Source organism: Flavobacterium polysaccharolyticum (genome assembly GCF_038739875.1).
Lineage (GTDB): Bacteria > Bacteroidota > Bacteroidia > Flavobacteriales > Flavobacteriaceae > Flavobacterium > Flavobacterium polysaccharolyticum.
In genome coordinates, this window is record NZ_JBCGDP010000012.1 from 1 (window position 1) to 57671 (window position 57671).

Below are 57671 nucleotides of genomic sequence, written 5' to 3' on the forward strand. Positions count from 1 at the left end.
CATCACCAAAACAAAATTAAAATGAGAACCTATAAAACAAAAAACAGTAGCAAACCTGAGCTTGCTACTGTCTAAAATTGTAATTTAATTTTTTATTAATCCTGTATCACTTTTTCAGGACTAGACAATTTTAGTCCAAACCCAAAAGGATACAATGGATTTTTTGAGTCATAAGGAGTGTCTTCCTTTTGGTTTTTGACGGCTTCCATTGAAGAAGGTAGTTCGAAAGGTAATTTTCCTTCTGGTTTTGTAATTCCAAAAATCACATCTAATAATGCGGAATCACTGGCGCCATAATTCACAAAAACTCCTTTGGCAGCAGCATTTATTTCAGGAAAAACGGCAGGGCGATCTAAATAAATATCGATGATAGTAGGGACACTTTTACAAATTTGCAGCACTTCGTTTAAAGCTGAACCTTTAAAATCTAAATCACCATGATGAAAGCCTTTGGCAAAAGGATTATCGGTTTCTAATGGTACCCAAGGAGTTTGTAATCGTACAATCGCAATATTTGCTTCTTCAGGAGTAGCCACAACAGTTCCATAATTAGCAGCAACTTTAGAATCTAAATTTTTTATATAGATTTTTAGCTTTGATTTTTTTGATAAAGGTAGCTTGATTTCGTTTTTTAATAAGGTCATTGAGCGCCTTTGTGCGGTTTCACCTAACTTTTTGAATTCAGGCTGCCCAACTATTTTTGATGCTTTTTCAACATCTACATAGGGATTATCAAATAAACCAAGTTCAAATTTTTGACGTAATAATCTTCTAATCGATTGGTCGATTCGGGATTCTTTTATAGTACCTTCTTTTACTAGTTCTATAATGTATTCGGGGCAATTTTCTCCCCCAAATTGATCACAACCAGCTTCAATAATTTTTTGAACTCTTTGTTTTTCGGACAAATTTTCTACGCCCCAAGCTCTTGCAGGCCATACTACAGGTCCCATTTTAGTATCTGTAATTAATCCCCAATCTGTACAAACCACACCATCAAATTTATATTTTTCACGAAGTAACTTGGTTATTATATCTTTATTATATGAAAATCCAACATTCTCTGATGTTTGATCCATTGGGATACCATAGTAAGGCATTATCGAAGCAGTATTGGCCTTGAAAGCTGCTTCAAAGGGAATTAAATGGTACTCAAACATTTTTCCAGGATATACTTGACCTTTTTGATATTGAAAATGAGGGTCTAAACCTTCTTTTTGTGGACCGCCTCCAGAAAAATGTTTGGTCATGCAAGCTACACTCTCAATTCCGAGTTTATTACCTTGAAAACCTAAAATGTAGGCTTTTATCATACGAGCAGATAATTTTGCGTCTTCTCCAAAAGTACCGCTAACTCTTGGCCAGCGAGGCTCCGTGGCTAAATCCGCCATAGGGTGTAAAGCTTCTCTAATTCCTACTGCAAGATATTCTTGTCTAGCAATATCACCAAATTTTCTCATTAATGTTTCATCATTAATAGCAGCAAAACCTAATTGTTCTGGCCATTGAGAAAATCCATTAGCTTCCATAGCAAAAATATTATTGCTAAAATAATGCCGTGGATCAGAAGCAATAGTTACAGGAATTCCTAATCGGGTGTTTTCCGCTACTTTTTGAATTGCATTGTAACCTATCGCCATTTCTCTTACATTTGGTGTTTGCCAATAATTGAAATGATTCATTTTTTTTTGTTCTATCAATTCTCTAGGCGAGGGTATCCTTGCAGCGAATCCTTCGGCATTGGCTTTCTTGTCAATGCTTCCATCAGAATTTATGAGAGTTCCATTGATGAACATCATACCTGCTTTTTCTTCGATAGTCATTTGTGCTATCAAATCATCAATCCTTTTTTCAATAGAAAGTGATGAGTTTTCGTAAGGATCCATCTTTCCGTTTTTATTTAAATCACGGTACTTTGGCGGATCAATAAATGAAACTAAAACATAACACGAGCCTAAAATAATTGTAAGTAATAAAGTAATATTGTTTTTTTTCATATACATATAATTAGTTGGTTATCAATAAATAAAATTCTATTGTGTTATAATAACACAATGTACATATTATTTTTAAATAACTGATAATTAATAGGAAAAATAATTGTGGCAACGATTTATACAGATATAAACGCATTTGTTTAAGCTTGAAATTTCAAGAAAACACAGAAAAAGTTAGTGTATTATTTAGCTATTCGAAATGGTTTAGTATTTACGGAAAAAGAGGTTTTTAAAAATAAATTGTAAATGTTATACACTTATGGAGGTCATTATTTTATACGCTGAATCAATATCAATTCATTATGTCTTTCAATTCGGGGGATCGAATTAATTTTAAAATTGGTGTTGTCAAAATTGGTAATGAAGTTTTTATTTCTAACATTATCGCCTTCATTGAGTATCATGGTGTTAAAAAGAATAAAACCATTTTTTTTCAAGAGAGAAGCGGTATGATTGATAAAGAAGGTTTCAAATAAAAAATTAGGCATTTGTAAATCTTGAAAAACATCAATAATAATAAGGCTGTAGTGGTCTTTGCTTCTTAAAATAAAATCAAAAGCATCTTGAATATGAATTTCTAAATTTGGAATTTCATTAAGTTGAAAATATGAATTTGCCACTTCAATAATGGCAGGGTCAATTTCAACACCTGTGATTTGACCTTTGAATTTAATTTCATCAACCAATGTTTTGATAACACTACCCCCAGCTACACCAAGTACTAAAATATTCTCCATCGATTGAATGGTGTTGAAGCCAATTTTTCGCAAACCAATTCTTAGAATACGTTGTAAACTTCCATACGAATAATTGGTGTTTTCAGAATCAATCAACAGTTCACCATTAGTCCATGTCACCTCAATGGACTTACTAACAGCGGATTTTGATTTATAGATATTTATAGGTATAAGATAACTAAAAAGTTTTTTTAGCATTTGAAATGGAATTTTACCAAAAATACCATTTTAATGATTTATTTTGCTTCATATTTAAAAAAAAATGAAGAAACGAATTTATAAATGGATCTTTTTCGATCTAATGGGATGGCAAATAAAAGGCACAGTATTGCCTGATGTAAAAAAATGTGTCATGATGGTGATGCCACATACTAGCAATCATGATTTTTATTTGGGTGTTTTTACCAGAGGAATCATTGGTCTGCCAATCAATTGGATAGGTAAAAAAGAGCTTTTTATATTTCCATTTAATTATTATTTTAAGTATATGGGAGGGGAGCCATTAGATAGGAGTGGTGGATTAAATAAAGTAGAAGCGATTGCCGCAATATTCAAAAGAAAAGAAGAATTTCGTTTAGCACTTGCTCCAGAAGGAACTCGCAAAAAAGTAGATCATTTAAAAACAGGATTTTATTACATTGCTGTGGCTGCTGACGTACCTGTAATACCTGTCGCTTTTGACTTTGGAAAAAAAATAGTACATTATGGTGACCCAATGCAACCTTCAGGTAATTATGAGGATGATCTCAAAATTTTGAAAAAACACTTTGATGGAGTCGTAGGCAAAATACCAGAAAATGGATTTGATTGGTAATGCTATGAGATTTTAATATTTCGAAAAAAATATTTTTTATTTCAAAAAACATGATTTTTTCTATTCGTGATTAAAAATGGTAAAAGTTCCGTTTTTATAGAAAAATACAATTTTATCTACATCATTACTAAAGGGATTATTTTCAGAAAAGTTAGTCTTCTTGTTTTTATCATCACCCATTAATTTTGGCAATGTTTTTTTTTCGACTTCTGAAAAAAGATCTACGATTGTATTTTCGGATGGGGAAGGAGATAAGGAATGATCTAAATTAATTTTAACGTCTTTAGGGAAATTCCCTTTTCCAATCAAAATCCAATATAAATCTACATCAGGAAAAGCTTCAATAATCTTTAAAATAAAATCAAGACTTGGCTTGTTTCTACCCGAAAGGAGGTGGGACAAACTCGAACGTTGTACCCCGATTTTGTCCGAAAAACTAGCAGCATTTAGGCTATAATATTCTAATAAGTATTCGAGTCTTTTGATGAAATCTTCCGTGTTTACCATTGTAAATTATTTTTGAATTCAACATTGATCACAAATGTAACTATTTTAATACTAGTATCAAAACTACCTTCAATCAGAACTATAAAGTATTGATTATATTTGAAGTAATACCTCTGGTGTGTACATTTTATATATTGATAATAAGTAATTTAATATTATTATATTGTTGTTCAGTTGTTTGTTTACATATGAATACATTAAGTTCTATAACGTAGTTTACAAAGTTGAACTAGTCAAAAAATAAGTTGTTTACAAATGTAATTTTAAAGATGTTTACTTTTGTAAATCAAAAATATAACTATGGAAGCGTTAGAATTATTCCTTCAATTCAAAGAACAATCAATACAAGGTAGGTATTTAACTTTAGAAGCAATTTTACCAATTTTAAAAAGACATAATACCAATAATCAATTAAAGCATGTAGGTAATTCGGTGCAACAAAAACCAATTTACACTTATCAAATTGGAACTGGAGAAACAAAGATTTTTTTATGGTCACAAATGCATGGGAACGAAAGTACGACTACAAAAGCTCTTTTGGATTTCATTAATTTTTTGAATAGTGATACTGAACTGGCTAAAATGCTTTTAGAAGATTTTACTTTTTTAGCTATTCCTATTTTAAATCCTGATGGTGCTGCTTTATATACTCGTGAGAATGCTAATAAAGTGGATTTAAATCGTGATTCTCAAGATTTAACGCAACCTGAAAGTAATACTTTGAGAGGTGTTTTTGAAGTTTTTCAGCCAGATTATTGCTTTAATCTTCATGATCAAAGAACTATTTTTGGTGTTGCTGATACTGGGAAACCTGCTACAGTCTCCTTTTTGGCTCCTTCCTACAATGAGGCAAGAGAAATTAATGTTACGCGATTAAAAGCAATTCGTGTAATAGAAAAGATTAATACTATTTTGCAGAATTATATTCCGGGTCAAGTGGGGCGTTTTGATGACTCTTTTAATATTAATTGCATTGGAGATACTTTTCAATATTTGGATGTGCCAACAATTTTGTTTGAAGCAGGGCATTTTCCTGACGATTATGAAAGAGAGGAAACTAGAAAATACATCTTTATTTCGTTACTCGCAAGTTTTACTACACTTTGCGAAAACGATATAGTTAATAATGAAATCACTCAATATTTGAATATTCCTCAAAATAAAGCGGTTTTTTATGATTTTATGTATAAAAATATCAAAATAAATTATGATGGTAATGAAATTATGACGAATTTTGCGGTTCAATATAAGGAAGAATTGATTGATGGAAAAGTAAACTTTTCAGCTTACATTGCAGCAATCGATAATTTAGAATCTTATTTTGGTCATTATGAATATGATGCACAAGGTGCTTTATATTCTGATAATCTAAATAATTTGCCTAAAATTAATCAAATAGCCAATTTTTCATTAGATAATAAGGTTATTTTTGTTAATGGAATGATTAAAGTTTAATTTTTTTATCAAAACATTGATTTTTTCTTATATTTGTAGACATTCTTGCCTTAAAACAGTAATATTAATTAAAGAATTATGAGTAAATTTCGTTTGGATGAAGTAGATCATCAAATTTTAGATATGTTGATTGACAACACTAGAGTTCCTTTCACCGATATCGCTAAAAAATTATTAATTTCTGCAGGTACTGTACATGTAAGAGTTAAAAAAATGGAAGATGCTGGAATCATTATGGGATCTTCATTAGTTTTGGATTATGATAAATTAGGTTATTCTTTTATAGCTTATGTAGGTGTATTTTTGAATAACACGTCTCAGACTAAATTTGTTTTGGAACGTATTAATGAAATTCCTTTTGTTACTGTAGCTTCTGTGACTACTGGTAAATTTAATATCTTCTGTAAAATTAGAGCGAAAGATACTAAACACGCTAAAGATGTTATTTTTATGATCGATGATATCGATGGTGTATACAGAACTGAAACTATGATCTCATTGGAAGAAAGTATCAACGACAAAAAGCGTTTGATGCATACCATCTTTAAAGAGATGTAATAACTTGAATGCGATATATTTATAAATATAACCTCAAGTTTTCTTGGGGTTTTTTTATGAATTTTCATCTTTAAACTAGTATAAGTGTTACATCTGTATCTAATCTTTTTCCTGATGTTACATTTTTATGTTTTAAAAGAATAACTACCAATAAACCAAAATAAATTATTTAAGTATTATGTATACCCTTCCTAAAATTGAACGATTCAATAGAGATGTTCTTTCAAAATATCATATATATAATAGTGTTTTTATAACATTACCTTTCGATTCTGTTGATAATACGGGAGTTTTGCTCCCATTGTTTACAGATATTTGTGAAAAAGGATTTAAAAAACAAGAAACACCAAAAGAAATTGTTGATTTTTTCTCTTCAAAATATTTGAACAACGCTTCTGAAGAAGAGGCAATCAATTTAATGTTTCATTTTATTCAGTACATAGAAAGACAAATAGTTCTTTTTGATGCAATTGAAGACGCAGCTTTTTCCTCAGTAAACAACATGGAGGGGCGAGGATCCTTACGTGATATAAAAGAAAAGTCAGATGCTAAAAACAAACAAAAAGAATTGATTTCGTTTTTAGAAAACTTTAATGTTCGTACTGTTTTGACGGCACATCCTACACAGTTTTATCCTGGGCCAGTTTTAGGTATAATAAACGATTTAACTGAGGCTATTCGCAAAAATGATTTAATTCAAATCAAGCAATTACTGGCGCAATTAGGAAAAACACCATTTATACAAAATGAAAAACCTAATCCTTTTGACGAAGCGATTAGTTTAATATGGTATTTAGAAAATGTATTCTACAATACCTCTGGAGAAATGGTACATTATCTAGAGAAGAATGTTTTTAACGGAACTACCATTCAAAATCCATTAATTAAGTTGGGTTTTTGGCCTGGAGGTGATCGAGATGGTAATCCATTTGTGACAACAGAAATTACTCTAAAAGTAGCCGAACGATTAAGAACTTCGATCTTGAAATGTTATTATTTTGAAATTAGAGCTTTAAAAAGAAAATTGACATTTTCTGGGGTTGATGTTTTAATTTCAGAATTAGAACAAAAGTTGTACCGATCAGTTTTTTATTCAAAAGGAGAGATTTTTATCACTTTAGAAGAATTCAAAGAACAAATTCATAGGATCAAAACTATTATTATTGAGCAACATCAATCATTGTATTTAGACGATCTAGAGGCTTTGTTAATTAGGGTAAATTTGTTTGGATTTCATTTTGCAACATTAGATATTAGACAAAATAGTAAAATACATGATGCTGTTTTTAAGGATGTTGTAGAGTATTACCTAAAGTCAAAAACCACTGTTTTTCCTGAAAATTATTTTAGCTTATCTGAAAGCGAAAAATTTGAAGTTTTAGCAAACGTGGAAGGAGATTTGGATCCTAATGTTTTTGATAATGTGATTACGAGACAAACATTAGAATCTATTCAAGCTGTAAAAACAATACAAGATAATAATGGGGAATTTGGAGCCAATCGTTATATCATTAGTAACAATGAAAGTGCATTGAATGTACTAGAAACTTTTGCTTTGATTAAATTAAGTAATTGGGAAGAAGCAACCATAGATATCATTCCGCTTTTTGAGTCTGTTGACGATCTGCAACATGCTCATGAAATTATGGAAAAATTATACACTAATCCTTCTTATGCGAAACATTTGAAAGACAGAGGTAACAAACAGACGATAATGCTTGGTTTTTCTGATGGAACAAAAGATGGTGGATACTTGATGGCTAATTGGAGTATTTATAAAGCTAAAGAAGCTTTGACTGAAATATCTAGAAAATATGACGTAAAAGCTATATTTTTTGATGGTAGAGGAGGACCTCCAGCACGTGGTGGTGGTAAAACACATCAATTTTATGCTTCATTAGGACCTCAAATCGAGAATAAAGAAATTCAGATTACGATTCAAGGGCAAACGATTAGCTCGAATTTTGGAACCTTGGATTCTTGTCGTTATAACCTTGAGAATTTATTAAGTGCAGGAGTGACCAATCAAGTTTTTAATAATTCTAAAAATAGACTATCCAAAGAGGATAAAGAAATTTTGGACAAAATGTCTGAATTGGGGTATGAGAAGTATTTAAACTTTAAAAATCATCCAAAGTTTATTCCGTATTTGGAGCAAATGAGTACTTTAAAATATTATGCTAAAACTAATATTGGTAGTCGCCCTTCTAAACGAAATACTTCAGAACATTTAGAATTTAGTGATTTGAGAGCGATTCCGTTTGTTGGATCTTGGAGTCAATTAAAACAAAATGTTCCTGGTTTCTTTGGAGTAGGAACAGCTTTAAAATATTTTGAAGATAATAATGAATGGGATAAAGTTCATAGCTTATATAAAAACTCTTTGTTTGTTAAAACGTTATTAGAAAACAGTATGATGTCTTTGGCAAAATCTTTTTTTCCATTAACGGCATACATGCGAAAAGATCCCGAGTTTGGAGAATTTTGGCAAATCATCTATGATGAGTTTTTAGAAACGAAACGTTTATTATTGAAAATTGCTGGACATAAAGACTTAATGGAAAATTATCCTGATGGAAAAGCTTCTATAGATATGAGAGAACGTATAGTGCTACCTTTGTTAACAATACAACAGTATGCTTTATTAAGAATTAACGAATTAAACAAAGAATCTCAACCTAATGATGAACTCATAAGGGTTTATGAAAAAATTGTAACTAGATCTCTTTTTGGAAATACTAACGCGAGTAGAAACTCGGCTTAATTTTATAGTTATGAATTCAAATCAGTTGCCAGTAAATGAATATTCTAAATTTAATGCTACATACATTAATGCAGCTATGAATGTAGAATTGATCGAGGAATTAGAGATTTCTTTGCATGATTTTATTCGATTTGTCCAAAATATTCCGATGGACAAATTTGATTATCGTTATGCAGAAGGCAAGTGGACGATAAAAGAAATCATTCAACACATCATTGATACGGAAAGAATTTTCAGTTATCGTGCTTTGCGAATTTCTAGGAACGACAAAACCCCTTTGCCAGGTTTCGAAGAAAATGATTATGTTGATAATACTGACGCCAATAAAAGAGGTTTGCAGGAGTTACTTACCGAATTATCAGCAGTTAGACATGCTACATTGTTGTTATACAAAAGTTTTTCTGATGAACAATTGGCAAGAATGGGTATAGCTTCAGAAAATGAAATTTCGGTTCGAGCTATTGGGTTCATTATTATTGGACATCAAAAACACCATCAAAAAGTTTTTGAAGAGCGTTACTTATAAATTACTCAAAACCAAAGACCATTCCTTTAACTTTTTATCGAATGCTATGGTGTTTGCAGGACTTGTAGAAGGCATTACATAATAAGTAATGCCTTCTTTTTGTCCATATTTTTTATAAAAAAACTGATAAGCTGTTTTTCCATTGAAAAGAACCGTTGTAATTTGTGGATGTTCGTTGAAGAAAGAATCAAAATCATTTATTTCTTGATTTTTAATAGCAATGTCTAGACTTCCTCTTCGTTCACAATTTCGTACCACATCCCAAAGTCCAATACGATTTTGAAGTAAAAAATTGACTTTGTTTTTATAACATTCTGGAACACATTCTTGCTTAAATATAGAAAAAAGCATTTTCCAAAATTGATTATGTTTGTTTCCGTAATACTCAACTTTTTCTAAAGATTTTACACCAGGAATAGAACCCAAAATAAGAATTTTAGTCCTAGAGTCTACAATCGGATCAAAGGAAGCAATTGTCATGATATTTGATTTTCTTTTTCAATAATGGCAAGTGCTAATCTGATTTTTTCATAAGGGACTTGTTCTTCAAAATAGTCAAAATAGGGCTTTAAAGCATTTGGAGATTCAAGTTTAGTTTTAGCTTCTCTAATTTGAGAAATTTCTTCAGTACTGATATAACTTTCAAGATCAATTGGATGACCATCAAGATAAAGTTTAGCTAAATGTGATGCAATAGTACTGATGCCTAAATTTCTTTTTGTTGCAATCTCATCCACACTTAAGCCAGATTGAAACAATGATAATGTTTCTTTGTATGTAGTGGACTCTTTTTTGGTTTTTACAGTTTTATTTTTTTGGAAGTCTATAATCGTCTTAATAAAGATATCACCATATTTTTCCAATTTAGCTTTTCCTACTCCATCTATTGCTAAAAATTCGGAATCACTCATAGGCCGTTGATTCTCCAATTGTCTTAGTGTTGCATCGTTAAAAATCACATAAGCAGGTACTTCTTCTTCCTTTGCAATTTCAGCCCGAAGTTTTCTTAAAATTTCAAATAAAGAATTAGTTGCTGATTTAGGTGTACGTTCTTTAATTTCAGCTTTGGTTTTATCAATCTTCTGTACAGTGGTTAATTGTACTTTTTCACCTTCAAATAAAACTTTTTTAGCCAAAGAAGTCAATTTAATTTTATTTTGTTGATGAAAAGCAATTTCGCAAAATCCAAGATTTATCAATTGGATAATGTATTGATTCCAATCGTACCAAGAGATGTCAATTCCGATACCATATGTTTTTAGATATTGGTATTCTTTATCGAAAATTGAGGCGTTTTTGGAACCTCTTAAAAAGTCAACTATTACTGCTAATGCCTCCGATTCCTTCAATCTTGCAATTGCTGACAAGGCCTTTTGAGCGATAATAGTTCCATCAAAAAAAGCGGGAGGATTTTTGCAAATGTCACAATTCCCACAATTTTCAGTAACCAATTCACCAAAATAAGAGAGTAAAATTTTTCTTCTGCAGCTTAATGCGTCAGCGTATTGTTTCATTCGTTCCAATTTGGACAATTGCACTTGGGCATTTGAACCCTCTGAAGCAAATTTTTGAAGCTGAATCATATCACCATAACTTTCAAACAAAATTGTTTCTGAAGGTAAACCATCTCTACCGGCACGGCCAATTTCTTGATAATAACCTTCAATATTTTTTGGTAGGTTGTAATGTATAACCCAACGAACATTTGATTTATCAATACCCATCCCAAAAGCAATGGTAGCACAAACTACTTGACACTCATCATTAATAAAAGCATCTTGTACTGTTGATCGAATTTGGTTATCTAGACCAGCATGATATGCGCTTGCTTTAATTCCAATTTTTTGAAGTTTTTCAGCAATTTCTTCGGTTGTTTTTCTGCTTAAGCAATAGATAATTCCTGATTCATTTGGTTTTCTATCTATAAAATCAATGATCTGTTTTACACGATCCAAAGCCGGTCTCACTTCTAAGCTTAAATTTTTTCTATCAAAAGAAGCTACAAACGTTTGTGGATTGACTAAATTCAATTGTTCAGCAATATCGGTTCTAGTCGCTTTATCAGCTGTGGCGGTCAAAGCTAAAATTGGAGTAGAAGGGAAGCGGTTTTTTAAATAGCCTAAATTCGTATAAGCGGGTCTAAAATCATGTCCCCATGCCGAAATACAATGGGCTTCATCTATAGCTATAAGGCTGATAGTTATGCTATTGAATAAATTTTCAAGGTATGATAAACTTTCTGGTGCGAGGTAAACCAGTTTGAATTCATTTGCTTGTAAAGCTTGAATATAAAATTGTTGTTCTTCAGTAGATTGACTACTATTGATAAAACAAGCTTTAATTCCGTTTGCTTTTAAACTATCTACCTGATCTTTCATTAAAGCAATTAATGGAGAAATAACGATCGTAATCCCTGGTAAAATAAGTGCTGGGAGCTGAAAACAAATAGATTTGCCTCCACCAGTAGGCATAATCGCAAGGGTGTCTTGCTCAGATAAAATACAGTTGATAATTTCTTCTTGATTGGGTCTAAACTTTTCAAACCCAAAATTCTCTTTGAGTGTGGCGTGTAAATTAGTTGTCATTTTGGCTTGTATTTGTTATTGAGACATAAAAATATAAAAAAAGGAGCTCTTCTTATGAGCTCCTTCGTATTTTTTTCTAAGTAATTTTAGTCTTCATCATCCTCATCGTCCTCATCAGCAACATCATTGTCGCCCTCTTCATCGTCTTCAGGATCTAAGTCTGGTTTGTCCAAATTATCGTCATCATCATCATCATCATCTGATACAGCATCTTCGTCATCAAGTTCAATACCACTAATTGGTACTACTACATCATCTATATCATCATCTTCATCAAAATTTTCAATTCTATCCGCCAATTTGGTACTAACTTTTACTAAATAAATAGTGTCTTCTGTACGAACTTCTACAGCTTCTACTAATTCATTTTTGGCATTTCTGAAACGAATTACGTCCGAATCATCATATCCATCAGGAAATTTCTCAACTAAAAGATTTAAAATTTCGTTAGTTAATTTTGCGTAATCAACAATTACTCTCTTCATAAAATATTCTATAAATCTAACAAATAAGCGAAAACTAATGGAGCCACAATGGTAGCATCCGACTCAATAATAAATTTAGGAGTATTGATATCCAATTTACCCCAAGTGATTTTCTCATTTGGTACAGCACCAGAATAAGATCCGTAACTTGTTGTTGAATCAGATATTTGACAGAAATAACTCCAAAATGGAACATCATGCATTTCCATGTCCTGATATAACATAGGTACTACACAAATTGGGAAGTCTCCTGCAATACCGCCACCGATTTGAAAAAATCCAATTCCGTTTGACGAATTTTTAGAATACCAATCAGCTAAGAAAGTCATATATTCAATACCAGACTTCATGGTTGAAGCTTTCAATTCTCCTTTGATAACATAGGATGCAAAAATATTACCCATTGTACTATCTTCCCAACCTGGTACAATAATAGGTAAATTTTTCTCAGCGGCAGCATACATCCAGCTATCTTTTATGTCAATTTCATAATATTCTTCTAATACTCCAGAAAGCAACATTTTGTACATAAATTCATGAGGAAAATAGCGCTCACCTTTATCATCAGCATCTTTCCAAATTTTATAAATGTGTTTTTGCAAACGTCTAAAAGCTTCATGCTCAGGAATACAAGTGTCGGTAACACGGTTTAGCCCTCGTTCTAACAAATCCCATTCATCTTGTGGCGTCAAATCACGATAGTTAGGTACTCGTTCGTAATGAGAATGAGCCACTAGATTCATGATATCTTCTTCTAAATTTGCACCAGTACATGAAATAATCTGTACTTTATCTTGGCGAATGATTTCGGCAAAAATTTTACCTATTTCGGCAGTACTCATTGCACCTGCCATACTTACCAACATTTTGGCTCCATTGGCTAATTGCTGCTCATAAGCTTTTGCAGCATCTACTAACGATGCAGAGTTGAAATGCAGATAATGCTTTTCAATAAACTGACTGATTGGTCCTTTACTCATTTTAATTTATTTAATTTATTAAAAATCATAAATTGTATTTCAAATTTAAGTAATTTTTAAATTGACTATGATTATGTATTCATTATTTTTTTCCGTAACCCAAAATTTTCAATACTTCTTCAGAAGTTTGTTGTTCTGAAAAAACTTCCGTGGCTAAAATACCATTTTCATCTCTATCGATCAAAATATGTTTAGGTTGAGGGATTAAACAGTGATGTAAACCTCCATAACCTCCTATGGTTTCTTGATAAGCTCCCGTATTAAAAAAACCAATATAAAGCGGTTTTTCTTTATTGTATTTTGGCAAATATATTGCATTCATATTTTGCTCAGAGTTGTAATAGTCATCACTATCACAAGTCATTCCTCCAAGCAAAACCCTTTCGTAAGTGTCATTCCAGCGGTTGATGGCTAACATGATAAAGCGCTTATTTATAGCCCAAGTATCTGGTAAAGTTGTAATAAATGAAGAGTCAATCATATTCCATTTTTCTCTATCATTTTGTTGCTTTTGATACAAAACTTGATAAATAGCTCCACCGCTTTCACCTACAGTAAACGAACCAAATTCAGTAAAAATATTAGGTACATCAACTTCAGCTTCTTCGCAAGCAATTTTAATTTGATTGATGATTTCATCAATCATATATTGATAATCATATTCGAAAGTCAATGAATTTTTTATTGGAAAACCACCACCAATATTTAAACCATCAAGGGTAGGGCATTCTTTTTTTAGCGCTACATATACTTTGATACATTTTACTAATTCATTCCAATAGTAGGCGTTATCATTGATTCCTGTATTAATAAAAAAGTGCAACATTTTAAGTTCCAGCTTTTTATTTTCCTTAATTTCTTTTTTGTAGAAAGGAACAATATTTTTGTATCCAATACCTAGTCTTGAGGTATAGAATTCGAATTTTGGTTCTTCTTCGGCGGCAATACGAATTCCGATTTTGAATTTGTTCTTTATTTGCGATTGCAATAAATCTAACTCTTCGTAATTATCGATGATTGGAATGGTGTTTTTGTGACCATTATTAATCAGTCTAGCAATGTTTTCGACATATTGATCTCTTTTGAATCCATTGCAAATTACATAAGTACTTTTATTTATTTTACCATTTTGAAGCAGATTCTCAACAATATTAATATCAAAAGCTGAAGACGTTTCAATATGAATATTATTCTTGAAAGCCTCATTCATAATATATTCAAAATGAGAGCTTTTTGTACAGTAACAGTAGTAGTATTTAGCCTCATACTTGTTTTTTTCCATCGATTTACGAAACCAACTTTTGGCTTTATTGATGTTATTTGAAATCTGAGGTAAATACGTGAATTTTAAAGGCGTACCATATTTTTCAACCAATTTCATCAAGTCAATATTGTGAAATTGAAGGTTGTCTTTATTTAATTTGAATTCTTCTTGAGGGAAGTAGTATGTTTGATTGATTAAGTCGTAATATTTTGTATTCATTAGTTTTGACTGTTTATAGAAATTAATTAAGCGTTTCAACTAAATTGATTCCTATTCAAACCCTAATGTTAGCGTACCTAATCTGTAGTTTTTCGTTTTCAGTTTTTATGTATTGAAAAGGGTCAAAATTAAAGCATCCAATCATGGTATAAAAACGGTGGAAAGATTTAATTAAAAATCGTTCTTGCTTGTTTTTATTCCCTTTTTCGTGGCTATTTTTTTGACTTTTTTTCATTGATGCAAATGTAAAAAATAATATATACGTAATGCAATCCTTTTTATTAAAAAAAAGATTAAGACTTGTAATCTTCAAAGGCTTCAAGAATCAATTCGTTTTCAACCAATTGATTTATTTTTATCTTTCCGATACCTTCAATTAATGCGAATTGAATGGTTCCGTATTCATTTTTTTTGTCGTGAATCAATAAATCTAAGATGGGATGGAGGTCATTTTCTTCAAAAACAATTTTATCATAAATGCTATTTATGGTTTGCTTTATTTGTTGATACTCGGATGTTGAAATTAGTTCTTTTTTTAATGAAATATAGCTTTCTAAAATCATTCCTATCGCAATAGCTTCTCCGTGCAATAATGTGGTTTTATCCTTACTTTCAAGGAAATAACTTTCTATAGCATGCCCTAATGTATGACCAAAATTTAAGGCTTTACGAATACCTTTTTCGGTAGGATCTTGCATTACAATTTCGTTTTTGATGGCTACAGAACGATGAATAAGCGAATCAAAATCAGCAAAATCAATAGAAGTTAAATCTAAAAACTTTTCCCAATATTCTTTGTCATAAATCAACCCGTGTTTGAGCATTTCGGCAAGACCTGAGCGCATTTCGCTTTGAGAAAGAGTTTCAAGATATGTAGTATCGATTAATACCATTTTTGGTACATTAATTACTCCAATTTGATTTTTTAAATTACCTAAATCTACACCGTTTTTTCCGCCCACAGATGCGTCTACCATAGATAAAAGTGTTGTTGGAATATGAATAAAGTCAACACCTCGCTTAAAAGTAGAAGCTATGAAACCTCCTAAATCAGTAACTACACCACCACCTACATTAATCACCAACGATTTTCTATCAGCACCTAATTCGGTCAAAACATTCCAAATTTCGATACAAGTTTCAATATTTTTATTGATTTCACCTGCTTCAAATTCAACAATTTCAATTGTCAAATCAGTTTCTAAATAAGGTAAAAATTTAGGTAAACAACTATCGGTAGTATTGCTGTCAACAATTATAAAAAGATTGGAGTATTTGTTTTCTTTTAAAAAAAGATTCAATTGCTCATAGGCACTTTCATTAAAATAAATAGGGTAGTTGTTGGCTGTAATAGTTTGCATGATCTTCAAATTATTTGAGTGGCAAAATAAGGCATTTTTTAGTTAATAGAATTCAAAACTCTAGCTATATTTGCATTAAAATTTAACAAATAATGAAAAATATATTCAATAATACACAAGTTGCCTTTGCTTTAAAAAGTGATACAGAACTAGATAGAGCTTATTTTTTATTTAAAATGATTGCTAGTGAACCTTTGGTTAGAATTGGTACTGCGGTTACTAATTTTGCCATTAAAGCTAATTTGCCTGTTGAAAGCCTTATTAGAGCTACGGTTTTTGATCATTTTTGTGGTGGGGTTAATGAAAACGATTGTTTGACTGTAGTTGATAAAATGTATACCAAAGGAGTTTCTTCCGTTTTGGATTATTCTGTTGAAGGAAAAGAAGAAGAAGAGCAATTTGATGCTGCTTTAAAAATGACTTTAAAGACTATTGAATTTGCGAAGGAAAGACTTGCAATTCCTTTTGCTGTTTTTAAACCAACAGGTTTTGGCCGATTGGCATTATATGAAAAGTTAGGAGAGAAAAAGCCTTTGACAGATGAAGAAACTATTGAATGGAATAAAGTTGTTGAACGATTTGATGCCGTTTGTAAAGAAGCATACATTAAAGATGTAGCCTTGCTTATCGATGCCGAAGAAAGCTGGATGCAAGATGTAGCAGATGATTTGGTTACTGATATGATGCGTAAATACAACAAAGAAAAAGCTGTAATTTTCAATACGCTGCAAATGTACCGTTGGGATCGTTTGGATTATTTGAAGAAAATACATGAAGAAGCTAAACGTGATCAGTTTTTTATTGGAATGAAATTGGTTCGTGGTGCCTACATGGAAAAAGAAAATCTTCGAGCTCAAGAAATGAATTATCCAACGCCTATTTGTGCTTCAAAAGAAGCATCGGATGAAAATTATGATGCCGCTGTAATCTATATGATGGGGCATTTAGATAGTATGTCGATTTTTGCAGGAACGCACAATGAATTGAGTACTTACAAGTTAATGGATTTGATGGAGAAAAAAGGTGTAAAAAGCAATGACAACCGAATCTGGTTTGGTCAATTGTACGGGATGAGTGATAATATTAGCTACAATTTGGCAGAGAACGGATATAATGTTGCGAAATATTTGCCATTTGGTCCAGTAAAAGATGTAATGCCATACTTGATCAGACGTGCTGAAGAAAATACATCTGTTGCAGGACAAACCAGTCGTGAATTATCGATGATAAAAAGCGAACGTAAAAGAAGAAAAGAAAAATAATTCATTCAAAAAAATAAGTGGTGAAAGCTACTTATTATTTGCAGTTCGAATCGTTTGTGATGTGTTATACATGGAGGCTAATTTTTTTTAAAAAGGAAATATCTTATATTTGGCACTCCAAACTGTTTTTGTATCAAAAACATTAAAAGATTGTATAGTTCTTTAAAATAATTAATCTTTCGAAAGTGAAATCAACTTCTTATGAAATCATAAGAAATTAAGTGAACTATTTTCGAAAAACAAATATTGACTAAAAATGAAATTACTAGAAGGAAAAGTTGCCATTATTACTGGTGCAAGTCGTGGAATTGGAAAAGGAATTGCTGAAGTTTTTGCAAAAAACGGAGCCAATGTTGCTTTTACCTATAGCTCATCTGTTGCTTCTGCTGAAGCTTTAGAAAGTGAATTGAATGCAATGGGGATTAAAGCAAAAGGCTATCAGTCTAATGCAGCTGATTTTGATGAAGCGCAAAAATTTGTTGATGCTGTTTTGGCTGATTTTGGAACAGTTGATATTTTGATTAACAACGCTGGAATTACCAAAGATAACTTGTTAATGCGTATGTCAGAAGCTGATTTTGATTTAGTTATCGATGTAAACTTGAAGTCAGTTTTTAATATGACAAAAGCGATTCAAAAGACATTTTTAAAACAACGTTCAGGTTCTATAATTAATATTAGTTCTGTAGTAGGTGTTTCGGGTAATGCTGGTCAAGCCAATTATGCAGCATCTAAAGCGGGTGCAATAGGATTTACCAAGTCTGTAGCATTGGAGTTGGGTTCAAGAAACATTCGTTGTAATGCCATCGCTCCAGGTTTTATTGAAACTGAAATGACAGCGAAATTAAGTGAAGATGTAGTAAAAGGATGGAGAGAAGGTATTCCGTTGAAACGTGGTGGTTCTACAGAAGATGTGGCTAATGCTTGTTTGTTTTTAGCTTCTGATATGAGTTCTTATATCACAGGTCAAGTATTAAACGTTTGTGGAGGAATGCTTACCTAAAAATAGGATTCAGATTTTAGCATTCAGTATTTAATCTGAAAATAATTCAGAGTATCTATAGTATAAGTTACAATTATAATTAAATATGACAACAAACACCGTTCTGTTACTGATTCTTTCAATAGTTATAGCTGCATGTTTGTCGTATTTTCAATATCTATTTAAAGCCAAAAGTCAATCCAAAGTGTATTGGCTTTTGGCTTTTTTACGTTTTGCCTCGATTTTTGGTATTTTATTGTTATTGATAAATCCTATTATCAGTAGAACAGAATTAGAAATTATCAAAACACCATTACCTATTGTAGTTGATAATTCTAGTTCAATTTCTTTTCTGAAAGCTAATAAAAAAGCTCAAGAAGTGTATGAGGAACTGATTTCAAATAAAGATTTGCAAAATAAATTTGAGATTCAACCCTTTTTGTTTGATGCGACTTTGCAACCATCGGATACTTTTAATTTTAGAGGAACACAAACACAGTTGGATGTTGTTGCCAAAGATTTGAAAAGTTTGAATAAAAACATTCATTTTCCAACGGTATTGGTTACTGATGGAAACCAAACTTCTGGTGATGATTATGTATATAGTTTTGATTCAGAAAACGCTGTTTTTCCTATCGTTTTGGGGGATACCACAGCTGTTTTTGATTTAAAAATCAGCCAACTGAATGTGAATAAATATGCGTTTTATAAGAATAAATTTCCAGTAGAAGTATTTGTTCAGTATTCAGGAAAGCGATTATCTACAGCTAATTTTTCAATTTCAGAAGGAAATAACACAATTCTTAAACAGCTTGTAAATTTTACTGCTGGGCAAAGAACTACTACATTTACTGTTTTCCTCCCTGCTGATAAAATGGGCTTACATTTATTTAAAGCAACTATCAGTTCTGGTAAAAAGGAAAAAAACAGTTACAACAACGTCAAGAATTTTGCTGTTGAAGTATTAGATCAAAAAACAGTTGTTGGATTGGTATCTGCGGTGAATCATCCTGATTTAAGTGCTTTTAAGCGCGCCATTGAAACTAATGCACAACGTAAAGTAAGTATTATTAAGCCACAAGAAATCAAATCTTTATCTGATTATAATGTTTTGATTTTATATCAACCTAATGCTTCTTTTAAGTCTATTTTTGATGGTGCTAAAACCGCTGGATTAAATACTTTAGTTGTTACAGGAATGACTACAGATTTTAATTTTTTGAATCAACAACAAAATGATTTGGATTTTAAAGTCACCAATCAGAAAGAAGATTTCTTACCGTCATTCAATACAAAATTCAATTTGTTTGCTTTGGATAATATAGGTTTTGACAATTTTCCTCCCTTGGCACATCCTTTTGGTACCATTACCGCGAAAGAGAATGTTACGGTTTTACTTTCTTCCAAAATACGAAGTATAGATACAGGTTTACCTTTGTTAGCATTTACTGAAACAGGCGGAAAACGAGCTGCGTATTTGTTAGGAGAAAATAGTTGGAAATGGCGATTACAATCCCACGTGGACCAGCAATCATTTGAAAAATATGATGTTTTTATTGATAAAACCATTCAGTTTTTAGCTTCTAATAGTTCAAAAAAATCTTTGGTTGTTACTCACGAAAATTTTTATAATTCAGGAGAGGCAATTGCTATTACCGCTCAGTTTTTTAATAAGAATTATGAGTTTGATGACAATGCACGACTAACTATTTCTGTAACAAACGTAAAAAATAAGCAAACCAAAAATTATGATTTGCTTAAAGGAACCAATGCTTATCAAGTCAATTTAGATGGACTTTCTGCTGGAAGTTATACCTTTATTGTAAAAGAATTGAATACCAAAACCAGTTATTCAGGGCGTTTTGAAATTCTAGATTTTGATATCGAAAAGCAATTTGTGGCTCCCGATTATACCAAATTAGTGCAATTAGCTGAGCAAACTAAAGGAAAAGTATTTCTTCCTTCGCAAGTAAATCAATTGATACAAAAATTGCTTGCAGATGAATCGTACAAAGCGATTGAGAAAGAAAATGTCATCAAATCACCTTTGATTGATTGGATTTGGCTTTTAATTTTGATTGCAATTTGTTTGTCAACAGAATGGTTTGTGCGTAAATATCACGGGCTATTATAGTTTTAAATAGACTTTTTTAAATGTAACAGATGGATTTTAGGCTAAAAGTATTTTATACCGTAGTAATTCGACTTAATTTTACTAAGGCGGCTGCGGAATTGTATATTAGTCAGCCAGCCGTTTCAAAACACATTCAAGAACTAGAAGAGACCTACAAAACGAAGCTTTTTGAACGAAATGGTTCTAAAATTGCTTTAACACCAGCTGGTCATCTTTTGTTACAACATACTAAATCTATATTTGATATTTATCGTGAGATTGAGTTTGATATGAGTTCATTTGTAACCAAACGCCAAGGATTATTGAGACTTGGAGCAAGCACAACACTTTCGCAATATGTTATTTCTCCAATTTTAGCTCAATTTCACAAAAAAGAAAAAGGAATAAGTATTCATTTGATTAATGGTAATACGGAACAAATAGAAAAAGCATTAATCAACAAGGAAATTGAAATTGGAGTAGTAGAAGGACAGTCTAAAAACCAGTCAATTAAATATTTACCCTTTTTAAAAGATGAATTGGTTTTAGTATGTCGTTTTTTACATCCTTTGGCTAATAAAAATGAAATTACTCTTGAAGAGTTAAAAAAACTTCGCCTTCTAACTAGAGAGCGAGGTTCTGGAACACTTGAAGTTATTGAGCACACCTTAAAACAACAAAATGTCAAGTTAACCGATTTGCAAATCGAAATGCAATTGGGTAGTACAGAAAGTATTAAATCGTATTTGTTGCATTCCGATTGTTTTGCATTTATGTCTATCCATGCCGTGTCTAAAGAGTTGAAAAATAAAGAATTGACAGTGATTGATATAAAGAACTTATCCATTGAGCGTTTCTTTTTTTGTATAACTTTAGTTGGGAAATCCGATACATTGTCTGAACTCTTTATTAGAAGTATTTCTGATTATTATAACCTAGAGTTATAGGCTATTGTGTTTTTGTATTGGACTTTTAAGCTTATAAGTAGGACCTTTGTAAAGTAATTTTAAACTACTTTACGATGGATACTACATCAAAACATAGCGCTGTTGCACCCACACACTTTTTAAATCTTTCTAGAACCAATCAACAAATTCTTTTTGTTCTTCTCTTAATAGTTTGTCTTACTTTTTCTGTGTCACCACCCATTGCCTTGCTTTTGGGATTGATTATAGCGAATTTATCAGGACATCCCTTTTTACATTTAAATCATAAAGCAACTTCAATTTTATTGCAAATATCCGTGGTCGGATTAGGATTTGGTATGAATTTGCATAGTGCTATTGCAGCAGGAAAAGAAGGAATGCTTTTTACTATTGTTTCTATTTTTTCTACTTTGCTTATCGGGATTATCTTAGGAAAATGGCTTGGAATTGATAAAAAGATTGCGCATTTAATTTCTTGTGGTACAGCAATCTGTGGAGGAAGTGCCATTGTAGCCATAGCACCAGTAGTGGAGTCTAAAGAAAATCAGACTTCAGTAGCTCTCGGAGTTATCTTTATTTTAAACTCGGTGGCTTTGTTTTTGTTTCCTGTTATTGGACATTGGTTACAATTGTCTCAAAACGAATTTGGATTGTGGTGTGCTATTGCCATACACGATACGAGTTCTGTTGTTGGTGCTGCTAATAAATTTGGCATAGAAGCACTGCAAGTTGCAACTACAGTAAAATTAGCAAGAGCGTTATGGATTATTCCCATCGCGATTGGTTCTTCTTATTTATTTAAAAATGGAAAAAAGAAAGTCACTATTCCGTATTTTATTTTCTTATTTATCTTGGCTTTGATAGTAAACACTTATGTTCCAGCCGTTACAACTGTTGCTCCATTTTTAGTATCTGTTTCAAAAGTTGGTCTAACAGTTACACTTTTTTTAATCGGTGCGGGACTTAATTTTACAAGCTTAAAGCAAGTAGGAATAAAACCTTTATTGCTTGGCATTCTGTTGTGGGGTTTTATTGTTGGTATGGCATTATTGGTAATTATGAATTATGCTCATTAATTTTTTTATTCCATTCATAACGTTCCAAGTAGAAGTTTTTCTTTCGATTGAGGTAATAAATTTTTAATCGAAAATAGTCATAAAACAAAGCAATCAATAAAAACAAGCAGCCTAAAAAAAGTGTTTTTAGTGCGATAATTTGGTACAACAAGCCTCCTACAAAACAACCCAAGAAAAATAAAGTAATAATGGATAATCTCAGAAAAATATTCCTTCTGAGTTTTTTCTTTTCTTCAATTTGAGTGTAAAAAAACAATTGTGATAGTTCAATACCTAAATCAGTAAAAAGCCCTGTTAGATGTGTTGTTCTAACTGTTGATTGTGAAATACGAGTTACTAAAGCATTTTGAAGTCCCATAGTAAAAAGCAAAGTAAAGGCAATTATTTTCCCTTGAAGGTTCGCTGCATCTGCAGAAGCTCCGAATAATCCAATAATGAATAATAATACTATTTCTATTGATAACGGAATGACGTGTGAGAATTCAGGTTTTGTTTTGGCGACTAATTCTACAATAAAATTTGAAGTAAAAGCTCCTAGTAGAAAAAAAAGAATAAATACAAAAAAAGCAAAGGCTGCCAAGTATTGATGCTCCATAATTTGCTCAGCAAAGTAAGCAAAATGCCCAGTAACATTTGTGGTAAGCACTTGAATTTCGAGCACACCAGTAACATTTACTATACCAGCTACAAAAGATAGCGTAGTGGCTAAACGCAAATTATGACTGAACGTTCTGTTTTTTCCTTGGTGGCGAAACATGGATTGTTTTTACCAAATTTACAATAAACCTTTCTGGAATTATTCTTTTTGATACTGCTTATTTTTTAAGAGTTCAGAAGCCGTTTGATAATAAGAAATCGTTTCGTTAACAAGTCGCTTATTCGGTTTTTTCAATAGAATTTCATCATAATGGGACTGATATTCCTTTTGAATATTTGAATTCGGTATCATTTTTAAATCAAATTGTTTTACTTTTTGCTTAGGCGAAAGTATCGTTAAAATGTTCTCTTTCATTAATCCTAAATCCTGATAAGTAGCAATGAAAGCTCTTGGTTGATAAGTAGTTTTCATTACATCTTGTCCGTAAAATTTACTCTTATAATCAAAATGTAACAATCCTAAAACCGTAGGCATAATATCAATTTGGGACATCAGATTTTTAAATTCTCTTTTATCGGTACGATTTGGATCATAAACAAAAGCTGGAATTCTGTATTTGTCTAACGGAAGTTCTATTTTTCCAGCACTTGAAGCACAATGATCTGCTACAATTACAAAAAGGGTATTTTTGAACCAAGGCTGTTTTTTAGCCATTTTGAAAAACTGTTTCAATGCGTAATCGGTATATTTTACGCCACCTTCACGAGATTTTGCATCACCTGGAATATCTATTTTGTTATTAGGATAAGTAAAAGGTCTGTGATTGCTCACAGTCATCCAATGAGAAAAGAATGGTTTGCCAGTTTTAGCATCAGCATTCATAGTTTGAATGGCTTTTTTTGCCATATCTTCATCGCAAACCCCCCATACATTGGCAAAAGTAATTTCCTCTTTAGCAAATGATTTTTTATCAATTATATTGTAACCATTTCCTCCGAAGAAGGATTCCATATTGTCAAAAAAAGCATCTCCACCGTATAAATAATTGACAATGTATCCTTTCTTTTTAAAAACAGAAGCTGTAGTGAACTTATTTTTATTGTCTTTCCTCTTTACCACACTTTCACCAGCTGTTGGTGGCAAACAAAGTGTCAAAGCCTCTAAGCCTCTTACAGTTCTATTGCCCACTGCATACATATTATTAAATTCTAAACTTTTATCGGCAAGACTATCCAGAAAAGGGGTAATGTTTTTTTCATTACCGTATCGTTTCATAAAATCTGCGCTTAGACTTTCTATGGTGATTAAAACTACATTCTTTTTGATTTCGGAACTGTCAGAGGCAATAGCTCTAAGTGAACTTGTTCCTTTAATTCCTGGTAATAAATCATATAAGTGCGTATATGCTTCGTCTTTTGGTAATGTTTTATAAAACTTAAAATAATCCAATTCACTATTCATAAATGCCAAGTAGAACTTATAAATTCCGTTGGATTGTAATTCATTGGTGAAAATATTGGTCGAATTTTCTTTTTTAGCCAAAGTAGGAATTGCCCAAAAAGAAAGTACTAACAAGCTCAAGAAAACTAGAGATAAATTTATTTTTTCTTTGAAAGTAGGTAGGTCCATCAAGTAGCTTTTCGTTCTTTTAACAATAAAAAAAGTAATGATTCCAACCACTAAAAACAAGGCGAAAAAAATAGGAATCACAGGATAAGATTCCATAATGTTGCCAATTACTTCATTGGTATAAATTAAATAATTGACTGCGATAAAGTTGTATTTTACCCCAAATTCATTCCAAAAAAAGTATTCGCTGATACCGTTTTGTAAAAGTAGTAAAACATATAAAAAGATAACAAAACTAAACATCCACAAGCGGAAACGCTCACGGTATTGAGGTAGAAATAAAAACAAACCAAAGAATACGGTTTTAATTCCAACAAAGGCAATTCCAATTTTGGGTAAAGCGCCACCGTATTCGTCCAAAATAGTATTTCCTAACGTTACATAACCTAATAAAGAGAGAAGTAATCCAAAAATGATATAACCGTAAGGCTTATTGTATTTTGAATTGGAAATAAAAATCAAATAGAACCACAGAAATCCACTGGCTATAATAAATACAAACACATCAGAACAAAGTCCTAGTCCATAAATTTTAATTCCTTCTAGAAAAGTAAAAGAACTTTGTGTAATGGGATGAACCATCAAAACAGTTCTCAACACAAAACTAATACTAAGATAAAAAAGAGATAAGTAGTAAAACGGGGAAAGTTTTTTTAAAAAAGGCATTTTGTATTTTTTTATTCAAAATTATACTTGTCTACTTCTAATTGGTTTAAGATTCATTTAAGATTAACTTAAAATTTGCTTAAAGTAAATTAAAATTAAGATTCCCTTAAAATAAGTAACAACAAGTTGAGTTTGACTATAAATGCAATACTTTTACTTTATGAATTTAACAAATGTTTATATGAAGAATACGATGCTACTATTATTTCTTTTTTTGACCACAAGTGGTTTTTCTCAAAACTGGAAATCCAATTTTGATGAAGCAAAAGCAGAAGCTACCAAAGAGGACAAAAATATCGTTTTGGTATTTTCTGGCTCTGATTGGTGTGCACCTTGTATGAAGTTAGATAATGTAGTTTGGAAATCAGAAGCCTTCAAACAAGAAGCAGAAAAAAATTGGGTCATTTATAAAGCTGATTTTCCGAAGAAAAAAGCCAATCAATTGGCTCCCGATTTAACCGCTGCTAATCAAAAATTAGCCGAGAAATACAATCGTGGCGGAAGTTTTCCTTTGGTCGTGTTACTAGATAAGACAGGAAAAGTTTTAGGAATGACGGGTTTTAAAAATGTTCCTGCCAATGATTATATACAATTAATTCATTCGTTAGAGAAAAAATGAGAAACGTAACTCTTATATTCCTGTTGACATCCATTTTCGCTTTTGGGCAAGTGAACCACAAGCAAAAATTGTATATGCTAGGAAGTCCTTTTGAAATGACTGTCGTTGCTAAAGATACAATTCAAGGCAACATTTTTATTGATATGGCTGTTGCCGAAGTGAAGCGCATTGAAAATCTTATTTCAGATTGGATTCCAACCACACAAATATCTCAAGTGAGTAAAAATTCAGGCATTCAACCTGTAAAAGTTGATAAAGAAGTCTATGATTTGGTGGAACGTGCTATAAAAGTATCACAGCTTACTTCGGGAGCTTTTGATATTTCTTATGCTTCTATGGATAAAATTTGGAAATTCGACGGAAGTATGAAGGCTATGCCCACTCCCGAAGCTATCAAACAATCGGTAGCTAGAATTGGGTATCAAAAAATTGTGTTGGATGCCAAAGCACAGACTATTTACTTGAAGGAAAAAGGAATGAAATTAGGACTAGGAGGTATTGGTCAAGGCTATATTGCAGATAAAATCAAAGATTTATTGCTATCAAAAGGTTGTACCTCTGGAATTGTAAATGTATCGGGCGATATTAATGCTTGGGGCTATCAAACGACAGGTAAACCTTGGACAGTCGCCATTGTTAACCCAATGAATAAAAATAAAGTATTTGCTACTTTCCCTCTCGAGAATAGTTCGGTAGAGACTTCAGGCAGTTACGAAAAATATGTGGTTTTTGACGGCAAACGCTATTCTCACATCATTGACCCTAGATCGGGTTATCCAGCACAAGGAGTGGTGAGTGTTTCTGTTTTTGCCAAACAAACTGAAATTGCAGATGCTTTAGCTACTGGGATTTTTGTTTTGGGAGTTGATGTAGGCTTGAACTTAGTCAACCAGCTAAAAGGCATTGGATGTATAATTGTTGACGATAAAGGGGAAATACATACCTCTAAAAATATTGATATTAAAAAATTTAACTAATGAAAAAATTACTTTTTGCTAGTATACTAGTAGCCGCTTTACAATCTTGTACTTCTGTAAAAGAATATGAAAAAGTAGCTATAAATGACCCTGATATGAAGCTTGCTGCAAGAGCATCAGAACGTTATGAAACCACTTTTCAGGTCTACAGAGAAGCTTCTGCTGGAGCTAATGGAGGAAAAACTGGTGGTGGTTGTGGATGTAACTAAATCCTCAAAATAATTTATTTAATTGAAATATAGATAATGAAAAAAGCCCTATCCATTCTATTACTGAGTATTGTTTTATTTGCCAATGGGCAACAGAAAGACTCTACAGCAGTTGGATTTAAGAAAAGAGTATTAGAAACTACCGAAGTTGATTTCTTGTTAAGCTACTACAAACAAGATGGGATACATTCAGCTGTTTCTGGTGGTAGCGGAACCGAAAATCTGACAGATATTACAGCTGCAATAGTGGTGGCAATGCCATTAAGCGATGATGAAGTACTGACTGCAGATATTGGTATTTCTGCTTATTCTTCAGCATCATCAAGTAATATTAATCCTTTTGATAGCAATACACCAAATCCTTGGCAATCTAGTTCAGGAGCATCGCAATCCGATCAATTGACCAGTTTGGCTTTATCGTATTCTGCAAGTTCTGATGATAGAAACACAATTTGGAATGCACACGTTTCTGCTTCGGTGGAATATGATTATTCTTCTATTGGATTTGGTGGTGGAGTTACCAAAGAATTTAATGATAAAAATACAGAAGTGAGCCTTTCTGCCAGTGCGTATTTGGATACGTGGAAACCTATTTATCCGAAAGAATTACAGGATTATAAAAATAATGGAGATAATTTGAACGGTGGAATATTTGATTATTTTACCATTACTGGAAATACAGCTTATAATCCGAGTCAATTCGAATTTCATAAGGATAAGAAAAGAAATTCCTATTCTGTATCGTTAAGTTTGTCGCAAGTGATTAACAAAAAATTGCAAGCATCGGTGTTTTTGGATGTGTTACAACAACAAGGTTTGCTATCTACGCCGTATCAAAGGGTGTATTTCAAAGATGTGTCGGCTTCCTTTATCAATAATTTTCAATTGGCCAATGATATTGAACGCCTACCAGATTCAAGATTCAAATTACCAATAGGAGCGAGGTTGCATTATTACATCAATGAGCGCTTTGTGTTGCGAACCTATTATCGTTTCTATTCTGATAACTGGGGAATACAATCACATACCGCTAGTATTGAATTGCCAATCAAGCTAACGGATCGCTTTACGGTTTTCCCTATGTATCGTTATTATACACAAACGGCTTCAGACTATTTTGCACCTATCAATACGCATTTATCAACGGATCAATACTACACTTCTGATTATGATTTGTCAGCTTTTGATGCCAATCAGTATGGATTTGGGGTCAATTATACCGATATTTTTACAGGAGCAAAAATTTGGAAATTCGGCTTGAAAAATATTGATTTTAGATACAATCATTACGATAGGAGTGATGGTTTGAAAGCTGATATCGTCTCACTTGGGTTCAAGTTTTTAATGCAATAACTATGAAAATTCTTATTGTAGAAGACGAAGTTGGAATTGCTGATTTTCTCAAACAGGGTTTAGAAGAAGAGGGCTATTCGGTATTGGTAGCTTACGATGGCGAAGCAGGTTTAGCCTTGGCTTTGCAGCAAAAAGTAAACGTTATTTTATTGGATTGGATGCTGCCAAAAATGCACGGAATAGACATTTGTAAAGCCATTCGAAAAGCCAATATTCAAACGCCTATTTTGTTTTTGACTGCTAGAGATACCGTACAAGAAACGATAGAAGGTTTGAAAGCTGGAGCGAATGATTACATCAAAAAACCTTTTAGTTTTGATGAATTAATTGAACGAATTAAAATTCATTTTAGAAATACCGCTTCCAATGACATATTGGTTTTAGGCAACATCAGCATTGATCCGTCCAAACATCAAGTGCTGCTGGGCGATCAAGAAGTTAATCTTACGCAACGCGAATATGAATTATTAGTATATTTAATCAAAAATAAAGGAAAGGTTTGTACTCGAAATCAAATTATTGAGGACGTTTGGGATATTCATTTTGAATACGATACAGGAGTTATTGATGTATTTATGAACGCCATCCGAAAAAAACTCAATCTGAACAAAGAAGAAGATCTCATCAAAACCATTCGTGGCGTTGGCTATATTGCTAATGATTAATTTCACATAAATATGTTTTCATTTTCATACAAAGACAGAATTGCCTTTAACTATATTTTGAGCACTGGTCTCTTAATTTCTGTCGTTTTTATTGTGATTTATCAAAGTATGAAATACAATGTAAACACGCATATCAATGAAGACATTCAAACTGAGGTTCAAAAGCATTTAGAAGAAATAGAAATCGATCGCAACAATACGTATTTAATTCAAGTCGATCAATGGCGTGCTAGAGAGCATAATACAGTAACCGTAAATCCTGTTTTTGTACAGTTTTTTGATAGTAACAATCAATTAATTGACAAATCTCCCAACTTGAAAGGCTTGCAACTTAAAATGTATAAAGAGTCTTTTGACAACAAATTCATTGATACCTATTTAAATAAAACACCTATTCGTCAGATTCAAGTTCCGCTGTATGACGAACAGAAAATTGTAGGTCATCTGTTTGTAGCAATGTCATTAGATGATGCGCAAATGATTTTGACCAACTTGCGCAATACCCTTTTTGTTTCTTTTCCTTTAATACTCATTTTACTTTTTCTTATTGCTCGATTGATTGCAGGTCGAAGCATAAAACCTGTTACTGCCATCACCGAAACCTCTAGTAACATTACAAAAGACAACCTAAAAGGACGCATCGTTTTACCTCAAAACAAAGATGAACTCTACACGCTTTCCAAAACAATCAATGATTTGCTGGATCGAATAGAAAATGCCGTAGAGCGAGAAAAACAATTTACTTCGGATGCTTCACACGAATTAAGAACGCCGCTAACGGTTTTGAAAGGTACTTTGGAAGTATTGATACGAAAACCGAGAACACAAGCAGAATACGAAGAAAAAATTGCATATAGTATTAAAGAAGTCAATCGTGTGAATAACTTGGTGGATCAATTATTGTTATTGGCGCGTTTCGAAAATCAAAAACAACAATTAAAAATTGAAAAGGTGTATTTGAACGCATTGATTTTGGATACTTTGACGATGTATTCAGAAAAGATAAAATCAAAGAAAACAACCGTTGTTAGTCAATTTACTGCTGATTATTATATTGAATCCGATCATTATTTAGTAGCGATAATTATTGGAAATATTATCAGTAACGCCATCAAGTATTCAGGAGAAAATACTGTGGTTACAATTGATTTGAATAAAGACGAAAAAGGCACCCACTGCATCATTACCGACCAAGGAATTGGTATAGCCAAAGCCGATTTGGATAAAATTTACAACCCTTTTTATCGTTCTAATGCTACCAATCATCCTACGATAAAAGGCTCTGGATTAGGACTTTCTATAGTGAAACGAATTGCAGAATTACTCCCTATGGATATCGAAATTTTTAGTGAAACTGGCAAGGGAACTAAAGTAGTCTTAAGTTTTCATTAATCTCTTTTAAGCCGTTCTTAAGATATTTCATATATTTACCACTTACTTTTGTACCAAAGCTTGATGCTGTAACCATTTGAAAGTAGTTGGATATGTCTGTCAAAAAAATAACGACCTTTTTATTTCTATTTGTTTTTGTGTATTCCAACACAGAAATAGGGCAGTTATTCAAAATACCCAATTTGTATCAGCATTACTTAGAGCATCAAAATCACAACCAAGAACAAGCCTTTTCGTTTATCGATTTTACCATCAGTCACTATAATAATTTAAACAAACACACCGATACTGATGGTCACGACAAGCACGAAAACTTACCTTTCAAAAGTCAAACCATCAATCTCGATACGGTTGTCTTGGCTTTTGAGGAACCTCAATCTATTTTTACTTTAAAAAATCCTATACGAGTAGTTGTAAATCAATCACTTCCGATTTACAAAGAATGGTATATTTCTAACGTATTTAGTTCTATTTGGCAACCGCCTAAACTAGTTTAAAATTATCTTTATCGTTACTTATCTTTTTTGATAATTACTTTTTTACTGAATTATTGGTATTCTAATGATTCTAAACGTATAATTTTTAATTTACTAGTATGCTAAATAAAATCATAGCATTTTCTATCCAAAACAAACTCATTGTATTATTGTTTACTTTGAGTGTGTTCGGTTTTGGATTGTTCTCTGTATTCCAAATTTCTATCGGCGCTGTGCCTGACGTGACCAACAATCAAGTGCAAGTGATTACCACTTCACGCAATCTTTCAACTCAAGATATTGAGCAATTTATTACGTATCCCGTCGAGATTGAAATGGCCAATTTACCGGGCGTAAAAGAAATTCGTTCTATTTCAAAATTTGGATTATCAGTCGTTACGATTGTGTTCGATGACGATTTGGGAACCTATTTGCCTCGTCAATTAATCGCAGAAAAAATAAAAGCCGCTTCCGAAAAAATCCCCGAAGGTTTTGGTACACCCGAAATGGGACCGATTACCACTGGATTGGGAGAAATTTACCAATACACTTTGGAAGTAAAACCTCAGTTTAAAAACAACTATTCCATAACCGATTTGAGAACGATTCAGGATTGGATTGTGAAACGACAATTGTCTGGAATTAATGGGGTGGTCGAAATCAACACTTGGGGTGGTTATTTAAAACAATACGAAATCAGTATTCGTCCTTCGGAATTGAAGGCGATGAATTGTAGCTTGACTGAAATTTTTACCGCTTTAGAGAAGAATAACAGCATAGCTGGAGGGGCTTATATCGAAAAAACGAATCAAAGTTATTTCATTCGTGGTGAAGGAAAAGTCAATAATATTCAGGATATTGAAAATATTGTGGTTAAAAATACCAATGGTCTTCCCATTTTGATTAAAAATATTGCGAAAGTACAATTTGGTCACGCCAATCGTTTTGGTGCGATTACTGGAAATGGAGAAGGAGAGAAGGTACTCGGACAAGTGATGATGCTAAAAGGAGCCAACTCTAAGCAAGTCATTAGTGATATCAAAGACAGAGTAGCTGAAATTCAAAAATCACTGCCAGAAGGCGTTTATATCAATGGTTTTTTAGAACGAAGTGAACTCGTTGGAAAAACCACCTTTACGGTAGCCGAGAATTTAATTTTAGGCTGTTTGATTGTAATCTTTGTGGTGGTTTTATTGCTTGGTAATTGGCGCTCTGGATTGGTCGTGGCTTCGGTGATTCCGTTGTGTTTGCTGTTTGCTATTTCGTTTATGAACATATTTGGCATCGATGCCAATTTGATGAGTTTAGGTGCCATTGATTTTGGAATTATTATCGATGGAGCTGTAATTATAGTGGAGTTTATTGCCTTTCAAATCGCCCAAAATTCGGCACATTTGGCGGGATTAAACAAAGAAAATCGCCAAATAGAAATTGACCAAATTACCTATAAAAGTGCTTCCAAAATGATGAATTCTGCCATTTTTGGTCAGTTAATCATTCTGATTGTTTTTATTCCGATTTTGTCTTTGTCAAGCATCGAAGGAAAAATGTTCAAACCAATGGCTATGACGTTTAGCTTTGCTTTATTGGGCGCAATGATTTTCTGTTTTACTTACGTTCCTGTTGTAGCTTCGATGTTTTTAAAACCAACAAGAGAAAATCCAAACTCAATTTCAGAGAAGCTCATTCGTAAATTAAATTCTTGGTATCTGCCTTCAATTACTTGGGCTTTGGGAAATACCAAAAAAGTATTGTACGGAGCCCTAGCGTTATTGGTTTTTTCGGGTGTTTTATTTAGTACTATGGGAGGTGAATTTATTCCCACCTTAGACGAAGGAGATTTTGTGATTCAACCCGTTTTAAAAACAGGAACTTCTTTGACCAAAACCATCGAAACCACTACTAAAATGGAGAAAATCATATTGAAAAATTTCCCTGAAGTAGAGCAAGTCGTATCTAGAATTGGTGCTGCCGAAGTCCCAACTGACCCAATGTCGATGGAGGAAAGTGATATTATTGTGAAACTAAAACCTAAATCAGAATGGGTTTCTGCCACTTCCAAAGATGAATTGGCCGATAAAATCAAAGAAGCATTAAACGCTCAAATTCCAAATATGGAAATTGAGTTTACACAACCTATTGAAATGCGTTTTAATGAGTTAATTTCTGGAACACGTTCTGATGTGGCGATTAAGATTTTCGGAACCGATTTGGATGTTTTAGCCCGAAAAGCGCACGAAATAGAACGCGCCATCAAAAAAGTACCTGGTGCTTCTGATGTTATCATTGAAAAAACAGAAGGTTTACCTCAAATGTATGTTCAATACGACCGCTCCAAAATTGCGCGCTACGGTTTGAATATTGAAGATTTGAACCATGCCATCGCACTGAGCTTCGCTGGAAAAGTAGTGGGAAATGTTTTTGAAGGCGAAAAACGATTCGATATGGTGATTCGTTTAGACCAAAGCAACAGAAAAAGTATTGAGGACTTGAAAAACTTATATGTTACGGTTCCCAATGGTGCTCAAATCCCTTTGAATGAGTTGGCTACCATTGAGTATGCCGAAGGTCCAGCCAAAATATCCCGTGACAATACCAATCGACGCATTGTAGTTGGAATTAACGTTCGTAATAGAGATTTACAAAGTGTAGTGACCGATATTCAAAAGATTGTAGATACGCAAATTAAGTTACCTGCGGGTTATTATGTGCAATACGGTGGACAATTCGAAAATTTAGAAAGTGCCAAAGCCCGATTGCTTATTGCTGTTCCTATCGCTTTACTTTTGATATTTATCCTGTTGCATTTTGCTTTTGGCTCAATGAAAGAAGCTTTAATGGTGTATTCGGCGATTCCGTTATCGGCAGTGGGAGGAATTTTATTATTGTGGATTCGTGATTTGCCTTTTAGTATTTCGGCAGGGGTTGGTTTTATTGCCCTTTTTGGTATTGCAGTATTGAACGGAATCGTGCTTATTGAACATTTTAAAGAACTAAAACATCAAGGAATGACCGATATGAATGCCTTAATTTTAAAAGGAACTACCGATCGTTTGCGTCCAGTTTTATTGACAGCCGCCGCTGCAGCTTTAGGTTTTTTACCAATGGCGATTTCCTCATCGGCTGGGGCAGAGGTTCAACGTCCTTTGGCGACAGTAGTGATTGGAGGACTATTTACCGCTACGGTTTTGACCTTAATTGTATTGCCGATTCTGTTTAAAGTCTTTGATTCAAAAGAATTCAAAAGACCCAAATTGAAAAAAGGCAAAAAGCACCTTACTGTTATTTTACTTTTGTTGGCTAGTAGTTTTGGATTTGCCCAAAACACCTCGATGTCACGTGAGGCTTTAATAACCAAAGCTCTTGAAAACAACAAAGGCATCAAGGCTGCCGCATTGCAAGTCAATAAAATGCAAGAGAACATCAAGAGCAGTTTCACCTTCGAAAAAACCAATGTTTATTATTCGTACGATCAAAATAATTTGGCCTTGAATAATCTACCGCTGAAAGTTTTTGGGGTACAGCAACGCTTTTTGTTTCCTACCGTTTATGGCGTGCAAAAGAAAGCGAATACCTCAGAATTTGAAAAAGAGAAAGCTAATTATGAACTTCAAAAAAATAAACTTTCGTTACAAGTTGCCAAAACCTATGAGCAAATCGTGTATTGGCAACACCAGGAACGCTTGTACTCTTATTTGGATAGTTTGTACCAAAATTTCTCTAAAGCCAGCGACCGTCGTTTCGAATTGGGGGAAACCAATTATTTAGAAAAAATTACGGCTCAATCGAAATACAGACAAATCAAAACCAAGCTTACACAAATTAACTTTGAGAAAAAAGCACAATACGAATCTTTGCAAGCTTTGGTGCAATCCGATGAAAAAATAAGCATTTTAGAGAAAGAATTATTGCCAATCAGTGCTTTGGATACTACTTCAAATAAAGCTTTACATACTACTTATTTAGAAAGTATTAGCAAAATGTACAAATCTCAAATTAGCTTGCAAAAACAACATTGGTTACCCGATTTGAATTTGGAATATTTTCAGGGACGAAATAACGGTCTGTCGCAATCTTTGTATGGTTTTCAAGTAGGTATTGCGGTTCCTATTTTGTTCTCAGGAAATGTATCCAAAACCAAAGTAGCACAACTAGAATCGCAAAGTTGGGAAGAGCAAAAGCAAAATCAAGAACAAAAAATGACGCAATTCATTCGTCAGCAACAAAATGAAATTGCCAAGTACCAAGAAAGTATCAATTATTACAATGCTACTGGGAAAAAATTATCTGAGGAAATTATCAAAGTGGCGAATAGCAGCTATAAAAATGGAGAAATTGACTTTTTTCAATACATTCAGAGTTTAGAAAATGCTGTGGCGATAAAAATAGAATATGTAGAAGCTGTGCTGCAGTTCAACAGCAATCAATTAGAATTACACTACCTTAATTTTTAGTTTAGATTATGAAAAAACAACTGTATATATTAGTACTTACACTGCTTTTTATAGGCTGTAAAAAAGAAGAATCTACACCAGTAACAACAGAAGACGATGGTTTGGTCAGCGTTACTCAGGCACAATTTCAATCCGCAGGAATGGTCATTAGCAGTCCTATAATGAAAGATTTTGACGAAACCATAAAAGTGTCTGGCAAGATTGATGTTCCGCCTCAAAATAGAGCCAAAGTCACCACTTTCATAGGAGGTTATGTTAAAAGCACACAACTTTTGGTGGGAGATAGAGTTCGTAAAGGACAAGCTTTGCTAACTCTTGAAAATACGGCATTTATTGATATTCAAAAAGAATATTTAGAAGTTGCCGAACAGTTAAAGTATCTCAAATCGGAATTTGTTCGACAAAAGACTTTGTATGATGAAAAAATTACCTCTCAAAAGAACTACTTCAAGGCGGAAAGCGAGTACAAAAGAGCGATGGCAACCTATCAGAGCTTGAAGCAAAAACTGATTTTGATGCACATTAGTCCTATTCAGGTGGAGAAAGGCAAATTCACATCTATAATTACCATTTATGCTCCCATTGCTGGTGATATTGTGATTATGAATGCCAATGTGGGGATGCTTATGAATCCTGAAGATGTGATTTTGGAAATTGTAGATACAGACCACTTGCATTTAGAATTAGCTGTGTTTGAAAAAGATATTTTGAAAGTAACTAAAGGGCAAAAAATCAAATTTACTGTTCCTGAAGCGACTAAGGAAGTGTTTAATGCAGAAGTGCATTTGGTAGGGAAATCAATTGAAGGAAATGATAGAACCATCAATGTTCACGGACATTTAGAAGACGAATCCAAGCAAAAACTACTCACAGGTATGTTTGTAGAAGCGGCCATTATTTTTGATACTAAAAAAGGTTTAGCGGTGCCTTCTGAAGCCATTATGAAAGAAAATAACAAGCATTATGTTTTTGTTTTGGTTACCAATAAAAATGGATACGCCTTCAAGAAATTAGCCGTATCTTTAGGAGAACAAAATGAGGATTTTAGTGAAATACTACCAAATACTTCCATCTACGCTTCTACTAAAATTTTAACCAAAGGCGTTTTTGATTTAGCAGAATGAAAAATTTAACTTAAAAATAAAACTTATGAATGAAGCACATTTGCACCTAGTGGTGAACCATTTTCCTATTATCGGGACGATTTTAGGATTAGGAATTTTAGTGGTTGGGTTGTTGTTAAAAAACAATTCGGTCAAGAATACGGCATTTTTTCTGTTTATTGTAGCGGCTATTTTTGCTGCAGTAAGTATGGCAACTGGAGAAGGAGCAGAGGAATTGGTTGAGGATATGCCTACTATTGGTCACGATATTATTCACGAACATGAAGAAATGGCGGAAAAACTAGCCATTGTACTTTATGTATTAGCAGCTACTTCTTTAGCTGGTTTTTATTTGAATTATAAAAAATCTGCAAAATCAGTTTTGGTGACTTATCTAGCGCTTGTTATTGCTATTGTAGCCGTATTTTTGGGACAACAAACTGGAACAACAGGTGGAGAGATTCGTCATACAGAGATAAGATCAGTAGCTATTCCTGCTGATGTTCAAATGGAAGACAAGGATTAATTTTAATTGTATACTAACGAAAAAAAGGATGTCATTAGTTTGACATCCTTTTTTATTGAAATTGAAATAAATAGATTTGGATTAACTCGCAAAGAGTAAAATAAGCAATTGTGCGACCAGAATTCGACTAATAGTTACCAGAGGATAAACGGTAGCATACGATTGATTAGGGATGTCAGAATCTAAGTATTTGGTGCTAAAAGCCAAAGCTGCAGGGTCTGTATAAGAGCCACTCATTATTCCTACCATCTGATAAAAATTGAGCTTAAAAACAAAACGACTGATAAGTACCAAAAGCGTCAATGGAATAAAAGTGATAAAACAGCCGTAGTAAATCCACATCCAACCATTGTTTGATATAAAATTATCATAAAACCCGTGTCCTGCTTTGATTCCTACTGCAGCAAAGAACATACAAATTCCAAGATCTTTCATAAAGTGAATCGCTCCGTTGTTAATATACGAGTGAATCACACCAACACCACCATATCTACTAATAAACAAAGCTGCTAAAAGAGGACCAGCTGCCAAACCTAATTTTAAAGGAACGGGTAATGAAGGAATCACAATTGGAATAGAACCAATGATTAATCCAAAAATTAAACCGCCAAACAAAGATAGAAAATCGGGTTCTAATAATATTTTCTTAGAGTTTCCAATGATTTTTTCGGCTTCTTGAATAGCTTCTTTGTTACCAACAACCATCAAAGTATCGCCGTAGAATAATTCCAATGAAGGTTGTGCTAAAATTTCTAATCCAGAACGAATAACACGAGTTACTTTCACGTCATATTGATTGTATAAATCCAATTCAGCCAATGTTTTATGAATAGCTGTTTTGTGGGTCACACTCAGAATTTTTGTGGTCACATCTTCTTCTGATTCAATAAACAAATCGGTCGAAATTTTACCTACAATATCAATAAAATGGTTAATGTCTTTTTGTTTGGCTACCACCATCAAAACATCTTTAGCTTTTATGATAGAATCCAATGAAGGAGAATAAACGACTTTAGTACCACTTTGTTTTTGTCTCGAAATAATAACATTATCAATATGAAACTCTTTGAATACTTGTTTGAAAGTCTTACCAATAACTTCTGATTTAGTAACCCTGCATTTTTGACGAACGATAGCATTTTCGTGGTCTTTATTCTTCTTTTTGAGTAAGATTACCTCTTTTTCAAGATCAATTTTTAAGGCATTTTTGGCAACTATAATAAGGAAAATAATTCCAAAAACTCCAATCGGGTAGGTGATGGCATAAGCAATCGCTGGATCAGAAAAATGATCAGCCGGTAGATTCAATTGCTTTTGAATTTCTATCAAAGTGGATTTAGCCGCTCCTAATCCTGGAGTATTGGTAACAGACCCTGACATTAAGCCTACAGCATTTTCCACTTTTACATTGGCCAAAATATGAATAAGATAAGCAATGATTCCTCCAAGAAAAACTGTTCCTACACCCAAAGCATTGAAAACCAAACCCTCTTTTTTAAAGGAAGAAAAGAAAGTAGGACCTACTTGTATTCCAATTCCATATACAAAGAGAATTAAACCAAACTCTCTCACAAACTGAATCAAATCGGCTTGCATGCTATACCCTAAGTGTCCTAAAAAGAGTCCAACAAACATAACAGCGGATACCCCAAGAGAAACTTTTCCTATTTTGAGTCTTCCTGCAAAGAAACCTATACTTATAGCTAAAAACAAAACTATTAGTGACTGTGCCATCTCCGGCTCTTCCGTCGGAGTGAACAATATTTTAAACCATTCAAACATAATGTTAAAATTTATTATTATTAAAAGTAGTGTAAATGAATCACTTTTAGCTAAAATATTGTATGATAAAAATCAGTTACTATAGATTTTTTTAAAATAAAAGTATACATTTGTTAAGAAAACGTTTTCGCTATAAAACCCTTATAATCAGTGATAAAAACTGCAATCGTTTTCGTAAATTTTTCTTCTGTTTATGATAAATATCAGTTTTTTCCATCTATAATCGACGTAAATTTGAATATCAAAAATTAAGAGATTTATAAAAAAAATAAGGTTAAAAAATAATAAAAAATCGTAACAATGAAAAACATTAAAATCATTCAGGAACTACACAATTTAGGAATTACTGGTTATCATGAAGTAGTATATAATCCATCTTATGAAGAATTGTATCAAGCAGAGGTTTCTTTAAAAAGAAAAGGATACGAGAAAGGGGCGAATACTTCAACTGGAGCTGTAGCAGTTAAAACTGGTATTTTTACAGGACGTTCTCCTAAAGATAGATATATTGTTAAAGATGATGTAACTAAAGATACTATTTACTGGGACGACAAAGTAAACTTTCCAACTTCAAAAGTAATTTATGACGAGTGTAAAGAATTAGTATTAACGCAATTGTCTACCTCTCCCAAATTATATGTAGTAGATGCATTCTGCGGAACGAACCCTGATACACGTTTAAAAGTACGTTTCGTAATGGAAGTAGCTTGGCAAGCACACTTTGTAACCAATATGTTCATCAGACCTTCTATTTATGAATTAGAAAACTTTGGAGAACCAGATTTCATCGTAATGAATGGTTCAAAAGCGACTAATCCAAACTGGAAAGAGCAAGGATTAAACTCTGAGAACTTTGTAATGTTCAATTTAACAGAAAAAATCCAAATTATCGGTGGAACTTGGTACGGTGGTGAAATGAAAAAAGGAATGTTCGCAATGATGAACTACTACCTACCATTAAAAGGAATGGCTTCTATGCACTGTTCTGCAAACGTAGGTGAAGATGGAGATGTAGCGGTATTCTTTGGACTTTCTGGAACTGGAAAAACAACTTTATCTGCTGACCCAAAACGTTACTTGATTGGAGATGATGAACACGGATGGGATGACAATGGAGTATTTAACTATGAAGGAGGTTGTTATGCAAAAGTTATCGACTTAAGTGAAAACAATGAGCCAGACATTTGGAGAGCTATCAAACGTGACGCTTTGTTAGAAAACGTGATTGTGGATGAGTACGGAGAAATTGATTATTATGATCATAGTATCACTGAGAACTCAAGAGTTTCTTACCCAATCTATCACATCAACAAGATTGTATTGCCTTCAAAAGCAGGACACGCTAAGAAAATCATTTACTTGTCTGCAGATGCCTTTGGTGTATTGCCTCCAGTTTCAATCTTAGACGAAGATCAAGCACAATATCACTTCTTGTGTGGTTACACTTCTAAATTAGCAGGTACTGAAAGAGGAATTACTGCACCAGAACCATCTTTCTCTCCAGCCTTTGGCGAAGCCTTCTTAACCTTACACCCAACAATGTACTCTAAAACATTGATTGGTAAAATGAAAGAACACGGAGCAAAAGCGTATTTGGTGAACACAGGCTGGAATGGTACAGGAAAAAGAATTTCTTTGAAAAATACTAGAGCAATCATTGATGCTATCATTAGTGGAGAAATTGATAACGCAGAGACAGCAAAAATTCCATTCTTGAATTTAACTATCCCAACAGCTCTACCAAACGTAAGTGAAGGAATCTTAGATCCTAGAGATACGTACAAAGACAAAGCAGAATGGGAAGCTAAAGCAAAAGACTTGTCTTCTAAATATATTAAAAACTTCGAGCAATATACTAATACCGAAGAAGGTAAACGTTTAGTAGCTGCTGGACCACAACTGTAATAGCTGTAATAATTCTATAATAATAATTAAGTTGGTTTTTTTTGAAACACTCGTTACCACTTGCTCTTGGCTTGTCGTAGCGGGTGTTTCGTTTTAAAGAAAACAGTGATTTAACAATTAAACAACACAATGTTATAAAATAATTAGTTTTACAAAAAAATATTTCTATATATTTGCATCGTTAAAAAAAAAGAATCAATGTTCGCAACTCAATTACATCATCATCATTTACATTATTGCTCTCAAGCGATGTGTTAATGGTATGTTTGTAAATCATCATATTTTAAAACCCGTTTGAGTACATCAAACGGGTTTTTTTATACCTTCTTAGTTGTACTCAAATTTTATCAATCTAAACAAAAAACTAAAATGAGTACACTAAAAATTGCTATCCAAAAATCAGGACGATTAAACGAAGATAGTATCCAAATCCTTAAAGATGCCGGAATATCAATAGACAACGGCATCGATCAATTAAAAGCGGAAGCCTCTAATTTTCCTCTTGAAGTATTGTACTTGAGAAATTCTGATATTCCACAATATCTTATTGATGGAGTAGTAGACATTGCTATCGTAGGGGATAATTTGTTAGTCGAAAAAGGAAAAAACATTGAAGTAATTCAGAAATTAGGTTTTTCCAAATGCAAAGTTTCTGTAGCTGTCCCTAAAGCCTTCAATTATACTTCTGTAAAAGATTTAGAAGGAATGCGAATCGCGACTTCTTATCCAAATACAGTAATTAATTTTTTTAATTCCAAAGGTGTTACGGTTGATATTCACCAAATTTCGGGATCGGTAGAAATTGCTCCAAACATAGGTTTAGCCGATGCTATTGTTGATATTGTTTCAAGTGGCAGTACGTTGTTCAAAAACAATTTGAAAGAAGTAGAAGTGATTTTCAAAAGCGAAGCTGTTTTAGCCGTTTCACCCAAAGTAAGTAAGGAATCTCAAAAGATCATAGACACCTTGAAATTCAGAATCGAATCGGTGTTGAGAGCCAGAAGATCCAAATACATTTTGATGAATATTCCCAATGATAAAATTGATGCTGTAGGTAAAATTCTTCCCGTTTTGAGAAGTTTAACGGTATTACCATTGGCGCAAGAAGGATGGAGTAGTGTGCACTCGGTTATAGACAAAGATACGTTTTGGGAAGTCATCGATCAATTAAAAGAAGTTGGCGCCGAAGGAATTTTGGTTTGCCCAATTGAGAAAATGGTGCTTTAAGTCCCATAAACCCCGAAGGGGGAATTACCAATTAGATTTAAAAAAATTAAGACAGAAAAGTACATTATAATCTTAGCGAAATTTGCGAAAAACCTTTGCGGACTTTGCGGTTAAAAAATAGAATAATGAACAAATTATACAATCCAAAACCAGAAATGTGGTCAACCCTCTTAGAAAGACCCACGAAAACAGTAGATGACATAGAAACTACTGTAAAAGAAATTTTCAAAGAAGTACAAAAAAAGGGAGACGAAGCCATTACCAAATACACTTCTCTTTTTGACGGAGTAGCAGTAGCCAATCTTGAAGTTACTCCAGAAGAAATCAATGAAGCCATCGCATCAATTCCGCAAGAATTAAAAGAGGCTATTCAACTGGCAAAATCCAATATTGAGAAATTCCATACGGCTCAAAAAACGACTCGTGTTAGTGTAGAAACCACTTCAGGTGTTTCGTGTTGGCAAGAAAAACGCCCAATTCAAAAGATTGGGTTGTACATTCCAGGTGGGACTGCTCCTTTATTTTCGACTGTTTTAATGTTGGCAGTTCCAGCGAATATTGCGGGTTGCAAGGAAATTGTGCTGTGTTCTCCTCCAGATAAAAAAGGAAAAATCAATCCAGCCATTTTGTATGCCGCACAGTTGTGTGGGGTAACCAAAATTTTGAAGGTGGGTGGTATTCAAGCCATAGCAGGATTGACTTTTGGCACAACTGTAATTCCAAAAGTGTATAAAATTTTCGGACCAGGAAATCAATTTGTAACGGTAGCGAAACAACTAGCCACTCAGTTTGGAGTTGCCATCGATATGCCTGCGGGACCATCAGAATTGTTAATCGTTGCTGATGACACAGCCGTTCCTGCCTTTGTAGCTTCGGATTTGTTATCGCAAGCGGAACACGGTACCGATAGTCAAGTGATTTTAGTTTCTACTTCAAAAGACTTAATTGACGCGGTTGAAACTGAAATTCAAACGCAATTGGAAGTGTTACCAAGAAAAGCTATTGCGACAAAAGCCATTGAAAACTCTAAATTAATTTATGTAGAAAATGACCAGATTGCTTTAGACTTGATTGACGAATACGGGCCTGAACATTTCATTATTTGCGCTAAAAACGAAGATTTTTATGTAGATAATATTGGTAATGCAGGTTCGGTTTTTATTGGGAATTACACCCCAGAAAGCGCTGGAGATTACGCTTCTGGAACCAACCACACTTTGCCAACCAATGGCTATGCTAAGAATTATAGTGGTGTCAATTTGGATAGCTTCTTGAAATCGATGACGTTTCAAAAAATTACAGCTGAGGGCATCCAAAATATAGGTCCTGCTATTGAACTAATGGCAGAGGCAGAAGGATTGCAAGCCCATAAAAATGCGGTGACGCTTCGATTACAGTCCTGCGAGGTTTCTAAAACCTCGTAGGTCTATATTTTAGATTGCTATTTGTTAACTAATACCTACAAGGTTTTTGAAACCTTGCAGGAATAAAAAACTTATTATGAATACTTTTGATATAAACACCATAACTCGAGAAAACGTTAAGGCAATGAAACCTTATTCTTCCGCTCGTGACGAATTTGAAGATTTTGATACCGCTCAAATGATTTTCTTGGATGCGAATGAAAATCCGTTTGAAAATGGGGTAAATCGTTATCCAGACCCACAACAACAATCGGTAAAATCGATTTTAGGGCAAAATAAAGGCTTGCAAAAGAAACAAATCCTACTAGGGAACGGTAGCGACGAGGTATTAGATTTATTGTTTAGAGGGTTTTGTGAGCCTAAAACAGATAATATAATTACGTTGCCACCAACGTATGGAATGTACAATGTTTTGGCGAATTTGAATGATGTAACCAACAAAGAAGTGTTGCTAACCAATGAATTTCAACCCAATGTAGAAGCCATTTTGGAAGCGGTTGACGCCAATACCAAAATCATCTTTTTGTGTTCTCCAAATAACCCAACGGGTAACTCATTTTCGGATGAAAGTGTTGTGTATTTGTTGAATAATTTCAAGGGATTAGTGGTTATTGATGAAGCCTACATCGACTTTTCTACAAAAGCGAGTTGGGTTAACGAATTGGACGCTTATCCTAATTTGGTCATTACACAAACCTTGTCTAAAGCCTATGGATTGGCAGGTATTCGACTCGGAATTTGCTATGCTTCAGAAGCTATTATTGGGGTGTTGAATAAAATTAAACCGCCTTACAACGTCAATGAATTAACACAACAAAGAGCGATAGAACGTTTGCAGCAACCAGCAAAAATTGATTTGGAAATCAATTCGATTATTGCGCAAAGAGAGCTTTTACTTAAAGCTTTACTTAAAGTAAATTTTGTTGAAGTTGTTTATCCAACAGAAGCGAATTTTGTCTTGATTAAAGTGGATGATGCCAACAAAAGATACGATGAGTTAATTGCCAAAGGTATCGTGATTCGGAACCGTACTACGCAACCCCTTTGCGATAATTGCTTGCGATTAACGATTGGTACAGAAACAGAAAATAAGAAATTGATAGAAGCTTTATTAGCCATTTAGTAGTAGAGAACCGTAAATTGCGTGAGGGATGTAGTGGAGCTCTTTTTGTAACGGAGGAACGGAGTTACAAAAAAGCGGGAACGGAAGCCCGACCCACCTTTTTCTGGTGGGGCACGCCCAAATAAACAATATAAAACAAGATGAAAAAAGTACTTTTTATAGACCGTGATGGAACGCTAGTTTTAGAACCAGAAGGGTATCAGTTGGACAGTTTGAGTAAATTAGAATTTTATCCTAAGGCGTTTCAATATATGGCAAAAATCGCCAAAGAATTGGACTATGAATTAGCGATGGTTACGAATCAAGATGGTTTAGGAACCGCTAGTTTTCCTGAAGATACGTTTTGGCCTACGCAAAATTTTATTTTGAGAGCTTTTGAGAACGAAGGCGTTTTGTTTGATGATATTTTTGTGGACCGCTCGTTTCCAGAAGACAATGCGCCAACGCGCAAACCTAGAACGGGAATGTTGACCAAGTACATTAACAATCCGAATTATGATTTAGCGAATTCTTTTGTGTTGGGCGACCGCTTGACCGATGTAGAATTGGCTAAAAATCTAGGAGCAAAAGCCATTTTCTTGAAGCAAGAAGAAGGGTTGGGAGCGGCAGAATTGTCTAGTAAAAAAGAGGAATTAGACATTGTAATTGCGTTGCAAACTACCGATTGGAAAGTGATTTATGAGTTTTTGAAATTAGAAGCTCGTTCGGCTAGTATTGCTAGAAAAACGAATGAAACCGATATCAACATTCAACTGAACTTGGATGGGACAGGAAAAAGCAAAATCGACACTGGAATTGCTTTTTTTGACCATATGTTGGACCAAATTGCGCGTCACGGACAAATGGATTTAGAAATTTCGGTAAAAGGCGATTTAGAAGTAGACGAACACCACACTATTGAAGATACGGCCATTGCTTTGGGAGAAGTTTTTGCCAAAGCTCTAGGCAATAAATTAGGGATAGAACGCTATGGTTTTTGTTTGCCAATGGACGATTGTTTGTCGCAAGTGGCGATTGATTTTGGCGGAAGAAATTGGTTGGTTTGGGAAGCTGAATTCAAGCGCGAAATGGTAGGTAAAATGCCAACTGAGATGTTTTACCATTTCTTTAAATCCTTCTCAGACGGGGCAAAAGCAAACATCAACATCAAAGCGGAAGGCACCAATGAACACCACAAAATCGAAGCGATTTTCAAGGCTTTCGCCAAAGCTATAAAAGTAGCCGTGAAACGCGATACGGAGAAAATGATTTTACCAAGTACGAAGGGAATGCTCTAAAATAAATGGGAATTTAGAAGTGGAAAATTAAAAACTTCTGACATCTAACTTCTGACATCTAACTTAAAATAATGAAAATAGTTATCATAAATTACGGCGCAGGAAATATTCAAAGCATTATGTTTGCCATAGAACGATTGGGTTACAAAGCAGTTTTGAGTAACAATCCTGAAGAGATAAAAGCAGCAGATAAAGTCATTTTTCCTGGCGTGGGCGAAGCGAGTTATGCAATGAAAATGCTACAAGAAAGCGGACTGGATACGTTGATTCCAACCTTGAAGCAACCTGTTTTGGGTATTTGTTTGGGGATGCAGTTGATGTGTCAATCTTCTGAAGAAGGGAATACAAAAGGTTTGGGAATTTTTGATGTGGATGTAATCAAATTTTCTTCCAAAGTGAAAGTGCCTCAGATGGGTTGGAACACGATTTACAATCTAAAATCGGATTTGTTCAAAGGTATTGCCGAGAATGAATATATGTATTTGGTACATAGTTTTTATGCGCCACTTTGCAAGGAGACCATTGCCACCACAAACTATGAATTAGAGTATTCATCGGCCTTAGAGAAAGACAATTTCTTCGGAACGCAATTTCATCCCGAAAAGAGTGGGGATGTTGGAGAGCAAATTTTAAACAACTTTTTAAACCTTAAACTGTAAACAAATTATGCGAATAATACCCGCAATAGATATCATCGAAGGAAAATGTGTGCGTTTGTCCAAAGGTGACTACGACACCAAAATTATTTATAATGAAAATCCACTGGAAGTCGCTAAATCATTCGAGGCACACGGAATTGAGTATTTGCACTTAGTAGATTTGGATGGTGCGAAGTCGAGCCAAATTGTCAATTATAAAATCTTGGAACAAATAGCGACTAAAACGAAATTGAAAATTGATTTTGGTGGTGGTTTGAAATCCGATGCCGATTTGAAAATTGCTTTCGAAAGTGGTGCCAACCAAATTACAGGAGGAAGTATAGCCGTAAAAAATCGAGCCATTTTTGAAAAATGGATTGCAGAATATGGTTCGGATAAAATTATTTTGGGAGCAGATGCTAACAATGAAAAAGTGGCTGTTTCTGGCTGGTTGGAGGATTCTAATGAGGATTTGATTCCGTTTATACAAGACTATCAAAGCAAAGGTATTCAGTACGTGATTTGCACCGATATTGCTAAAGATGGAATGTTAGAAGGCCCAAGTTTTGATTTGTACCAAAAAATACTGGAACAAGCCCAAGGGATAAAATTGATTGCTTCTGGAGGAATTTCTACTTTTGATGAATTGCCTAAATTAGCGGAACTAGGTTGCGAAGGAACAATAATCGGAAAAGCGATTTATGAAGGAAGAATCACGCTGAAACAATTAGAATATTATATTTTGAACCAATAGATTTTTTCGCAAAGATGCGCAAAGTACAACGCAAAGAAGAAGCAAAATCTCTGTGTGGCACTGTGAAATCTTCGTGATACTCTGTGAAATAACTACACGATGTTAACAAAAAGAATAATACCTTGCTTAGATATTAAAAACGGACGAACCGTAAAAGGGGTAAATTTTGTCGATTTACGCGATGCAGGTGATCCTGTAGAATTGGCTAAAATCTATTCCGATGAAGGGGCAGATGAATTGGTGTTTTTGGACATTTCGGCTACTGAGGAGCGACGCAGCACCTTGATTGACTTGGTTCGAAAAGTGGCGGCAACCATCAATATTCCATTTACGGTGGGTGGTGGTATTTCGGCTGTTGAAGATGTGGAAGTTTTGCTGCAAAATGGTGCTGATAAAGTGTCTATCAATTCTTCGGCGGTAAAAAATCCGCAATTGATCAATGACTTGGCGCAGAAATTTGGCAGTCAATGTGTCGTAGTAGCTATCGATGCCAAACAAATAGAAGGCGAATGGATGGTGCATTTGGTAGGAGGGAAGGTGCCAACGAAAATTCGATTGTTCGATTGGGCAAAAGAAGTAGAACAACGCGGTGCTGGAGAGATACTGTTTACTTCGATGAATCACGATGGTACCAAAAATGGTTTTGCCAACGAAGCTTTAGCGCAACTATCACAATTGGTTAATATTCCGATAATTGCTTCAGGAGGCGCTGGAAACATTCAGCATTTTGTGGATACCTTTATTGACGGAAAAGCTGATGCGGCTTTGGCGGCTAGCGTATTTCATTTCAAAGAAATAGAGATTAAGACTCTAAAAAAAGCTTTAAAAAATAACCAAATTGAAGTAAGACTATAATAAAATCCAATATTTTAAATTCCAAATTCCAATTTAACATTGAAAAAAGAAGTTTTATTTACACTTCGTTTTCTTAAATAAAAAAATATGCAAATAAATATATCAAGTGCTCACGGATTAATTCCAGCCATCATTCAGGATGCTGAAACAAAAAATGTTTTGATGTTGGGCTATATGAACGAAGAATCGCTTCAAAAAACCATCGAGACTCAAAAAGTAACGTTCTTTAGCCGTTCCAAACAGCGTTTGTGGACCAAAGGAGAAGAAAGTGGTAATTTTTTAGAATTAGTTTCCATCAAAAATGATTGCGATGGCGACACCTTATTGATTCAAGCAAAACCTGTTGGTCCAACTTGTCATACTGGCGCTGATACCTGTTGGCAAGAACCCAATTCAGATAACTACGGCTTTATTTCAGAACTAGAAGCTACTATAAACTCTAGACGCGAAAATTCGGATTCTGAGAAAAGTTATGTGGCTTCATTATTTGAAAAAGGCATCAACAAAATTGCTCAAAAAGTAGGAGAGGAAGCAGTTGAAGTGGTTATTGAAGCCAAAGATGATAACGATGAATTGTTCTTGAGCGAAAGCGCCGATTTGTTATTTCACTACTTGATTTTATTGCAAGCCAAAGGTTTTCAATTGAATGATGTGGTGGAAGTATTAAAGGGAAGACAGAAGTAAGGATAAAAGACTTAAGATTTTAGATTAAAGATTTTAAGTTTTTTGAATTAAATCACTGTTAACCATTTGCTTAACATCTTTTACTAGTTCGAATCCTTTGTTTCAAATAAAATTTATCAAATGTTAGAGAAAATTAGCACAGAAGTAAAAATATTGTTTCGTTTTTATAGTAACATACTAAATGATTGGACTATTGAAACAATGTGGGCTTCAATAATCGATGAAAAATAAGGTAAATACAAATTAGATAACATTCCTTTTTATGCTCCAGTATCTTGTGGCGATATAATTTCTGCTGAATTTGATCAAGATGAAGGGAGGCTAGTTTATAATGAAACGATAGAGCATTCTGGAAATTCGACAATTCAAGTTATTGTAGCAAAAAATGAGTCAATTGAAAACCTAAGAGATATGTTTAAATTATTTAGGATGTGACTCTGAGAAGTTTAGTGATAGTTATTTTGTAATGGAAATACCTGCTGCTATAAGTTATGTATCTATTCGTGAAAAATTAAACTATTTAGAAGTAGAAAATATTATTTCTTATGCTGAACCTAATTTGTCAAAAAATCATTGGTACTAAAACTTTAGTTGATTAATTATAAACTTGATAAAGTATTATTATGCTTTATTTTAGATTTGCAAAATTCTATTATGTTTCCCAATCAAGCTTATTCTTTCCTTTTAGCCCCGGGAGGAGCGGCATCCTTTTGTAGTGATGGGCTTAAACCCATTGCTACAAAAGATATAGCGGATCACGGGACGATGCTGACTGAAATGCCTATTTTTCCTGCTCCAAATAAGAATAATGTAAGTAATTCTTGTTTGTTTTTTACTGCAAAATCTAAAAAAGTATGTAGTTTTGAAAAAAACTATACCTTATGAAAAAAATAACCATCCTTCTTTTAATGAGTTCGTTTTCGGTCATTAAAGCCCAAGGATTATTGAATAAAAATGAAACCACTTTTACCCGACAAGACAGTCTTAGAGGTAGCATCACCAAAGAGCGTGCTTGGTGGGATTTGAAACACTATCACTTAGCCATCAAAGTGAATCCAGCGGATAGCTCTATTTCGGGGTCGAATACTATTCGCTACCAAGTTCTTCAGGAAAATTCGGTGATGCAAATTGACCTGCAAAATCCGATGGTCATTACCAGTGTAACGCAAGACGGAAAACCATTAACCTACAAGCGAGAGGGAAATGTCTATTTTATTACTTTAACGGCTCCTCAAAAAGCAGGAACCACCAAAGAAATTGTGGTTTTTTATGGTGGAAAACCAAAAGTAGCTGTCAATCCGCCTTGGGATGGCGGAATTACTTGGAAAAAGGATAAAAACGGAAATCCGTTTATTGCTTCTTCTTGTCAAGGTTTGGGAGCCAGTGTTTGGTGGCCCAACAAAGATCATATGTATGATGAAGTTGACGAGGGAATGAAAATTAGTGTAAACGTTCCCGGGAATTTGACGGATGTTTCTAATGGGCGTTTGCAAAGTGTTCAAAAGGAAAAAGATGGTACCAAAACCTTTCATTGGGTGGTTAAGAATCCAATTAATAATTATGGCGTGAATATTAATATTGGCGATTATGTTTCTTTTTCTGAAAAATACAAGGGTGAAAAAGGCGACTTAGATTGTACGTATTACGTATTGCGCGATGATTTGGATAAAGCCAAAAAACAATTTCAAGATGTGCCCAAAATGTTGAAGGCTTTTGAGCATTGGTTTGGTCCTTATCCATTTTATGAGGACAGCTACAAGTTGGTGCAGGCTCCGTATTTGGGTATGGAACACCAAAGTAGCGTAACCTATGGCAATAAATTTTTGAATGGTTATTTAGGACGCGATTTGAGCGGTACAGGCTGGGGAATGAAGTTTGATTTTATCATTATTCACGAGTCAGGACACGAGTGGTTTGCGAACAACATTACTTATAAAGACATAGCGGATATGTGGATTCACGAAAGCTTTACCAATTATTCTGAAAGTTTATTTTTGGAGTATTATTTTGGTAAAGAAGCGAGCTACACTTATGTACGCGGTATTAGAAAAAACATCGAAAATGACAAACCAATTATTGGTAACTATGACGTAAACAATGAAGGTTCTGGAGATATGTATTACAAAGGCGCCAATATGTTACACACCTTGCGTCAAGTGGTAAACAATGACGAAAAGTGGCGTGATATCTTGCGCGGTTTGAATGCCACTTTTTATCATCAAACGGTAACCACACAGCAAATTGAAAGTTATTTGAGCGAAAAAATTGGAAGAGATTTGACGCCTGTTTTTAATCAGTATTTGCGTGATACGCGCATTCCAACCTTGGAGTATTTCTTTAAAAACAAGCAATTAGGGTATCGTTGGACGAATAGTGTGGCCAATTTCAATCTCCCTGTAAAAGTTTATGTGAATGGTACCGCACAAATTTTGGAACCGAATAACGAATGGAAAATGTTGCCTTTGGGAACAACAGAAAAACCAACACTTGAAGTGGATAACAACTATTATGTGGGCAGTTTGAATATAACAGAGTAGTTCTTTTAGCTAAAAAAATCCCGTTTCATAATCTTAAAATGAAACGGGATTTTTTAGTTTTAAAAATTGAAATCTAATTTAGTTTTTAGTTTTAAAAACAATAAAGCGATTCTATAAGCATCCTCTGATGAAGAATTTCGGTCGCTCTTAGGAATTTTATAAATAGTGCAAAGTTCATCTAATGAAAATTCTTTATCAGTAATATCATTGAGCTTTCTATACATTACGTCAACATCCAAAGCTTGATTTTTTAATCTACCACACCCTATCCTTTCTAGTGCTTCATTAATCATTTCTACATCAAAATCAATGTGATGACCAATGAGTATTGCATTTCCTATAAAATCTACAAACATTTGAATGGCATCTATTTCTGCCAATTTTTTCATTTTACTATTTAAGATAAAATCGTTAGAAAGTCCATTATCATGAAAATACTTATATTGAAGTAGCACTGCTTCAAAACTTTTTCCTATAGCAATACCATTCTCTTCAATAGTAAAAGAACCAATAGATAAAATAACATCTTTACTAGGATTCATTCCTGATGTTTCCGTAGAAAAAACAATGATTTGATTTGATTTAGATTCAAATTTTGATAAGTAATCTTTCCAGAAATCAGGATAATCTTTATTGATATTTTTAAGCCAATCTAACATATTACGAAAATTGTGTAAGTTTGAATTTTCCTTTAATCAATTCTTCTAATTCCTTCATTGGGGCCAATGCTGCCTTTAATTTATCTTTGTCTAATTTAGACATATCTGTAATTGGCATGTACTGCCCAGAATCGTCATTCTTTAGCCCTTCGATTGTTCTGAATTTAGATAAAGTAATAAAAGCATCGGCACAATTTAAATATATCTCTTCATTTTTTGGATCAACTATAGCTAATTGCTTAAATCTTAGATAAGTATTATTAATCCCTTTTAGATTATAATGTAAAGCAAACAAACGAGCGCCATCGATTAATGGTAGTAAAGCACGAGTTTTTATATCAAATTTATTTCTATTCAATGAATCTTCTTCGGTGATAAATTTTTTGAAAAAGGTCAGCGGTGCATTATTTTTAAGTACATCATTTCCAAGGAAATCAAAAAATAAAGAATTGTTTTTGGTATTTTGTAAAACAACATTTCCAATGGCTTCCTCTAACATCTCATCTCCAAAAATTAATTCATAATCAAAGAAAATATTACTCATGTCGCTACTATTTTCACCAGGAGTATTCATCCAACTGTTATATTGTTTGATCCAGTCCGATAATGATTTACACCATTGTAAGTTACTAGCCATGTGACTTTGAGGACAAAAAGGATAGCCAACTTTTTCAAGTGTAGCTGTCGTTTTTTTTGCTAATTTGATAAAATAATCTTTTACATCACGGTATTTATCCGCTGGGACATCTTCAAAAACCAACATGCTATCTTGATCGGTATACAATAGTTGCTCTTTTCTACCCTGACTACCAATACTTAACCAAACAAAACGAGCAGGAGGAGAGCCTAAATCTAAAATTGATAGCTCAACACTTCTTTTTATTATGGCCAAGTTGATTTCACTTGCGATATTGGCTACATGGTAGAGAGGTGTATTTTTATATATTGAGTTTTGAATCAAATCCGTAAGACGCTCTCTTATTTGTTTTAAATCTTTAGAAGCTAAAGAACGCTTTATTTCTTTGATCATAACTCCTGGATTACTTGCTTGAGCGATAATTAGGTCATGCTCTGAAATAATTCCTTTCACCACAGACTGAGAAGTACCATCAATAGTTACACAAAGGTGTGTTACATTGTGTTTTAGCATTAACAATTGGGCTTCAGCCAAAGAAACGTTCTCAACTACTGTGATAACAGGCGAGTCCATTATTTTATCAATAGTATCCGCAATTGAATATCTTCCAGTTGCTACTTTTGAACGCATATCACGGTCGGTCACTATACCAATTGGCAAGTTATTTTCACAGATTAAAACATTATTTACAATCTCTTCAGTCATTAACTGTGCAATATCTTTAATGATTGTTTTTGCAGTAGTTGTAATAGGAGAAGTATTATAGGTTAAGGATTGAAAATATTGCATTTCAGATTGTTGATCAGGGTAAAATACATTATCAGAAATCAATTTTCCTCCGTAATTATCTTTGTCACTTGCATATCTAGAAGTTGCGGCAAAACTTTCTAATAAAAAATTCAAAACCAAAGAGTTGTTAGCTACAAAAGGTCGGAAAGTAGCAATAGGAATAGCATAGATAATACTTTCTTCACGAGCTTTAGAAGTCATCATATAATTATTTTTGGCGAAAAAAGGGCGCAAACCAAAAATATCTCCTTGATGGCATTTGTTTAAAAGTGTTTCTTCAGCATCTGATATCACTGATAAATTAACTGTTCCTGAGGCAACTACATAAAAACATTCATGTAAAGTGTCATTCACTTGAAACAGTGTTTGATTTTTTTCAAGGTTAATTACACGAATATTCGAAGCTATTTCAGATAATTCAGTAAATGTTAAATTATTAAATGGAGGAAACTCTTTTAGAAAGTCAGCAATGCGTTCAGCAATTGTATTCATAATATTGTGCAGGTTAATACTATTGTAAAAATAGTAAAATTGAAAAACAAAATCAATGTAGTTTCTCAGTACTTGTTGATTTGCAAATATCTTAATTATTTCTTAAAATAAACGATAAAACATTTAAAGATAGCTAGAGTTGAAGTATATTTAAGTAATATTCTAAAAAACGTTTATAACTATGAAATTACAAAACAAAACATTAGTCTTATTTTTTGCCTTTTTGATTAGCACTTTTGCGTTTGCACAAAAAAAAGTGACAAGTCCTGCTGAAACGGTAACAGGTAAAATCAACGGTACCACAATCACTATTAAATACGGAAGTCCATCGGTGAAAGGAAGAGCCATCTGGGGAGCATTGGTTCCTTATGACAAAGTTTGGCGTGCTGGAGCTAATGATGCAACAACTTTTGAAACTGACAAAAATATTACTATCGAAGGAAAACAATTACCGGCTGGAAAATATTCTTTTTTTGTTATACCAAGTGAAAATGAAAGCATTATCATTTTTAACAAAGAAGCCAAGCAATGGGGATCGTATGATTATAAAGTTGGCAGCGATCAATTAAGAGTTACCGTAAAAAATGAGAGAGGTGATGTTTTGGTAGAAAAATTAGAATACAAAATTATGGAAACCCGAATCGAGTTACTTTGGGAAAATCTAATCATCGGATTTGAAGTAAAATAAATTGTACAAGATTTTATAGAAAGCACCAAATGGTGCTTTTTTTTGTTTTTATTAGTGTTTAATTAGATTCTCGAGAATTTAATATTTTGAGCTACGAGTAAATTGATTTCAAATATCAAATTTTCTATTTTACATAATATAAATTATAGTTCATTAATAACATAGGTAATAAGAAATAAGTATATAATAAATAAGCCTTCGTGTTAATTTACAAAGGCTTATTTATTATTTTTAGTAATGATTATATAATTTCTTCTTTAATTCTTTTGTCTGGACGGATGATCATGCGCAACGATTGATCTTTAGAAAAATATGCAATCATCCAATGATAAAATGTATTGATACGATTTCGGTATGTAATTAATGACATTAGATGTACAAACAACCAAATCATCCAAGCAATGAATCCTTTAAAATGCATTTTAGGTTTTGGTAAATCAACCACAGCTTTATTTTTACCAATAATCGCCATTGAACCTTTGTCCTTGTAAATAAATGGTTTGAGATTTTTATTTTCAAGTAATTTTTTGAAATTATCTGCTAAATTTAATCCTTGTTGAATGGCTACTTGGGCTACTTGTGGATGTCCTTGTGGAAAATTTATATCTGTTACTTGAAGACAAGTGTCGCCTATAGCAAAAATATTGGTCGTACCGTTTACTTTATTAAACGCATCGGTTAGCATACGTTTTCCACGGCCATAACTCTCGGATGGAATTCCTTCAAATTCTCTAGCGGTTACTCCGGCTGCCCATATCAAATTTTTGGTTTGAATGGTGTTTCCATCAGCAAAAAATACAGTATCGTCTTTATAATCAACTACGCGTGTATTCAATTTTACAACTACACCAAGTTTTGTAACCGCTTCAAGTGTATCTTGTTGTGAAGCAACACTCATCGGCGAAAGCAAAGCCTCACCACCATCAACCAAATAAATATTACTGGCAGATGTATCTAATTCTGGATATTCTTTTATAAGTATACTTTTTCTCATTTCGGCGAACATTCCTGAAACTTCAACTCCTGTAGGACCACCACCAGCAACAACAATCGTAAGTAATTTTCTTCGTTTTCGGATGTCATTACAAATCGCTGCTTTTTCTAGATTTTTTAACAAGGTATTTCGCATATCAATAGCATCGTTAAGCGTTTTCATTGGAATGGCATTTTTCCTTACATTTTCCATTCCAAAATAGCTAGTCTCTGCTCCTGTGGCAAAAACAAGTTGATCGTAACTTAGTTCACCATTATTAAGAATAATTTTATTTTCGTTTGGAATAACTTTTATGAGTTCACCCAAACGAAATTGTAAATTCTTTTTTCCAGCAAAAAACTTTCGGAATGGATAACTAATACTTGAAGGTTCTAAAAAAGCTGTAGCGACTTGATAAATTAGTGGAGGAAAAAAATTGTAATTATTTTTGTCTACTAATGTAACGGTTATTCCTTTTTGGTTAGTTAATGCTTTGGCCAAGTTAATACCTGCGAAACCTCCTCCTATAATTACAATATGCATCTTTTGCTGATTTAGAGTTATAGTCACAATTGATAAACCTGAGGCAATCTTTGTGTCCTATATTTTATTTGTACTCAATAAAAATACAAAAATAAATTAGCAGAAAAATTTAGTTTTTGAATTTTTTAACAGGCTTTTCTGTAGCTTCAGCTTTGTTTTGTAACCAGTAATTTGCGATTAATTTTTCAATCAATTCCTCTTTGGTGAGATGGTGAAAAATAGTTTTTATTTTAGTTTTGAATTCAGCATCCAACTCGTGATTAGGTTTGGTTTTGAAAATTTGTTTGGCCCACAAAAGTGCATTATTTTCTTCTATACTTGCCATTGATGGCTTTTGGTATTTTGAAAATTGTAATCCCAATTCTCTTTCAAAATCAGCAATTTCAGCTTCTTCCTCGGCTTGTAAAACAGTTAGTGAAAGTCCTTTGGCTCCTGCTCTGGCAGTTCTTCCACTGCGATGTACATATGCTTCATACGTATCTGGCAAATGATAGTTCACCACATAAGAGATGGCCGCTACGTCTATACCACGTGCAGCTAAATCGGTGGCAATCAAAATACTAATATGCCCTTGTCTGAATTGATCCATGATTCTATCACGTATTCCTTGTGACAAACTTCCGTGTAAAGCTCCAGATGAAAATTTATTAATGGCCAAGTTTTTAGCCAATTTATTAACAGCAGCTTTGGTTTTACAAAAAATAATACCACGATCTCCTTCTTTTGTATTCAAAAAATGCATTAAAACGTCTAGTTTTTCTATGGGATCCACTACAATGTACTTATGGTCAATGCCTTGATTACCCATGGTTTCCATACTAGCACTTACTTGGATGACGTTTTTGTTTAAGTAATTCTGAATAAGTTGTTTTATAGTTCCAGGAAGTGTTGCTGTAAAAAGATAAGTTTGATGTTTTTTTGGCAACTCAGCAACAATGGTATCTAAACTATCCTTTAAAATAGAAACCATTTCATCGGCTTCATCTAGAATTAAAAAAGAAGTCGCTTTTAAATCAACAGCTTTGCGTTCGATTAAATCGATCAATCGACCGGGGGTAGCGATAATGATGTGTGTAGGCAGTGACAAACGCTCTACTTGAGGTTTGATCGGTACTCCTCCGCAAGTAACAGCTATTGAAATAGCAGGTTGGTACTTGGCGAATTGTACCAAATTATCAAAAATTTGATTGCCTAATTCTCTGGTTGGTACCAAAACAATTGCTTGAACAGCTGTATTAGTAACATCGATTTTATCTAAAAGAGGTAATCCAAAAGCAGCAGTTTTCCCTGTTCCTGTCTTAGCAATTCCAACTAAATCGGTGGTATTGGCCAATGCTAATGGTATAATTTCAGACTGAATTTCTGTAGGTGTTACAATTCCCATTTCGGTAATCGCTTTAACAAGG

General features: G+C 33.5%; 48 protein-coding genes and 1 pseudogene (1 of these 49 running past the window's edge). 33 read left to right on the forward strand and 16 right to left on the reverse strand.

Annotated elements, in window-relative coordinates:
• Positions 1-95 precede the first annotated feature (95 nt).
• Both WFZ86_RS12475 and WFZ86_RS12480 read right to left on the reverse strand, forming a co-directional pair.
• Positions 96-1997, reverse strand: coding sequence for a glycoside hydrolase family 3 protein (locus tag WFZ86_RS12475; RefSeq protein ID WP_342692224.1), 1902 nt, complete (start codon positions 1995-1997; stop codon positions 96-98).
• Positions 1998-2266: 269 nt separating this feature from the next.
• Positions 2267-2932, reverse strand: a complete 666-nt coding sequence (locus WFZ86_RS12480; RefSeq protein WP_342692225.1) for a spermidine synthase — start codon at positions 2930-2932, stop codon at positions 2267-2269.
• A gap of 64 nt (positions 2933-2996) precedes the next feature.
• Here WFZ86_RS12480 and WFZ86_RS12485 point away from each other — a divergent pair, with 64 nt between their 5' ends.
• Positions 2997-3548, forward strand: coding sequence for a 1-acyl-sn-glycerol-3-phosphate acyltransferase (locus tag WFZ86_RS12485; RefSeq protein ID WP_342692226.1), 552 nt, complete (start codon positions 2997-2999; stop codon positions 3546-3548).
• A 60-nt stretch (positions 3549-3608) separates the two neighbouring features.
• Here the strand turns inward: WFZ86_RS12485 and WFZ86_RS12490 are convergent, their stop codons facing one another.
• On the reverse strand, positions 3609-4055 hold the full coding sequence (locus WFZ86_RS12490; RefSeq protein WP_342692227.1) for a helix-turn-helix domain-containing protein: 447 nt from the start codon (positions 4053-4055) through the stop codon (positions 3609-3611).
• Between the two features lie 300 nt (positions 4056-4355).
• Here WFZ86_RS12490 and WFZ86_RS12495 point away from each other — a divergent pair, with 300 nt between their 5' ends.
• The 4 genes from WFZ86_RS12495 to WFZ86_RS12510 all read left to right on the forward strand — a co-directional run bounded on the left by WFZ86_RS12495 (position 4356) and on the right by WFZ86_RS12510 (position 9358).
• Positions 4356-5510, forward strand: a complete 1155-nt coding sequence (locus WFZ86_RS12495) for a M14 family metallopeptidase (RefSeq protein WP_342692228.1) — start codon at positions 4356-4358, stop codon at positions 5508-5510.
• A gap of 78 nt (positions 5511-5588) precedes the next feature.
• Positions 5589-6068 carry an Lrp/AsnC family transcriptional regulator gene (locus WFZ86_RS12500; protein WP_159685266.1) on the forward strand — a complete coding sequence of 160 codons (480 nt, stop codon included), beginning with the start codon at positions 5589-5591 and terminating at the stop codon, positions 6066-6068.
• Positions 6069-6246: 178 nt separating this feature from the next.
• Complete coding sequence (locus WFZ86_RS12505; protein ID WP_342692229.1) at positions 6247-8832, forward strand: phosphoenolpyruvate carboxylase; 2586 nt, start codon at positions 6247-6249, stop codon at positions 8830-8832.
• 10 nt (positions 8833-8842) lie between these two features.
• Entirely contained in the window at positions 8843-9358 is a 516-nt protein-coding gene (locus WFZ86_RS12510; RefSeq protein WP_342692230.1) for a DinB family protein, read from the forward strand.
• Here WFZ86_RS12510 and WFZ86_RS12515 read toward each other — a convergent pair.
• From WFZ86_RS12515 to aroB, 6 genes are all read right to left on the reverse strand, one after another.
• A complete protein-coding gene (locus WFZ86_RS12515; protein WP_342692231.1) occupies positions 9353-9838 on the reverse strand; it encodes a DNA-deoxyinosine glycosylase in 486 nt (161 codons plus the stop codon). The two genes, WFZ86_RS12510 and WFZ86_RS12515, sit on opposite strands and share 6 nt — an antisense overlap.
• Positions 9835-11943, reverse strand: coding sequence for a DNA helicase RecQ (gene recQ, locus WFZ86_RS12520; protein ID WP_342692232.1), 2109 nt, complete (start codon positions 11941-11943; stop codon positions 9835-9837). The genes WFZ86_RS12515 and recQ overlap by 4 nt, the downstream gene beginning before the upstream one ends.
• 86 nt (positions 11944-12029) lie before the next feature.
• Positions 12030-12428 carry a DNA primase gene (locus WFZ86_RS12525; protein WP_342692233.1) on the reverse strand — a complete coding sequence of 133 codons (399 nt, stop codon included), beginning with the start codon at positions 12426-12428 and terminating at the stop codon, positions 12030-12032.
• Between the two features lie 8 nt (positions 12429-12436).
• On the reverse strand, positions 12437-13408 hold the full coding sequence (locus WFZ86_RS12530; RefSeq protein WP_342692234.1) for a deoxyhypusine synthase family protein: 972 nt from the start codon (positions 13406-13408) through the stop codon (positions 12437-12439).
• 82 nt (positions 13409-13490) lie between these two features.
• Positions 13491-14891 (reverse strand): type III PLP-dependent enzyme domain-containing protein, encoded by a 1401-nt coding sequence (locus WFZ86_RS12535; protein ID WP_342692235.1) that lies wholly within the window; start codon positions 14889-14891, stop codon positions 13491-13493.
• 293 nt (positions 14892-15184) lie between these two features.
• The gene (gene aroB, locus WFZ86_RS12540; protein WP_342692236.1) at positions 15185-16252 is read right to left on the reverse strand and encodes a 3-dehydroquinate synthase; all 1068 of its coding nucleotides are present in this window, start codon (positions 16250-16252) and stop codon (positions 15185-15187) included.
• Between the two features lie 92 nt (positions 16253-16344).
• On the opposite strand from aroB, the gene WFZ86_RS12545 reads away from it, so the two are divergent.
• From WFZ86_RS12545 to WFZ86_RS12565, 5 genes are all read left to right on the forward strand, one after another.
• Entirely contained in the window at positions 16345-17514 is a 1170-nt protein-coding gene (locus WFZ86_RS12545; protein WP_342692237.1) for a proline dehydrogenase family protein, read from the forward strand.
• Between the two features lie 256 nt (positions 17515-17770).
• A complete protein-coding gene (gene fabG / locus WFZ86_RS12550) occupies positions 17771-18517 on the forward strand; it encodes a 3-oxoacyl-[acyl-carrier-protein] reductase (RefSeq protein ID WP_342692238.1) in 747 nt (248 codons plus the stop codon).
• Positions 18518-18602: 85 nt separating this feature from the next.
• Positions 18603-20630 carry a hypothetical protein gene (locus WFZ86_RS12555; protein ID WP_342692239.1) on the forward strand — a complete coding sequence of 676 codons (2028 nt, stop codon included), beginning with the start codon at positions 18603-18605 and terminating at the stop codon, positions 20628-20630.
• A gap of 29 nt (positions 20631-20659) precedes the next feature.
• The gene (locus WFZ86_RS12560; RefSeq protein WP_342692240.1) at positions 20660-21556 is read left to right on the forward strand and encodes a LysR family transcriptional regulator; all 897 of its coding nucleotides are present in this window, start codon (positions 20660-20662) and stop codon (positions 21554-21556) included.
• A 74-nt stretch (positions 21557-21630) separates the two neighbouring features.
• On the forward strand, positions 21631-22611 hold the full coding sequence (locus tag WFZ86_RS12565) for a YeiH family protein (protein ID WP_342692241.1): 981 nt from the start codon (positions 21631-21633) through the stop codon (positions 22609-22611).
• Here WFZ86_RS12565 and WFZ86_RS12570 read toward each other — a convergent pair.
• Both WFZ86_RS12570 and WFZ86_RS12575 read right to left on the reverse strand, forming a co-directional pair.
• Positions 22592-23368: a YoaK family protein gene (locus tag WFZ86_RS12570; protein ID WP_342692242.1), complete on the reverse strand. Its 777-nt coding sequence runs from the start codon at positions 23366-23368 to the stop codon at positions 22592-22594. The genes WFZ86_RS12565 and WFZ86_RS12570 overlap by 20 nt on opposite strands.
• 39 nt (positions 23369-23407) lie before the next feature.
• Entirely contained in the window at positions 23408-25504 is a 2097-nt protein-coding gene (locus tag WFZ86_RS12575) for an LTA synthase family protein (RefSeq protein ID WP_342692243.1), read from the reverse strand.
• A 181-nt stretch (positions 25505-25685) separates the two neighbouring features.
• Here WFZ86_RS12575 and WFZ86_RS12580 point away from each other — a divergent pair, with 181 nt between their 5' ends.
• From WFZ86_RS12580 to WFZ86_RS12625, 10 genes are all read left to right on the forward strand, one after another.
• The gene (locus tag WFZ86_RS12580) at positions 25686-26123 is read left to right on the forward strand and encodes a thioredoxin family protein (protein ID WP_342692244.1); all 438 of its coding nucleotides are present in this window, start codon (positions 25686-25688) and stop codon (positions 26121-26123) included.
• Complete coding sequence (locus WFZ86_RS12585) at positions 26120-27100, forward strand: FAD:protein FMN transferase (protein WP_342692245.1); 981 nt, start codon at positions 26120-26122, stop codon at positions 27098-27100. The genes WFZ86_RS12580 and WFZ86_RS12585 overlap by 4 nt, the downstream gene beginning before the upstream one ends.
• A complete protein-coding gene (locus WFZ86_RS12590; RefSeq protein WP_078212865.1) occupies positions 27100-27309 on the forward strand; it encodes a DUF4266 domain-containing protein in 210 nt (69 codons plus the stop codon). Before WFZ86_RS12585 ends, WFZ86_RS12590 begins: the two co-directional genes overlap by 1 nt.
• A gap of 36 nt (positions 27310-27345) precedes the next feature.
• On the forward strand, positions 27346-28662 hold the full coding sequence (locus tag WFZ86_RS12595) for a DUF3570 domain-containing protein (RefSeq protein WP_342692246.1): 1317 nt from the start codon (positions 27346-27348) through the stop codon (positions 28660-28662).
• Positions 28663-28664: 2 nt separating this feature from the next.
• Positions 28665-29327, forward strand: a complete 663-nt coding sequence (locus WFZ86_RS12600; RefSeq protein WP_315146554.1) for a response regulator transcription factor — start codon at positions 28665-28667, stop codon at positions 29325-29327.
• A 12-nt stretch (positions 29328-29339) separates the two neighbouring features.
• Positions 29340-30719, forward strand: a complete 1380-nt coding sequence (locus tag WFZ86_RS12605; protein WP_342692247.1) for a sensor histidine kinase — start codon at positions 29340-29342, stop codon at positions 30717-30719.
• A 92-nt stretch (positions 30720-30811) separates the two neighbouring features.
• Positions 30812-31216, forward strand: a complete 405-nt coding sequence (locus WFZ86_RS12610) for a hypothetical protein (protein WP_342692248.1) — start codon at positions 30812-30814, stop codon at positions 31214-31216.
• A 98-nt stretch (positions 31217-31314) separates the two neighbouring features.
• Positions 31315-35649: a CusA/CzcA family heavy metal efflux RND transporter gene (locus tag WFZ86_RS12615; RefSeq protein ID WP_342692249.1), complete on the forward strand. Its 4335-nt coding sequence runs from the start codon at positions 31315-31317 to the stop codon at positions 35647-35649.
• 8 nt (positions 35650-35657) lie between these two features.
• Positions 35658-36773, forward strand: coding sequence for an efflux RND transporter periplasmic adaptor subunit (locus WFZ86_RS12620; protein ID WP_342692250.1), 1116 nt, complete (start codon positions 35658-35660; stop codon positions 36771-36773).
• Between the two features lie 25 nt (positions 36774-36798).
• Complete coding sequence (locus WFZ86_RS12625) at positions 36799-37278, forward strand: DUF2231 domain-containing protein (protein ID WP_342692251.1); 480 nt, start codon at positions 36799-36801, stop codon at positions 37276-37278.
• 81 nt (positions 37279-37359) lie between these two features.
• Here WFZ86_RS12625 and WFZ86_RS12630 read toward each other — a convergent pair whose 3' ends face one another.
• On the reverse strand, positions 37360-39012 hold the full coding sequence (locus WFZ86_RS12630; RefSeq protein ID WP_342692252.1) for a putative transporter: 1653 nt from the start codon (positions 39010-39012) through the stop codon (positions 37360-37362).
• A gap of 348 nt (positions 39013-39360) precedes the next feature.
• Between WFZ86_RS12630 and pckA the strand changes: the two genes are divergently transcribed.
• From pckA to WFZ86_RS12685, 12 genes and pseudogenes are all read left to right on the forward strand, one after another.
• A complete protein-coding gene (pckA, locus tag WFZ86_RS12635) occupies positions 39361-40965 on the forward strand; it encodes a phosphoenolpyruvate carboxykinase (ATP) (protein WP_342692253.1) in 1605 nt (534 codons plus the stop codon).
• Positions 40966-41334: 369 nt separating this feature from the next.
• Positions 41335-42192, forward strand: a complete 858-nt coding sequence (gene hisG, locus WFZ86_RS12640; RefSeq protein ID WP_315171870.1) for an ATP phosphoribosyltransferase — start codon at positions 41335-41337, stop codon at positions 42190-42192.
• 125 nt (positions 42193-42317) lie between these two features.
• Positions 42318-43616 (forward strand): histidinol dehydrogenase, encoded by a 1299-nt coding sequence (hisD, locus tag WFZ86_RS12645; protein WP_342692254.1) that lies wholly within the window; start codon positions 42318-42320, stop codon positions 43614-43616.
• 76 nt (positions 43617-43692) lie between these two features.
• Complete coding sequence (gene hisC, locus WFZ86_RS12650; RefSeq protein WP_342692255.1) at positions 43693-44739, forward strand: histidinol-phosphate transaminase; 1047 nt, start codon at positions 43693-43695, stop codon at positions 44737-44739.
• Between the two features lie 140 nt (positions 44740-44879).
• On the forward strand, positions 44880-46016 hold the full coding sequence (hisB, locus tag WFZ86_RS12655; protein ID WP_342692256.1) for a bifunctional histidinol-phosphatase/imidazoleglycerol-phosphate dehydratase HisB: 1137 nt from the start codon (positions 44880-44882) through the stop codon (positions 46014-46016).
• A gap of 71 nt (positions 46017-46087) precedes the next feature.
• Positions 46088-46675 (forward strand): imidazole glycerol phosphate synthase subunit HisH, encoded by a 588-nt coding sequence (gene hisH, locus WFZ86_RS12660; RefSeq protein WP_342692257.1) that lies wholly within the window; start codon positions 46088-46090, stop codon positions 46673-46675.
• Positions 46676-46682: 7 nt separating this feature from the next.
• Positions 46683-47408, forward strand: coding sequence for a 1-(5-phosphoribosyl)-5-[(5-phosphoribosylamino)methylideneamino]imidazole-4-carboxamide isomerase (gene hisA, locus WFZ86_RS12665; RefSeq protein ID WP_342692258.1), 726 nt, complete (start codon positions 46683-46685; stop codon positions 47406-47408).
• 99 nt (positions 47409-47507) lie between these two features.
• Positions 47508-48263 carry an imidazole glycerol phosphate synthase subunit HisF gene (gene hisF, locus WFZ86_RS12670; protein ID WP_342692259.1) on the forward strand — a complete coding sequence of 252 codons (756 nt, stop codon included), beginning with the start codon at positions 47508-47510 and terminating at the stop codon, positions 48261-48263.
• Positions 48264-48350: 87 nt separating this feature from the next.
• Entirely contained in the window at positions 48351-48947 is a 597-nt protein-coding gene (gene hisIE / locus WFZ86_RS12675; RefSeq protein ID WP_342692260.1) for a bifunctional phosphoribosyl-AMP cyclohydrolase/phosphoribosyl-ATP diphosphatase HisIE, read from the forward strand.
• A gap of 243 nt (positions 48948-49190) precedes the next feature.
• Positions 49191-49382, forward strand: a pseudogene (locus WFZ86_RS20405) (DUF4265 domain-containing protein); the annotation flags it as partial.
• A 219-nt stretch (positions 49383-49601) separates the two neighbouring features.
• The gene (locus WFZ86_RS12680; RefSeq protein ID WP_342692261.1) at positions 49602-49832 is read left to right on the forward strand and encodes a hypothetical protein; all 231 of its coding nucleotides are present in this window, start codon (positions 49602-49604) and stop codon (positions 49830-49832) included.
• A complete protein-coding gene (locus WFZ86_RS12685; RefSeq protein WP_342692262.1) occupies positions 49829-51484 on the forward strand; it encodes a M1 family metallopeptidase in 1656 nt (551 codons plus the stop codon). Before WFZ86_RS12680 ends, WFZ86_RS12685 begins: the two co-directional genes overlap by 4 nt.
• A 59-nt stretch (positions 51485-51543) precedes the next feature.
• Here WFZ86_RS12685 and WFZ86_RS12690 read toward each other — a convergent pair whose 3' ends face one another.
• Entirely contained in the window at positions 51544-52143 is a 600-nt protein-coding gene (locus WFZ86_RS12690; RefSeq protein WP_342692263.1) for a 3'-5' exonuclease, read from the reverse strand.
• Position 52144: 1 nt separating this feature from the next.
• Positions 52145-54061, reverse strand: a complete 1917-nt coding sequence (locus WFZ86_RS12695; protein ID WP_342692264.1) for a DUF294 nucleotidyltransferase-like domain-containing protein — start codon at positions 54059-54061, stop codon at positions 52145-52147.
• 181 nt (positions 54062-54242) lie between these two features.
• On the opposite strand from WFZ86_RS12695, the gene WFZ86_RS12700 reads away from it, so the two are divergent.
• The gene (locus WFZ86_RS12700; protein WP_342692265.1) at positions 54243-54749 is read left to right on the forward strand and encodes a DUF2911 domain-containing protein; all 507 of its coding nucleotides are present in this window, start codon (positions 54243-54245) and stop codon (positions 54747-54749) included.
• A 241-nt stretch (positions 54750-54990) separates the two neighbouring features.
• Here the strand turns inward: WFZ86_RS12700 and WFZ86_RS12705 are convergent, their stop codons facing one another.
• Together WFZ86_RS12705 and WFZ86_RS12710 are read right to left on the reverse strand one after the other, a co-directional pair.
• A complete protein-coding gene (locus WFZ86_RS12705) occupies positions 54991-56265 on the reverse strand; it encodes an NAD(P)/FAD-dependent oxidoreductase (RefSeq protein ID WP_342692266.1) in 1275 nt (424 codons plus the stop codon).
• Positions 56266-56374: 109 nt separating this feature from the next.
• A protein-coding gene (locus tag WFZ86_RS12710; protein ID WP_342692267.1) for a DEAD/DEAH box helicase crosses the window boundary here: on the reverse strand, positions 56375-57671 show its 3' portion. 38 nt of this gene lie beyond the right edge of the window; the window shows 1297 of its 1335 coding nt (coding positions 39-1335); its start codon lies beyond the right edge, outside the window; the stop codon is at positions 56375-56377.

What these genes read in the sequence shown, in the direction of transcription:
- WFZ86_RS12695 (WP_342692264.1), bottom strand. Translation starts at nt 54,061, where the DNA reads ATGAATACAATTGCTGAACGCATTGCTGACTTTCTAAAAGAGTTTCCT.
- WFZ86_RS12555 (WP_342692239.1), top strand. Translation starts at nt 18,603, where the DNA reads ATGACAACAAACACCGTTCTGTTACTGATTCTTTCAATAGTTATAGCT.
- WFZ86_RS12515 (WP_342692231.1), bottom strand. Translation starts at nt 9,838, where the DNA reads ATGACAATTGCTTCCTTTGATCCGATTGTAGACTCTAGGACTAAAATT.
- pckA (WP_342692253.1), top strand. Translation starts at nt 39,361, where the DNA reads ATGAAAAACATTAAAATCATTCAGGAACTACACAATTTAGGAATTACT.
- WFZ86_RS12615 (WP_342692249.1), top strand. Translation starts at nt 31,315, where the DNA reads ATGCTAAATAAAATCATAGCATTTTCTATCCAAAACAAACTCATTGTA.
- WFZ86_RS12565 (WP_342692241.1), top strand. Translation starts at nt 21,631, where the DNA reads ATGGATACTACATCAAAACATAGCGCTGTTGCACCCACACACTTTTTA.
- WFZ86_RS12535 (WP_342692235.1), bottom strand. Translation starts at nt 14,891, where the DNA reads ATGAATACAAAATATTACGACTTAATCAATCAAACATACTACTTCCCT.
- WFZ86_RS12590 (WP_078212865.1), top strand. Translation starts at nt 27,100, where the DNA reads ATGAAAAAATTACTTTTTGCTAGTATACTAGTAGCCGCTTTACAATCT.
- WFZ86_RS12620 (WP_342692250.1), top strand. Translation starts at nt 35,658, where the DNA reads ATGAAAAAACAACTGTATATATTAGTACTTACACTGCTTTTTATAGGC.
- hisA (WP_342692258.1), top strand. Translation starts at nt 46,683, where the DNA reads ATGCGAATAATACCCGCAATAGATATCATCGAAGGAAAATGTGTGCGT.
- hisB (WP_342692256.1), top strand. Translation starts at nt 44,880, where the DNA reads ATGAAAAAAGTACTTTTTATAGACCGTGATGGAACGCTAGTTTTAGAA.
- WFZ86_RS12495 (WP_342692228.1), top strand. Translation starts at nt 4,356, where the DNA reads ATGGAAGCGTTAGAATTATTCCTTCAATTCAAAGAACAATCAATACAA.
- WFZ86_RS12485 (WP_342692226.1), top strand. Translation starts at nt 2,997, where the DNA reads ATGAAGAAACGAATTTATAAATGGATCTTTTTCGATCTAATGGGATGG.
- hisF (WP_342692259.1), top strand. Translation starts at nt 47,508, where the DNA reads ATGTTAACAAAAAGAATAATACCTTGCTTAGATATTAAAAACGGACGA.
- WFZ86_RS12605 (WP_342692247.1), top strand. Translation starts at nt 29,340, where the DNA reads ATGTTTTCATTTTCATACAAAGACAGAATTGCCTTTAACTATATTTTG.
- WFZ86_RS12630 (WP_342692252.1), bottom strand. Translation starts at nt 39,012, where the DNA reads ATGGCACAGTCACTAATAGTTTTGTTTTTAGCTATAAGTATAGGTTTC.
- WFZ86_RS12560 (WP_342692240.1), top strand. Translation starts at nt 20,660, where the DNA reads ATGGATTTTAGGCTAAAAGTATTTTATACCGTAGTAATTCGACTTAAT.
- hisIE (WP_342692260.1), top strand. Translation starts at nt 48,351, where the DNA reads ATGCAAATAAATATATCAAGTGCTCACGGATTAATTCCAGCCATCATT.
- WFZ86_RS12475 (WP_342692224.1), bottom strand. Translation starts at nt 1,997, where the DNA reads ATGAAAAAAAACAATATTACTTTATTACTTACAATTATTTTAGGCTCG.
- WFZ86_RS12480 (WP_342692225.1), bottom strand. Translation starts at nt 2,932, where the DNA reads ATGCTAAAAAAACTTTTTAGTTATCTTATACCTATAAATATCTATAAA.
- WFZ86_RS12625 (WP_342692251.1), top strand. Translation starts at nt 36,799, where the DNA reads ATGAATGAAGCACATTTGCACCTAGTGGTGAACCATTTTCCTATTATC.
- hisC (WP_342692255.1), top strand. Translation starts at nt 43,693, where the DNA reads ATGAATACTTTTGATATAAACACCATAACTCGAGAAAACGTTAAGGCA.
- WFZ86_RS12595 (WP_342692246.1), top strand. Translation starts at nt 27,346, where the DNA reads ATGAAAAAAGCCCTATCCATTCTATTACTGAGTATTGTTTTATTTGCC.
- WFZ86_RS12500 (WP_159685266.1), top strand. Translation starts at nt 5,589, where the DNA reads ATGAGTAAATTTCGTTTGGATGAAGTAGATCATCAAATTTTAGATATG.
- WFZ86_RS12545 (WP_342692237.1), top strand. Translation starts at nt 16,345, where the DNA reads ATGAAAAATATATTCAATAATACACAAGTTGCCTTTGCTTTAAAAAGT.
- aroB (WP_342692236.1), bottom strand. Translation starts at nt 16,252, where the DNA reads ATGCAAACTATTACAGCCAACAACTACCCTATTTATTTTAATGAAAGT.
- hisD (WP_342692254.1), top strand. Translation starts at nt 42,318, where the DNA reads ATGAACAAATTATACAATCCAAAACCAGAAATGTGGTCAACCCTCTTA.
- WFZ86_RS12570 (WP_342692242.1), bottom strand. Translation starts at nt 23,368, where the DNA reads ATGTTTCGCCACCAAGGAAAAAACAGAACGTTCAGTCATAATTTGCGT.
- WFZ86_RS12690 (WP_342692263.1), bottom strand. Translation starts at nt 52,143, where the DNA reads ATGTTAGATTGGCTTAAAAATATCAATAAAGATTATCCTGATTTCTGG.
- WFZ86_RS12705 (WP_342692266.1), bottom strand. Translation starts at nt 56,265, where the DNA reads ATGCATATTGTAATTATAGGAGGAGGTTTCGCAGGTATTAACTTGGCC.
- WFZ86_RS12585 (WP_342692245.1), top strand. Translation starts at nt 26,120, where the DNA reads ATGAGAAACGTAACTCTTATATTCCTGTTGACATCCATTTTCGCTTTT.
- WFZ86_RS12700 (WP_342692265.1), top strand. Translation starts at nt 54,243, where the DNA reads ATGAAATTACAAAACAAAACATTAGTCTTATTTTTTGCCTTTTTGATT.
- WFZ86_RS12490 (WP_342692227.1), bottom strand. Translation starts at nt 4,055, where the DNA reads ATGGTAAACACGGAAGATTTCATCAAAAGACTCGAATACTTATTAGAA.
- WFZ86_RS12600 (WP_315146554.1), top strand. Translation starts at nt 28,665, where the DNA reads ATGAAAATTCTTATTGTAGAAGACGAAGTTGGAATTGCTGATTTTCTC.
- WFZ86_RS12680 (WP_342692261.1), top strand. Translation starts at nt 49,602, where the DNA reads ATGTTTCCCAATCAAGCTTATTCTTTCCTTTTAGCCCCGGGAGGAGCG.
- WFZ86_RS12510 (WP_342692230.1), top strand. Translation starts at nt 8,843, where the DNA reads ATGAATTCAAATCAGTTGCCAGTAAATGAATATTCTAAATTTAATGCT.
- WFZ86_RS12575 (WP_342692243.1), bottom strand. Translation starts at nt 25,504, where the DNA reads ATGCCTTTTTTAAAAAAACTTTCCCCGTTTTACTACTTATCTCTTTTT.
- recQ (WP_342692232.1), bottom strand. Translation starts at nt 11,943, where the DNA reads ATGACAACTAATTTACACGCCACACTCAAAGAGAATTTTGGGTTTGAA.
- hisG (WP_315171870.1), top strand. Translation starts at nt 41,335, where the DNA reads ATGAGTACACTAAAAATTGCTATCCAAAAATCAGGACGATTAAACGAA.
- WFZ86_RS12525 (WP_342692233.1), bottom strand. Translation starts at nt 12,428, where the DNA reads ATGAAGAGAGTAATTGTTGATTACGCAAAATTAACTAACGAAATTTTA.
- fabG (WP_342692238.1), top strand. Translation starts at nt 17,771, where the DNA reads ATGAAATTACTAGAAGGAAAAGTTGCCATTATTACTGGTGCAAGTCGT.
- WFZ86_RS12610 (WP_342692248.1), top strand. Translation starts at nt 30,812, where the DNA reads ATGTCTGTCAAAAAAATAACGACCTTTTTATTTCTATTTGTTTTTGTG.
- WFZ86_RS12530 (WP_342692234.1), bottom strand. Translation starts at nt 13,408, where the DNA reads ATGAGTAAAGGACCAATCAGTCAGTTTATTGAAAAGCATTATCTGCAT.
- WFZ86_RS12580 (WP_342692244.1), top strand. Translation starts at nt 25,686, where the DNA reads ATGAAGAATACGATGCTACTATTATTTCTTTTTTTGACCACAAGTGGT.
- WFZ86_RS12505 (WP_342692229.1), top strand. Translation starts at nt 6,247, where the DNA reads ATGTATACCCTTCCTAAAATTGAACGATTCAATAGAGATGTTCTTTCA.
- WFZ86_RS12685 (WP_342692262.1), top strand. Translation starts at nt 49,829, where the DNA reads ATGAAAAAAATAACCATCCTTCTTTTAATGAGTTCGTTTTCGGTCATT.
- hisH (WP_342692257.1), top strand. Translation starts at nt 46,088, where the DNA reads ATGAAAATAGTTATCATAAATTACGGCGCAGGAAATATTCAAAGCATT.